This is a genomic window from Thiomicrorhabdus marina, assembly GCF_017571465.1.
GTDB classification, from domain to species: domain Bacteria; phylum Pseudomonadota; class Gammaproteobacteria; order Thiomicrospirales; family Thiomicrospiraceae; genus Thiomicrorhabdus; species Thiomicrorhabdus marina.
This window is the reverse complement of the sequence record NZ_JAGETV010000013.1, coordinates 1-57,671: the sequence shown is the minus strand read 5'-3', so window position 1 is coordinate 57,671 and position 57,671 is coordinate 1. Positions and strand designations below refer to the sequence as shown.

Genomic DNA, 57,671 nt, shown 5'->3' with positions numbered 1-57,671 from the left:
TCCAGATGACACTAATCCTGAACGCTATGACACGGACTTCATCTACAACGCCAACAACTTGCTCAGCAATATTGACGATTACTTTAATGGCGTAGATGATGGAAGCAGTGCGATTGAAGTGGTGGTTAATGACAATGGTACTGAAACCACAACCAGTCAATTCTTCTACAGAGGAGCAGACGAAGTTCCAACGAATGGGCTTGTTCCAACTTATGTCAATTCAGTCGTAATCGATAATGCTACGGGCCTGATTACACAAAAAATTTATAACAATGACCCTGGCAGCACTACTGACCCAACAGCTACTGCAACCCAGACCCCGAGCGGCGCCACTTATTCTGAACTTAACTATGAGTACGATTCAAACAACCGCCTAGTTAAACTGCAAAGCGTGCAAAAAGATGGCACGTATATATCAACCTCTTACTGGGACTACTCGAATCCAGATTATGTCGTTAGAACCATTTACAATGTGAACGGCCCTGATCCTGCTGCATCAGGCTCAGGCTTATTCCCAAATGAAACCCAACATCTTATTGAAAGCGCACAAATGCAGGCTTTATACGGCGATGAGTACAAGTATGTTCAGATTTATAGAGAGCTAGATATAGATGCTGTGCCAGATGGCACGAAAGACCGCCACTATTTCTATACCTATAATGACGATGGTCAAATGTTGACCTCTCTTTACGATGGGGATTTGGCCGATACTCGAGTGAACCGATACACAGTGACTATCTACAACACCGATGGTCAAGCAACCTCATATAGTTTTTATGAACAAGCAAACGACCTTAACAATGATGGTTCAGTTGACACATTAAATTCACCAAGCTCTACAACGGATATTCTTTGGTTCAGCAATGAGCCAACTTGTGCAGATATTTATGATGACAATGGCTTAACACCGACAAACACGCCAACCAATTGCTCAATTAATATGCCTCCACAGGTATAAGCATTATTGGGATTCACTCAAAAGGCGCTCAATGAGCGCCTTTTTTATTTCAATCATTTTTAACTTTTAATCAAGCCTGATTCAATAACGCAAACAGTTCCGAACGGCTAATCTGCCCGAGTTTGCGATAGATATTACCTAGATGGTTCTCTACCGTCTTTCGAGAAACCCCCATCACTTCAGCAATTTGTTGATTAGAAAGCGCCTGTTTCAAGTAAAAACAGACCTGCAACTCTTTTAAGGTAAGACGGTCATGGCATTTTGCAAAACGGGTTGCTTGGAGACTAAAAACATCTAGGGTTCGAACACAGTTAATCGCCACATCACCCAATAGCATAAATTTGGATAAATCAGGTAGATTAAAAGGAACATTGGTTCCTGAAAACTGTTCAGAAACAGATTGCATTAACTGATTGAATTCTTGATCTGCTGCCAGTAAATTACCTTGCCTATCGCACAAGGCGCAATGTAGAGAACAGCCTTGTTGTTGTCGTTGAATTCTAGAAAGCACATTGAGCCGAAAAGCTTGCTGCAAATGCGGTATAAGCTGATTGAGTTTTTGCAAATCCGCATCCGAATTTTGCAGCGTTAACAAAAACTGATGAGTAACGCCCTCATCATCCGAAACCATTTCGCAAACTGCAAAGTTGCTTTGCGAATTTAATATCTGCTTCGGCAGTTCTACCCTCTCCAATTGATTGCTGAAAGAACAACCAGATAATGCATCAATTAACGATGAATTTGCGGAGTCACCAGAAAATACCTGTAATTCCTGTGAACTATCTGGCAATAGCGTCTCGCTTCGAATCACCCAGTAACATTCACCAAGCGGAACCAACTTACTCAGCGCCTGATAACAGTGACGCTTAAAATCACTCAAATGAGCACCTTGCGAGTAATGATAAATTTCTGCAACCGTTTCACCAAGTTGCTGACTGGCTGACTTTGTACTTAACTGTAAAAACGACATAATTTAAATTAGACTCTTAGGGAAACGCTGCCTAGAATTTATCTCTTCAAGCTCCTCACTGAAGTCAATGGGGACTTGTTCTGCGTTTCCTTAGTTATTTAAGCGCATTCTGCCGGATAAGATACGACATGGCTTCATGCCTAGAACTAACATGTAAAACTCGAAAAATTTCTTTCAAATGGTTATTAACGGTATTCGGCGAAAGATCCGCCTTTTTGGCAATTTCTTTATTGCTCAATCCCTCAAGCAAATAACGACAAATCTCTAATTTACGTTGCCCTAACGATTCCAAAACCGGGGCGGTTTGCAGTTCAATAAGAACTAAACCATCATTATTTTGGTAACTGAGCAGATAATCATCAGCTTGCTGAGTACCTTCATCTGATTCCAGGCTAATCAATAATTTGTTATCTTGTAGCAGTCCAAAGCGATTGATAAGCTGCATAAAACCTTCCTCAGCTTCAATCAAATTTCCGTAGCGATCACTTACCGCACGATAAGCACTCGGATCACTACGGTTAATATGAAAAGCGTTCAACAAATTAACGCGCATGGCCTCAATTAGGTTTGGAACAACAAATTCTTTTGTCGCTTTTTCCTCTTGCGTAAATGGTCGTTCAGGATTATTACGTGCGAACGTGACAACATTAACCGCTTGGTTTAAGGGATTGGCGGTAACCGTCATCAAAGAGTGATGTAAATCAAATTCTTCACAATACAATTTATACATATCCGAACCAAACCATTCATCCTCCGGAACCACATCTAGAATATCCAACGTCTTACCGAGATTGCCGAGCATCACCCCGAAAACTTGATGTACCTGATCAGAAACCGTCGATAGATGGTGATAGTGTTCCATAAATCCATCCGGCAATTGGTAAGTAAAACTGTCTTGTGTATAAAATGGAATTTCACGCTCACAACGAGTAATCCATGTTCCACTATCAATTGCGAAAGTCTCAGCCATTAATTCAAAGCAGCGCTGTTTGAATTCTGCAATCGGCGTTGCATAAGCTTCACGATACAGTTGTGTGACTAATTGATTGGCTTGTGTAGAAATCATCATTTAAATAAGACCTATTTTCATCCAGTGTTACTACATATAAATAATCGTTGTTACATTAGCACGATACAAAAATTTAAAAAAACGATCAGTAAAAATTACTTTACATGTTTCTAAGTTTGCCGCGCAGTAGACGCAATACTTTTCAAACGCCACCTAGAATTTTCTCTTCAGAAATATCCCTGAAGCCAATGCGGATTTATTCTGGGTTTCTCCCTAAAAATACGGGGAATACAGCATATCGACAAACAATGCTAATCACACAACAATTTACCTAACACGGCACACTTTTTACTAGCAAATTTAAAATTTCAAGATAAAATCCAATTTTTAGCCTTACCTTATGCATGCTTATTTCTCACGCCTGCACCACGGTTTTGTTGCGGAGCACTTGCCCATGACGGTCTTACCTGCTGAACTCTTCCCAGACGACGATCCTCTGCGTTTTGCCGAATATATTGATTTGTTAAAGTCGCTGATTCGCGAGCCTTGTGTGGTCGGTGCTGAACACGCTTTTTTCCGAGTTTTACAGCGCGAATTGGAAGAACGCGGTGCGAAAGTAACTTGGTATGAAGGCTTATTGGTCGCACAAGGCGATGCGCCTCAAAGCTGTATGTTTTCCAGCCATATCGACCGCCATGGTTTGATTTGCACCGGCCCGAACGAATTCCAGTTTGCTGCTTTTGTTGCCGGTCAAATGACCGACCTTTTAGGAAAATCCGTCAGTGAAGAGCTGATGCTAACGCTGGCAAACCGTTTCGACAATACGCCGGTTATCGCTTATGAACCTTGGTCGGGCGCTTATCGTGGGCGCGGAATTATCAATAACGCCTATATTTGCGAAAACCGCAATAATTTGATTTTTGAAGTAGAACGTCTTGAACATGTTGTTGCAGGCACGCCGGTCGGTTTTCTCGACCGCCTAAAAATCGAAAACGGCTTGCTTTCCGGTCAGTTGGATAATATTTTGACTGCGGCGGCATTAGTGCATCTATTCAGCTTAGGCTATCAAGGCACGGCATTCTTTACCGCCGAAGAAGAATCCGGCGGCAGTTGGCGTTATCTACTAGAGTGGTTCCGCCGTTTTGGCGGTTCCACCAATGAACTTTATGTGGTCGATACCAGCCCATACAAAACTCGTGAGGAAGCGGATAAACAACAGGTGGTGCTACGTAATCGCGACGAGTTTGCCGAATTCAATGTGCCAACAACGCAGAATTTAGCTCACGTTTGTGAACAGCTTGGCATCAGTTACGGTTTTAAAGATCACTACATTGAGAAAATGAACCGCGATAATCGAGGCACTGACAAGACTCCAATGAGCTTAGGCCGTACCGAACTTGGCCGCATTACCGATAAATCCAACGGCTTGGTGCACGGCACCACCTTGCAGATTCCGACCACCGGCTATCACACAATGAACGAAACCGCCTCGATTGACAGCACCAAAGCGTTTATCCGCTTGCTGATCAAATTAGGGAACGCGGAAATTTAATTAGACACGTTCGACAGCTATCAAGAAAAAGTACTTTTCAGACTTTATTTAAACCGCAACAGCAATCAATAGATGAGGGGCTCCGATTTATTTCGAATAGATTATCGTTCTACGCCTGGGGTACTACTTACCCCTTCCGATAACCCGATATCTCGAACTAAGCGAACATAATGTTTATTGTTCTTTGCCTGGAACATAACTATGCCATAATCTAAGCTTAACGAGGCAGGTCTAAACACTGGCAGTTAAGGTTTCGGTGATTTATTTTCTTTTCAAAACTGTGACGATGTCTTTATTAGGAAAGTTTTTGATATTCATTGTGTTTTTTGGATCAATAAGGGCTAAGTATCTTTCACCTTGAAGCTCAATCGTTAGTGTTCCAATGCCAGAACTTGAATAGTGATATTTAAATGGCAAACCAATAACAGATATTTTCATTTCAACCTTATTGGGGTTACCTTTTTTGGGTGCTGAAGCTTGTTTTACAAAGATTTCACCCTTTTGTTGCCCATTTATAGTGATGGCTGGCTGGTTTTGATTCCAACCAAACTCTTTATCGGCTTCTTTGGCACTAATTTTTTCTTTATCATAGGTTAAAAATTTTGAAAAATACCAATCCCCAACGATTTCATCAGGGTTAGCATGAACAAGGCTAGTGACCAAAGTCATAGCCGTTAGTAACAATACTGGTAAACTTAATTTCATTTTTTCTCCTCAAAAAAACAGGCAACATCTCTTTTTACGTATGCCTTGATATACATCAGTGCACTTACCCTTCGGCAGGTTTAAAAGTTATCATCAACAGAGACTCTCCCTGGTCGCCTGCTTGTGTTCAGCGATCTCCTTCTTGGGTGGTCGGCGTACCATTTCCCCCGCCACCGTCTGCTGACTCATTTTCAACCCCTGCCTGACTTGACACACCAGCTTCGTTACAGGTTTCATTTTGGTTATTTTTTCCTCTGACATCATTAATGTGGTCAATTGGTGAAAAATCTTGAATACAGTTTTCATCAATAGATAACTCAAGCTCAACGGATAATTTAGATAAAGGACTCACATCACTGATTTGATTAACACTTAAACTCAACCTAGCTAGGTTAGTTAGATTAGCTAGGCCACTGAGATCAGTAATCTGATTATTGCTTAGATGCAGGTATTTAAGCGTAGTCATTTGATACAGACTATTGATGTCGTTAATTTGATTATTAAACAATGTCAAACCTGTAAGATTCGTCAGATTAACTAAACTACTGATATCTTTAATTTGATTAAATGAAAAATCTAAAAATTGCAGTTTAGTTAAAGATGCTACAGCACTGATATCATTAACTTGATTTCCCCATAGACTCAAAGATTGCAGAGAAGTTAAGTTGTTTAGACTACTGATATTACTAACCTCATTAAAATCTAAATCTAATCGTTCCAACTCTGTTAAGTTGGACAAGTTGCTAATATCACTGACCTGGTTATTGTACAAAGATAAAACCCTAAGCATGGAAAGGTTCGTTAAAGCACTGAGGTCAGCAATTTGGTTACCACTTAACTCTAAAGTTCTTAATGAGTATAGGTTTGCTAAAGCATTGATATTACTAATTTGGTTATTTTCTAAATATAGACGATCCAGATTAGTAAGATTTGATAAAACTCCAATATCACTAATTTGATTATCACTTAGCTCTAGAGTTTCTAGTGCTGCCAGGCTTGTTAAAGCAGTAACCTCATTAATTTCATTATCATACAAAGATAGATATTTGAGCTTTGTTAAGTTGCGCAGGCTACTTAAGTCACTAATATGATTGTTATGAAGACCTAAAGCGTCTAGAAAACTCATGTTAGCCAACGCACTGATATCATCAATTTGGTTACCCTGTAACATTAAAGTTTCAAGATTGGTTAGGTCAGACAAGCTATTTATATTACTAATTTGGTTATTACGTAAATCTAACCCAACCAATGAGCTTAAGTTCTGTAAAGCACTTAGGTCACTAATTTGATTATTATCTAAATATAGACTTTTTAAAGCGGACATATCTTCTATTCCGCTAAGCTCTTGAATATTTGCATCTCTACAAACCAAGCTTGTTACAGATAAATATTGTTTTCGTGTTGGCGTCGCTTCAGGATCCAGTCCAAGCTTTCTATTTATACAGGCTTTTAAAGCAGAGTCTGAGATAATTAAAGGCTCTTTGGTAATCTCATTAGTATATTCGTAAACAGGTTGGTTGTACTGTATTCCTTCTTGAGAAGCAGGGAGGATTTGATAGGTATAATCCGTTGCACTATCGCTGGTTTCATCTACAAAGGAAAAACTAAGTTCTTCAGTTGCATTAAAAGCCTGAATAAACTCACCATCACGATAAATTAGGTATTCTGTTGCGCCAGCTACTGCATCCCATTGCACCGTCACTTTATTTTCCGGCGTGGCGGAGAATTGCAAGTTTACATCCCCAGATGGCGGGTTGTAAGCAATGGTAAAGTCTTGAGTTTGACGGAATAGCTGTCCTAAGTCACTCCAATAAACGAGTCTAACTGTATAGCTTTCACCTACGACAAGTTTGGTTTTGTCCGCAACCTTGACTAATTGAGAAACAATATCACCGTTTTTAAGCGGCAAGGCTATTTCATAATTAAACGCATCGACGGCAAACACCTCTTTGGCTTTGCCAATAGCTTGCCATTCATAGCCAGCTACGTTGTTATCGCCAAAAAATTGTTTTCCTGATGTTGTCCTAGCTTCAAGGGTGAAGTCTTTACCTAAAATACCATTTTTAGCGGTACTGCTAAGGCTAGGTAAAGTCACCACAGGGAATTTATTATTACCACCAAATTCGTAGCGCTCTTCTCGGTTGCATATGCCAAGTTCTAATGGAAAACATATGCCTGCTGTTTTTTCTTCTCCACTTTTTTCATAAATCAAACCAAAGTCTGCTCTAAAACGGCCTCTTAACTTTGCACCGAGTTCAAAATTTTTAAAGCTGTAACTTTTATCAAGGGATCCTTCTTGGATTTGATCTTGATCATCTATTATCGCCTGCGATTCAATATTGGCTGCGAGCGATGCTGCAGTATAAACCCCTGGTTCAACAGAGCCCGTGACACTTGCATTTCTGTACAGCATAAACTCGACTTCTGGATATAACCATAAGGTGGCCTCTGCCTCTGCTTCACCCTCAATAGAGGCCGTTGCAGTGATGGCATTTTTTTTGGTTACTCTGCATTTGTAGAGTTTAATTTTGTCTGTTACCGATTCGGTACAGTTTTCACCATCCAATGTAAAGTCTGCTGCGTTTAAACCTGCGCCAATTGCAAACAGCTCTTCTCGATCAAAATTAAACTCTAATTCTGCATTTGCATTTAATTTACCGGAAAACTCCGCCTCGGCAAACATACTAATTCGTTGCGAAAGCACTACCGGAACGCCCACAGGAGTAGGATAAACTTGAAAAAAACGTTTTGATAGCAAGCGTTTTCTAGGTGATTTAAATTGTGTTACCACAGCTTGGTTAGCACCCACCGTTGCCTTTACATTGAATGAAAAGGGTTTTTCAGACGGAGTGTAAAGTAAAAGCTGCCCCGTTTTTTCTTCTTTGTTTAGCTCGCTTATTAGCTCTGGCCTAAAATTAACACTTCCAGCCAATTTAATGTACGCTTTACAAGCGCTATTACCTTTACATTCCATCTGCTCTTTTGATAGCCCAATGTCAGGTAAGCCCGATTTTAAATTATTAAAATCAGAATTATACTTAGCTATGAGGCCTTTAACTTGTTCAAGGTCTTGCTCGGTGACTTCATCAATGTTCTTAGCAGCCAAAAAAGTGAGTATATTTTGATTTTTCGCTAACTCGGCTTGTTCATTGGTATCAACAACCGCCTTTAGGTCATTGGTTAAGAGTTCATCCAAGCCACTAATAACATCACCGAAAGAAGCTGCCGTTGAATCAGCGTCTCTTTTTAGTTTTTCTAAGTCTAGAGACTTTAGCTCTGTTATTAAGGTTGAAGCATCAGTAATAATGTCTAAACCTGAAATTTTAGGTTTATCTTGCTGATCCAAATAGAACAACGTATCAAATTCAAACGTTTTAGGTTTAAAATCCTCGGCATCACCACTCGCTAAAATGTATAAGTCTAGGCTCGTTTTAACTTCTTCTGTTTTGCTGTCGTCTGTATAGACTTGGAAGGTAATCGTTAATTCATATGGGTCATTTGAAATATATTGAGATTCTATGGGTAGATGGATTAAATCAAAACTCCCAGAGTTATGCCCTTCTATATCCTTTTCACCTCTAAGTCTCAGTGATTGAACATCACCCGCTACGCTTGAACCTTTTTGTTTAATCTCAATGTTCGCAACTGCCACACTCCAAGGGAAAGGGGATTCAACGCTAATCGATAAGTATTCTTCCTTTGAGGCATTGAATGCAATGACTGAAGGGTGCGTTAATCGAAACAATTCTTTACCAAAACCCAATTTTAGGTCTTTTTTTACCTCTACAGCGTCTGTGCTGCTACCAAACTTAACGGGTGAAATGTCATATTGAATTGCTTGCACTGGAAGTGAAAGTAAAGAAAGGCATAAGGCAAATAATGATGCCAAAGTTAATAATGTTTTTTTATTCATTTTTACCCCCCCTTAGTACAGCTCAAGGCTGGTTGACGAATTGATGGATATAGACTCAAAAACATCGCCAACATCCGCTGGTTTTACAGTAGCTTGATTAGTAGTTGCATCGACATCCTCAATAATGAGCGCCGTGCCGGTGGATTCATCAACAATAACATCGCCCCGTTGTAAACCATCATTCGGGTCTATTGCCAGCTGGTTGTCTTGAATGTTGTCAACTTTTGTTTTTATATCGGCCGTGTTTTTTGCTGTAACACCTGCTGCCAATTTTGCCTCTACTAAAGAAACCGTCACGGCTTCTTCATTGGAAACCGCCTTTTCTGTGCCATTACTGGCAACCACTTTAAAGTAGTAAGTTAATCCGGGTTCTAACCCCTTTAACGTATCATTTTGTATTGTTAAATCATCTTTAACCAGATTTGTTGATCCAGGGTCAAAAGCTTCATTTTTACTGGCATAAGCCGAATATCGTATGCCGTCTTGCAGCGATTGCTGGCTTGCCGAAGCCTGCCAAGATAAGACTACCTCTCCTTTTGAGACAGATGCCACAGAACTTATAACGGGCGCCGAAAGGGTATCGGATAAGGTTTTATTATCCGCAACAGGCGCGTTGCCATCTGAGCTTGTTCCTCCTCCACAAGCAGTTATAAGAACAGTGAGAGTTGATATTGCAAAAAGTTTGCTGATGTTTTTGAACATATTTGTGTTCCCATAAGCGCCGCCGTATTGAATTAGGCAGACTCAATCTTGAAAATTAAAACTTTCAGAAGATTAGCAAACAAAGTGTCCAAAAAGTTGGACACAGAGCATGAGAATTCAAACTTTTTAAGGATTAGGATTAGGATTAGGGACAGAAAGAAATTATTAGATCGCCACGCTCGACTCGCGATGACAAGCAGGCCAGTCATTGCGGACCCAGTGAAGCAATCCATCGCAACTTATGGTTTGATTGCTACGATTTGCTTGCTATGCATAGTTTATGCAGAATCTGGTTGGACGGCGAGGCCTTATCAAAAATAGCGAATTTAGAGAATGAGCACGATGATTAGGAGTGATAAGCAGAGGCAAGGCTTATAAGCCCTTGCTCCGCAGTTCTTTTTATTAGCTTTTTGATTTTTTAATTCTTTTAGGGAGTTCGCTTTCCGTAATTAAATTTCCGAGTGAATCTCTTTCCGGTGCTCCAATTAAATCCAGATCATTCGAAAGACCTAAAGCATGTAAGGCCATGCCATACAGGCCGAATCCAACAGCGGGATCACCAGATTCAATATTTTTCAGAGTTGTAATACTGATTCGACACCTTTCTGCGAACTCTTTTTGAGACTGCTTGCGTCGTCTTCTGGCCATAGAAATGTTTTTACCAATACTTTTTAGTTTTTTACGAACAACAGGGCTTAAAAATTCAAGTGCTTTGCTTTTCATTATTTAGGCTCCAAGCCGAAATCATCTAAAGAGAAAACGAGCATGTTTTTTGTAACTTCATCATACTCAGAAGTCGAAATTCCGTTTAATTTTGAGTATTTCTCCATCTTTTCAGATATTAGCTTAGCGGTATTCTCGATCCACTGAGTTGCCGCAATTTCATCCAAGTAGAAGAACCCGCAAATACCGATAGCATTTTCGATATTTGCATCGTATGAATCACCGTCACTGGATAATGAATGGAAGTTTTTGTCATAGGCAGGGTTAACATCAAAAACAGGTGAAAGTCGCCACTTTCCATCTGCTAACAAAAAGCCATGGTTTCTTAAATGATCATCAAAGTTACTAGTAAGCATTGAAAAAACCATTCTCTTCCAAAGCTCTTTCGCATCATTAACATCGCCATACTGAGTAATGAAATCGGCAATTTCCAAGTAAGAACCATCGTCGGTTCCATCTGAATACCCTAATGCTGTCATAGCGGACATATAGGGTATTCTGTCCCCATTATTATTACGATCGAACCGGTCAAGAATAAGAGTGGCATGCCGAGAGAGCTCTTTGTTATTAATTATTCTATGTGGAACCGTTGTAATACCTTCACAATCCTCGCAAAGCTTAAGCATGACGCTTTCCCACGCCTCGATATTAATAACATCGTCCTTCTTTGGGAATTTCGCTATTTTTAATTTACCGGCATCCATTATTCCGGCTTTTGGTCTGGCGCCTCCCAATGAAGAACCTGGACCGTAAAGTTCCTGAATATCTGTATCAAACTCTTCTGCCTTACGAGCAAGATTTTGCAGCTCTCTAATATTTTTCAAGGTTGGAATACTTGGATCCTTGGATAGTGGCTCTCCATTTGAATCCCAAATTCTTATCCCGCCAAGTCGCATTGAGTCACTTGTCAAAATGGTTGCCTCAATATTTGAGGGGGCACGGCCAATTTTCTTTTTAAGAAGATTGCGCCCCCATCGGTCAGGAGAAACATCTTCAATGAATCCAAAGTTATTTTTGTCAGCAGGCGGGTATTGACGTCCTCGGGCCTTTGAAAGCAGGGGGTCGATATTGATAAAATCTGGAGACGACAGAAAATCTTCACTGTATTCAAATGAAATCATTTCCTTGCGGCCTGGTATTGAGTATAGAGTTCCTATATCAATGTCTACACCGTTCAGCTGTAAGGTCGTCTTAAATTCATCTTCCATAATATTAGACAGTATATTAGTTTTTATAATATTTAACAGCTAGTATATTAACCTTTTAATTTCGTGTCAATGGATTGAGAATAAAGGTTATATTTTAGCAATCCGAATATTCCGTTTTTCTTTTTATTACACCAATCACATCAAAAGGTCAGCCACTAGGCTGTCGTCCAGAAGTTGCTTTTAAAGGTAAGTGTAATCTAATTCGTAGAAAGCAGTTGTTGCCAGTGATTTTCAAAACGAGGAACAAGGCCAAGTTTTAACCCGAGCGGTTTAAAAGCTTGGTTTAGCACAGCGCTATTGGCTTGGATTTTTCCATTTTCAATATCGGATAGCGTTCGGCGACTAATACCGGCTAGCTGACTGTATTGTTGTTGAGTAAGCCCTAAGATTTCTTTGCGCAAATAACGCAGTAATTCACCTTCGGTTTTCTCTCCGGCCCAAACTTGTTTTAAGCCTTCGATCATGAGTTGTTCTTTGCTGTTTTGATTTTTCATAATAGTTGCCACCGCTGTAGTCGGGCATCAATGGTATTCATTCCCAATACAGGAATTTCCAAAAAATCTTCATCCACCCCGTATTCAACTAATCGCTGTTTCAAGCCTAACAATTGGCTTGCGAGCTGACGCATTTCTTGCCAGAGCCTTTCGGTATCGGTTAATTCATTTAATTGATCGACAATCCCTTGCCAGTCAAATTCACCACCGGCTTCGTACGGCCTTCCCCATTTGATAGTACGGACAATTTGCTCTAAGTCAGCGCGCATTGGCGCAAAGTCATAAATCGGCGATAGTTCGATATGCCCATGTTTTTTTATCAACGCGCTGTTTCGGCCATGGTTATCGGAATTAGCAAATATCACATTCAAAAAATCCCGCTTAACCCACTCTCGAACAAAAGCCTCTGAATCAAATGTTTGTGCATTGCGTAACTTATCACACACACCGTCAATCACGTCAAAATGATTCAAAACGCTTCCGGCCGGTTTTTCTAAAATCGAGAAGACTGATTCCAGCGCAAAATGTTCGACCTTGCCGGATTGATAACACACATCAAACCTTGGTAACCATAACGACATGGCCTCACCTTCAATTTCGAGTCGAGTTTTGCTTATATCAATCGCATTCATCTGTAAACGATGCAGTTCTTGCAGATAAGCATACTCGGCCTGCAAGATTTGACGATCCCGTAAAGCGCCTCTGCCTCGTGGAAACTTGACCAGATAGTGTTGATCTAAGTTGTCTAAATCATCTTGATAGGTATCAATCCAGATTTGCTGATCATCGCTTTGACGTACTAATAATTTTGGCGCTTCGCCGCCGGCGCCGGTCGCACCGCCACTAACCGCACCCATCTCTTGTGCGTATTCAAGAAAATCGATATTCAGCGAAATCACCTCTTGGATTGAAAAACGCTTTTGCTGCAAGCTATCTTCGAATTTTTCCGGAACCGCCTCTTTAATGCGCAAATTGCCGACCGGAGCGATTACCGCTTCCTGCAATAACTGCAAATCTTGTTGCCAGACGGATAACTCAGCGATCCCCAGTTTTTGTAGCCAGTAACGACGGCTGGAACCGGAAGGCAAAATATCATCAATGAATCCAAACCAACCCTGCCTACGATAAGTTTGAAAAATTTCCACCGGATAGTTGACTGAACAAGCGGTTTCTAAGTTTTCAAAAAGATAGGCAACCTTATAGCCGTCCAGATACTCTAATGAGACCTGCCTAGTTTCCAAATCAACCGCTAAGCTCGCTGCATCCTGCCAGACTTGATGATGAAAAATTTGTAGCGTAAATATCATAGCCATTACAAATGAGAAAAATTATGCTCAAATTTACCATAACAAACCAAAAAAGAGCAAAATAATTCTCATTAAAGCAGTTAAACGATAAAAATGCGCAAATTATTGCACATATTTAAAAAATCAAAAGCAAACAGCCTTAGATCGCCGCGCTCCGCTCGCGATAACAAGCAGCCAGTCATTGCGAACGTAGTGAAGCAATCCATCTAAATTCAAATAACAAAGACATTGCCAAATCTCCAGTCTTTGCCAGCAATGCCGCTTTATACCCCCTCAAAAATCTATAAACAAAAAACCCCAAATTTTTAGCTTGGGGTTTAGGGTTGAAAAACGAAACTGAATTAAGGGAGATACATAAAAGTTATTGAACTACAAACTAGCATGTAAGGTTTCACTAAAAATCGCAAAACGGCACTTATAATTATTTACCAGTACAAACATTCCTCTAGGCCTCTCAGGTCTCTTTAAGGGATTTGCGATAAATGTCACGAAGCTCTGCGTTTAAAGAGTCACCAAAAGACTCTGAGTGAATCGTTAAGGGTTTTCCAATCAATTTTAATTGATAGGCTTCCCAAGCCTGCAAAAAATCATCCTCTCCTAATTCGCGCCAAAATCCATGCTCATCCCTATACCCAGGCTTAGTTTCTTTTACAAAATTTGAAAAGGAAGGAAGAACAACTTTTCTCATTGCACTTAATTTATCACGCCCCAAGCTATGGAAAAGCCCAAAATACCAAATCACTGCTCCAACGGCACCCGTAATCACGATTCCCCAACTCTTGTATTCCAAAGCAAAACCTAAAGTAATAAAAAAAATCACCGGTAATCCAAGCAGCGGCAGTGCGCCAATGATCGTTAACGCAGGATTGATAGAGAGAATCTTGTTTTTTAAAAAAGGGTTTGTATCACCACAGTGTGTACATGTCTGTGCTGATACCGACAAAGCTGCTCCACATGTATTACATCTACTTTTTAAACTCATTATTTTTTCCTGTTTCAAAAATTAGTTAATAACATTACATTTAGAAACCCAAATTCCATTTTTTTTATTTGTTAACTCACCTCGGCATTCAAAAAAGTACGTCTTACCTTTTATAAAGTTTGTATTCTTCACCTTTTCCGTTAGTCTCATATCTAAGCTTACTTTTTTATCGGACTGAGATTTTACATAAATAGTTAGTCCCATTACCGGTAACCAACCCTCGACTACACCAGGAAAGCGTATAGGCCTTCTCGCAGCAGAAGCAGCAGGATAAACACCATTTTTATTAGTCCATGCAATCATTGAATCCACGCTTTGAAATTCCAAAAACGGATTCTTCTGTAAACGCAGTTCTGCAACCGCAGCACCAAATTTTTCTGCATCACTTCTATTGTCACCACACCCCATCAACGAAACAGTAAGGAAAATAGCAAGGCCTTTTATCATGATTTCAGAAGAAATCAAACGTAAATTCAAAAACTTATTTAAGTTATCCAATTGGAAAGCCTGTCGAAAATATTTTTGTGTCATTAAACTCCTTCCTTTTTTCATTTCTTTAAAAACGCAGATTCAAGTAATAACTGCAACTCCTAAATTGCGCCGGACTTTGTAAACAGTTGCCATTTTTAATTAGGCCTACTCTCTACAAACTCTCGACAGACATTAATTGAAACGATACGCTCTTTGTCCCGCATCACTGATTAAGCGTAACAAACAAGGTGTCCAAAAAGTTGGACACCGAGCACAAGAACTTAAACTTTTTTAAAGATTTGGGGACAGAAAGAAATTATTAGATCGCCACGCTCCGCTCTCGATGATAAGCAGCCAGTCATTGCGAACGTAGTGAAGCAATCCATTAAAGCCCCGAGAAAGAAACTATTTTAGATCGGCACACTTCGCTCTTGGTTCTGGGTGACATAATTTTTGTAGTAAAAAGTGTTAGAAGTGATGCGTCCAACCTAAGCGAATGGTACGCGGATCGCCAAAACGAACGTAGTCATTTAGGGAGCTGTAGCTAACATAGTTAATGTCGGTGAGATTTTGTACTGTGAAGTTAAAGCGGTTTTGTTTATCGGCTTGGTATTGAATGGCCGCATCGTAACGAGTGTAAGCATCAACATAGAAGCTATTGGCTAAATCACCGGCGCGCTTGCCTTGATAGACGGCACCACCCTGTAACAGCCATTGCGAATTGGCTTGATAGCTTAACCAAAGTGAACCATTGCGTTTTGGAACACTAAAGAAATCATTGCCTTCATTTCCGTTATTGTCTTCGGCAACATAGCCTTTTATCAGCCCGATATTCAGCGTTGACTTGAGTTGCGGCGTGATTTGCCACTGACTTGCCAACTCAATACCTCTGGCTTTATAAGTTCCCGCCAAAACCGAATAGGCAGGATCATTCGGGTCATCCGTCAAGAGGTTGGTTTGCGTAATATCGAAAGCGCTTAATTGCAGGTGCAAATTGGAAGACGGCTGATACAGCCAACCTAATTCATACTGCACACCTTCTTTAGGATCAAAGGATTCGCCATTCCGGTCGGTATCCACATTCGGTAAAAACGAATCGCTGTAACTGGCATAAAGTTTATGGTTTACCGCAAATTCCCAAATCATGCCGGCACTGTAGCTGATATCGGAATTTTGGTTGTCGATGCTTTGATTATCATTAATCGTCTGGCGGGTTTCAAAATTCGACTTACGTAAACCAAACGATAAACTCAACTCGTCTGCCAATTCCATTTGATTAAACAGAAAAACGCCGCGTTCTGCGGTTTTGGTATAAATATCTCTTGGCGCCAGTTGATCTTTGCTCGGCAACTCAACATCAAAATCCGGGTTATAGATATCAAGGGTAAAGGTATAAGCGGCCAAGTCACTATCGAACTTATCGTCTAACCAAACTTTTGATAAACCGAATTGCCAAGTGCCTTGCCAATCGCCTAACTGATAATTGCGCAAATAGGCGATTTTTCCGGATGCTTGCAAATAGTCATCGGTACTGTCTTGATAGTAGCCGAACAGTGGCTGATCATCCCGCCATAAAAAATAGAAACCGACTTTACGCTCTTCGCGATCGCCGACATAAACATAGGTCTGAGCTTCAATCCATGAGTGTTCGTCTATCGCCTGCTCCCAACCTAAAGAGAGGCGCTGATACCATTGATCATTCGAGGTCGCCGGATGCACATAGGACACATCGTAAACCGGCGCTCCGTTAGCATAGACATTATCAAAATCCCATGGGTAAGTTTGATGCGAAATCTCATAAGTTGCCGAGAGTTTTCCGCCCGAATTATATTGCCAATCCAAAACATTCATAAAAGTGAACTGGCGATCACGAACATTTTCTTTCCAAGTATCCGCATCGGTTCCAGCCAGAATCGTGCGATAGCTCAAGCTATCAGCCAAAGCACCTGTTGAATCAATCACCGAACGCTTGTAGTTATCATTTCCAAAGACGACTTTGAAGGTATTTTCCTGTTTGGCCTGCGGTTTTTTGGAGACAAAATTAACGGTTCCACCCGGTGCTCCTGAACCATACAACACACTGGCGTGACCTTTTACGAATTCGACCGAATCAAGGGTTGCCGGATCACGAACAAAACGATTTTGGTTGCCTAAAACGCCATCGAGCATTAAACGACCGCCCAGAGAAAAACCGCGAATAATAAAATCTTCCGAACCGCCTGCGCCAACTCGTGCGGCCTGAATATTTGGCAAATAAATCGCTAATTCTTCTAATTTAGTCGCCTGACGCTGATCAAGTTCTTCGGTACTCAATGTCTGTTTAGTTTGCGCCGTTTCATTAAGATAAACCTCATCTGCACTGTAAACGTCAACCGACGGTAACTCCGAAGCCAAAACATTCAAACTCTGCACTACGCTAAGGGTGATCAAAGACAACCTGATTCCGCTGTTCATATTTCGAATTCTATAAACTGACAACTTTCACTAAACAGTACAGCGGAAACTTGCTGCCTAAAACCAATTGCCCTTGTACATTTTCGGCTTTCCATTCAGAACGCACACTCCCCGGAATCACTGGTGCCGTTAGAGTAACAGTCAACTCGACTTTCTCGCCTGGCAAGGTATATGGGATAGGAATTTTTCTATATTGCGGTTTGAGGCCAACGCACAACCCTCGTATTTCACACGGTTCATCTTGGCAAACTAAATACAGATCTTCCCAAGGCACGCTGCCGGTGTTGATAACCAGCCACGTTTTATCAAAGGTCTGATTAACACTTACCGAAGAATAATCAGGATAGGTGACATCTTCAATAAATCCGGCATTTAAACCTTTTATAAGATTGGATGAAGAGCGGCTGTCACAATCAAGTATATAGCCATTAAAGTAGGGTCTTAATAACTCTAAAGGATGGACACGTAGTGCGGAAGCCAAGTTAACCAAGGTAGAAACCTTAACCTCAGAAATATCACCATTTAATAGGTTGTATAGACTTTGACGAGAGATTTTGGCTTGTTCCGCAAGCGCTTTCTTAGAAAGTCCTGTTTGGACAACCAAATCTTTTAACAAATGAGCAAGATCAAACTTAGACAATATCAACAACCCTTTGAATAATTCAAAATATTATATATCGCTAAGTAATTATTTTTAATACATAACTAAGCCGCACTTAAACAGTGATTACCAACTATTTCAAAGTATTTATAGAGACTTTTCATAAACACCATTTATAACGGTTAATATTCGGACACATTGACTTTAAAACCTAAAACTAAACCCCAAGTTTCCGCCAACTCCATTATTCACTGCATATTCGCCTTGGCGTTGGTTGTTTTGATCGTATAACGTCAGTGTGTTGGAAATATTGGTCTGCAAGCCTAGATGCAACTCAAGATCGCTGTTCCATTGATAGTGCGTACGCCAACTGGCACGCCAATTTTGCGATTGTAAATATCCGGCTGGTTCAACCACACTTTGCTCGGCGAGCTTAACCATCGCTTGATGATAGAAAAAGCCTACTTCGGTGCGTAGTTTTGGGGACAAAAAATAACCGACAATGGATTTGGGAAAACCGAGATGACCGTAATAGCCGTGACGATTTTTAAACGGATAGTTATAGGTGTATTCAATTATTGGGAGGTATAAGGTCTCCACTGGATGGTAATTAACGTAGGCACCAATTTGCCATGATTTCAGCGATTGCCAATATTGACTGTAAATCAGATATGCCTGCAAACTGAGCGCATCATCCATCTGCTCTTCATAAGCCCATTCCGCGGCTAGATGCCCAAGCCACATTCGCTTTTCATCTAAACGATACGGAATATGTCCTTTTAAAGTCAAACGTTGCAAATCGCTCATCGGCACTTGCTTTCCATCACCAAACGGCAATTGCGAAAGCCCATTCCAATCCACGGCAAACTGTTCGTATGCAGCACTGACAATGAAGTTACCAATCTCATATTTGGCGTGTTTCACATCATAGCCGCCGCCCTGTTCAATCTTGGCATTGTGGAAATTATCAATGTCGACATTTAGCTTGACTGCCAATAACTCTTCAACCGATTTATCGGCTTCAGTGGGCAACGTATCACTAGCGAACAGCTTGGGGGACAACACAACGAAGGTAAAAATCAGAAAATAACGCAACATAAGCAGAAAGAGAGATAGGCTTATATTGAGTGTAAGAAATGAAGATGACAACTAAGCGGCAATTGTTTTACAAGCGCAAGACAATTGCCGTAAGAGATTATTGCTGAGTTAACACTTCCGATTTAGCGGCGTTTGCTTGACTCTCGGTTAATTTATCGAAGAAGTAATGCGCTTGGGCAATCACCGCCAAGACAGGAACAATCAATCCCATAACCGGGAATAAACTTAACGAGAAAATACCTGCCTGCGCTGAGGTCGGTGTCCACTTGCTCAAAGCATTATGTTTCTCATAAACGTCTTTCGGCAGAATCACCATACCCACATCCAGTACCACCGAATAGCGGAAGAACATAAAGCCAAGCAGCCAGAACCAGACGATATTAACCACCGGAATAAACAGCATCGGAATAGTCACCAAGAACAGCAATAACATGCCAAGTGCATATTTAAAGACTTTCCAAATCATCTCGGTCATCGAACCATGACCTTGGTACTCCAATCCCGGATAATTCAAATCACGCACCGCTTTGACCAAGGCATCGGTCATAAAACCGGTAATAATCATCGCGAAAATCAATATCAGATAACTACCGAGAAGGAAACCTAAGATACCTGCCACCACGGTCACCGCGATACCGATAATCCACAGCAAAATACCACCGATTAGCGGAATTGAACCAATCGTCTCTTCCGCGCTTTCCATTGATTGTTGCATCTCCAGAACCATTGGATTCTGAGTGATAAAATCACTGAAGATAAAAAAGCCGAAAATGCCATAGCCAAGCAGGGACACTAAAATAATCGCTGCGACAAATGGAATAGCCATTAACATTAAAATTTTCGCTGAGCGTAAATCACCCAGCGTTCTTAACCATAAATCGAGCATATTTTTCGTCAAATTCCTTAAACTTAAAGGTCACTGCGAACAAAGTGAAGCAATCCATTTTGAATCGAAACGATCCAATTCAGAGATCGCCATGCTGCGCTCGCGATGACAAATTATTGCAACCTTAAAACTCGGGAGCTATTTAATCCAGATGGATTTGATATTGGTGAATTCTCGAATCCCTTGCACCGATAACTCGCGGCCATAGCCGGAATTTTTCACTCCGCCAAAAGGCATGCGCGGATCTGAGAAGGTGATGCTATTCACAAAAGTCGCCCCCGATTCCATACCACGCGCCATGGTCTCTGCAGTAGCAATATCAGAAGTCCAAATCGAGCCACCTAAACCAAAGTCGACGCCATTGGCGATACCCAAAGCGTGTGCCGGTTCGGTCGATTTGATGATAATCGCCACCGGTCCGAAAAATTCTTCATTCCATGCCGGCATAGAACTATTTACATCGGCCAGAATAGTCGGCGCATAGTAACAACCTTCGCGATCCAGTTGATAGCCGCCACACACTAGCGTCGCGCCCATTTCCACCGAACGCATTACTTGATCGTGCAGCTCGTCAAGAAGGTCCTGACGCGCCATTGGCGCTAAAGTGGTTCCCGCATCCATCGGATCGCCGGCGACAAAATGCCCTTCAACCGCTTGTTTGAACATTTCAGTGAACTTATCCGCCTGCATCTGATCGACAATAAAACGTTTCGAAGCAATGCAGCTCTGTCCCATATTTATAAAGCGACCCTTAACGGCGTTCTCAACGGCAGTTTTCATACTGGCATCATCCAGCACAATAAATGCATCCGAACCGCCCAACTCCAATACCGTCTTTTTCAATTCCGAACCGGCGATGGCCGCGACCTTACGGCCGGCAGATTCCGAACCGGTCAAAGTCACTGCCTTAACGGCCTTATGACGAATTACCTGCTCGACCTTATCCGAACCGATCATCAAAGTTGAGAAGACAAAATCCGGGAAACCGGCTTTACGGAATACTTCTTCAATCGCCAAGGCGCACTGTGGAACATTGGAAGCATGTTTCAACAGCCCGATATTACCGGCAATCAACGCTGGCGCAGCAAAGCGGAATACCTGCCAAAACGGGAAGTTCCAAGGCATAACGGCCAGCACAACACCTAATGGCAAATAAGCAACATAGCTTTTCGAGGCATCGGTTTCCACCGGCTCGTCGGCTAGAAATTCCGGCCCTTTATCGGCATAGAATTCACAAACCCAAGCGGATTTCTCTACCTCTGCTTTCGCTTCGGCGTACGTTTTCCCCATTTCCAAGGTGATTAGCTCCGCCAACATATCGGCATCGTCACGCAGTACATCGGCAACGCGGCGCATTAAAGCAACACGGTCTTCAATCGGCGTCAGCTTACCCCAGTCACCGAACATATAACCGGCTTGCGTAACCACATAATCTAGGGTTTCGTCATCCCAAGTTTCAAACTCACCAAGCAGTTCGTTGGTGGCTGGATTAATGGATTGCATCATAATATTCTCCTCTAAACTTGCCAATTTATCGGTCGAACAATAGACGTTCACCTGGTGTAAATTCCGCAAATTCACCTTTGTAGTATTTCAGCTCACCAGACACGAAAGTCCCGATAACCGTATTGGTGAATTCATGCCCTTCCCACGGCGACCATCCACACTTATAAAGTACATCTTCTTTTTTATCGACATGCGGTTTATTTAAATCAACCAATACCAAATCCGCCCAGTAACCTTCACGGATATAACCGCGGCCATCAATTTCAAATAGGTCGGCAACGTTATGCGCCATCTTCTCGACCACTTGCTCAAGGGTAAATACGCCTTGCTCAACCAAATCCAACAACACATTTAGTGACTTTTGCACTTGCGGCAAACCGGCAGGTGCAGAGAAATACGGATTGTGCTTTTCTTCTTCCAAGTGCGGTGCATGGTCGGTCGCGACCACATCAATACGACCGTCAATCAATGCTTGGCGAACTGCATCACGGTCTGCTTGGGTTTTAATCGCAGGGTTACATTTAATGTAATGCCCTTTTTCTGCGTAATCTTTATCCGAGAACCAAAGGTGGTGGGTACAAGCTTCGGCAGTGATTTGCTTGCCTTTAACCGGGCCCGGCTCGAACAGTTCAAGTTCATCGGCAGTGGTGATGTGCAGAATATGCAGACGCGCGCCGGTCTCTTTTGCCAATTTGACCGCCATTGACGATGATTTATAACAGGCTTCATGAAAACGGATTTTCGGATGCTCTTCAGCCGGAATATCTTCGCCGAATTTTTCTAGCCATTGCGCTTCACGCTCTTTAATCATCGGCGTGTCTTCACAGTGTGTCGCAATAATGGTCGGGCTGTGAGTGAAAATACCGCGTAATGCTTCTTCTTGGTCAACCAACATATTTCCGGTTGAAGAACCCATAAACACTTTCACGCCACAAACGTTCTTTGGATTGACCTTTTTGATCTCTTCCACATTGTCATTAGTGCCACCAAAGTAGAAAGAGTAGTTAGCCCATGACTTTTCCGCACCAATCGCATATTTTTGTTCCAACAGATCAATCGTGACGGTTGGCGGTTTAACATTTGGCATTTCCATAAACGAGGTGGTTCCACCCGCCACCGCCGCTTTCGATTCAGTACCAATATCTGCTTTGGCAGTCAAACCTGGCTCACGAAAATGCACTTGGTCGTCGATAAACCCGGGTAGCAGATGCAGACCATGCGCATCAATCACTTCCACACCTTCCGGTGCGCTCATCTCAGCATCGATCTTGGCGATACGACCATCCTCAACCAAAACATTGGTTAGAGATTGCGAACCTTCGTTGACCATAGTCGCTTGCGAAATAAAGTAGCTTTTACGATTGACTGACATATTCGTCCTTTTCTTACTAATTGCGATTGCAGATATTCAAAATAAATATCGAAACAGTTTAAACCATTCACTCTGCATTACTAAAAAATTGTGATGATTTGATGCGAGGATTTACAAAGTTTTATCTTTAGGAAGCACAGAATTAATTGCAAGCCGCTTGGAAGAATGATCGAAAACATGATTATAAAGAGTAATTTGATGAATAAAGTAGCAGAGAACCTCCATTTTTCATTAAACTGTGAGATGGTTTTTATATTAAAAATAACTTAAGCAATTGCACATGGTTCAACAGCAAAAAGAACATTCAATCTGGCACGGCAAAGTCAAAAAATGGACCTGGCTACTCGCTCTGTTCTGGAGCGCCGCTTTTGTGCTATTTCATATCCATTTGCAATCGGTCGACTTCCAACGCGATTTTCAGCAAAAAATCGGGCAAGTTCAAAACAGTCTATATATTGAAGAACAAAAAACCCTCTCTCTATTGCAGTCCATTAGCCAGCAGTACTCCGGTCATCTTGTCAATGAACGCAACGAAATGAAAATTTTTTCGCAAGGTTTGCGAAAAAACCAAGATTATGTACACGCCGTCGGACTGGCAAAATTGGTTGCCGCTAAGGATCAACAAAGTTTTATCGAACTGCGCCAGCAACTCGGTTACCAAAATTATCAGATCCTCGATAACGATTTATTCACAACGCAAATCAAACGGAAGAATCCGCTACATTTTCTAGCGGTCACCCAAATCCAGCCGAAAACGCCCCTGAATTCCTCTTTTATCGGTCAAGACCTTTTTGTCTTGCCGAAAATGCAACAAAAATTGCAGCAGAATATTCAACAAAACCAGCCTTTCACAATATGGTTTGAAGCAAAGCATGACCAGCATCCATACGTTATGGTTCTTAATCCGGTATATACCAATGAGCCGAGTTCTCTTTCGCTGCAACAAAAACAGCAACAAGCCATCGGTGTTATGTTTTTAATGGTAGATGCACAAAAAGCGCTGTTAACGCCGATAATTAACCGGCTTGGCAACAGTCAGCTACAGGTTAATTTCCACCTCAGCGATACACAGCAGGACTTTTCATGGCGTTGGAATAACTCGCAAGCAAGCACAGAAACACCTTATTTCTGGGAAATTTTTAGCGCTACGATTCTGCCATCACAAGATTGCTCAACCTGCACCATAACCATCCAACAACATCTGCCGTGGTCACAAATCGATTGGCAAAAGGCATCACTATTCGGGCTACTCGGCCTGTTAAGCTTTCTACTGCTGAGCATGGTCATACTGAATATTCTCAGTAAAACCCAAACCCTGACCGAAATGCATAACCGTCTTCAGGAAATTTTAACCTTCTCACAAGAAGCGGTCGTCATCACCGATAAAAACGGCATTATTCAAGTATGGAACCCCGCGGCAGAAACCCTATTCGGCTATAAATTTTCCGAAGTGGTTAATAAATCGCTGGTGCAATTAGTGTTCGATCATCAAAATTTGAACACCGTTTTCGACATGTCAGGCAAGCTTCTTGATCTTTTTGTCGCCTCCAAAGACAAGAGTTTCGTGCCACCAAAAGCATCTAAAATAGAGATGCAACTAAAGACCAAAGACCAACGTCTTATTCTTGCCGAAATCTCCTATTCAGTTCTGACCGTCAATAATGAACCGGAAATCAGCTTATTTATTAAAGACATCACCAGTCAACGTGAAAACGAGCGTGAAATACGCCAATACGCTTACTATGATTCGCTCACGCAACTGGAAAACCGAATTTTCTTCAAAAGCCAAGTACAGCAACAGATTGAAGCCTACCCTGGTCAACCGTTTGCATTAATGTTTATGGACTTAGACGGCTTTAAGCATGTCAATGACTCGCTCGGCCATGACATCGGTGATGAACTTCTCAAGGTGGTCGCTAATCGCCTGAATCACAATATCCGCGGTGTTGGTCGCCAGTCGCATATTGCTCGTTTCGGAGGAGATGAGTTTGTCTTGATGATTCGTAATAGCTCCGAAGAAAACATCGGCTCTGTCGCTTTGCGCATTCTAGATAATATCGAACGCACCATTCAAATTGAAAGTCACGAGTTAAAAGTCAGTGCCAGTATCGGCATCTGTTTCTATCCGGAGGACGCGAGCGATGTCGATACACTATTGAGGCTCGCAGACACCGCTATGTACGAGGCTAAAGCGACGGGCAAAAACACTTTCTCTGTCTACAAGGAAGAGATGGGGAAACATTTGTCGGCACGATTGCAAATGGAAAAACATCTACGCAATGCCATTAATCAGGATGAACTGTATTTAGTTTATCAACCCAAAATCAACCTTTTTAGCGGGCAAGTAATTGGCGTTGAAGCCCTACTTCGATGGCGTAATCCTAAACTTGGACTGGTTCCGCCAAATGTATTTATTCGCATTGCAGAAGAAAGCCGGATGATTATTCCGATTAGCGAATGGGTCATCGAAAACACCATCCGACAGCTCCAAGCTTGGCAAGGCACCGAATACCAAAATCTGAGCATTGCAGTCAATATCAGTTCCAACCAGTTCAGTCACGAAGATTTCATTCACGATCTTGCTCGCCAGCTGGATGGCGCCAATTTGCCGCGTCGCTTACTGGAAGTGGAGTTAACCGAAAGTACGGTCATGACCAATGCTGATGAAAACATCAAGCGCCTACAATTACTGCGTCATAAAGGCTTCGATCTAGCGGTCGACGATTTCGGTACCGGTTATTCTTCTTTAAGCTATTTAAAACGTTTCCCTTTAACGATTTTGAAAATCGATAAGAGCTTTATTGATGGCGTACCAAATGACGACGAAGACATGTCGATTAGTCAGGCAATTGTGCAACTGGCGCACAGTCTGGATATTAAGGTAGTTGCAGAAGGCATAGAAACTCATGCACAACTGGAGTTCTTGCAAGAATTGGGTTGCGAATTCGGTCAGGGTTACTTTATTAGCCGTCCGCTAGAAATAGCAGATCTAAATAAATGGTTACAGCAGCACGGTAAAAACTTTTATCAAAGTGAAACTTATTTAGACTATCTAGCCGATAACGATAATAAGGATTAACTCAAAATGCGCTGGAACCCTCTTTATTGGTTAATGTATCTAATTATTCGTTTTTATCAACTATTTATCAGCCCGCTTCTCGGGCCACGATGTCGTTTCTATCCAAGCTGTTCAAGCTACACTATCGAAGCCCTACAGACTCACGGCATCCTGAAAGGGTCTTGGCTGGCAATCAAACGTATCAGTCGTTGCCATCCGGGAAATCCCGGCGGGGTTGATCCGGTGCCGCCCTGCGGTTGCCAGAAACAAGAGCATGCCGAACACAATGAAAGCAAAGACAGACCGAATAAAGATTAAAAGATAAAGATTGCTTCACTGCGTTCGCAATGACCGTCAAATTCGCTAAATAAAAAGCATCGCACGCCCACTAGGGCAAAGTTTTTTTGCACAGCATCATAAATATTTAATCTTTTTATTTTGCAAAAAAACGATAATACTTCACCGTCTTGCTAATAGAATCCGCGCAAGACAATCCATGTAATGAACTGGGAAGGAAAAATGAGCACACCTGAGTCAAACAACGCTGTTACCAATACCGAATACCCGCGCTATATCAACCGCGAACAAAGCTTATTGGAATTTAACCGACGAGTTCTGGCGCAGGCAAAAAACCCGGATATTCCGCTGCTGGAGCGTTTGAAATATCTATGTATTTCCAGCAGTAATATGGATGAATTTTTTGAGGTTCGTCTTGCCAGTTTATATGAAGTGGTGAATCAACCGGGTGCACTGACTCGCCCGGACGACATGGCACCGCAAGATGCGATCGAAATGCTATCCAAGACCGCTCACGAAATTGTAGCGATGCAATACAGCACACTGAATCACATTCTGATTCCAGAACTGCAAAAAGAAAACATTCGCTTTCTACGTCGCACACACTGGAACGACACACAAAAAGCATGGATTAAAAATTATTTTATCGAAGCCCTGCATCCAGTATTAAGCGCGGTCGGCTTAGACCCTTCACATCCATTCCCTCGCGTTTTGAATAAGAGTTTAAACTTCATTGTCTCCCTAGAAGGAGAGGATGCTTTCGGTCGTTCTAACGGTTTGGCGATTGTGCCGGTGCCGCGTTCTCTGCCGCGTATTATCAAATTGCCGCCGGAAGCGACCGACGGCGAAAACGACTTTGTCTTCCTATCGTCAATTCTACACGCACATGTGTCTTTGATGTTCCCAGGCATGACTGTAACGGGTTGTTACCAGTTCCGCGTCACTCGTAACACTAACTTGTTTATCGACGAAGAAGAAGTCGACGATATCATGAGTGCTCTGCGTGGCGAATTATCGAGCCGCGATTACGGCGGTTCAATTCGCTTGGAAGTTGCCGACAATTGTCCGCCGCATATGGTCGATTATCTATTGGATCGTTTTAATTTGACCGAACAGGCTCTGTACCAAGTACATGGTCCGGTCAACCTGCATCGTCTAAGCACCGTGCCAGATATGGCTAAACGTCCAGACTTACAATTCGAACCTTTCTCGGCGCGAACCTTAAGCAAGAAGTCGCCGAAAAAAGCATTCAAACTGTTCACTCGTCAGAAGAAGAACGACTCGCTGTTCTCTTTAGTCAACAAGAAAGATCTGCTGCTACACCACCCTTACGAATCTTTCACGCCGGTTATCGACTTCCTTAAAGAAGCCGCAACCAATCCGGATGTGTTAGCGATTCGCATGACACTGTACCGTACCGGTGAAGACTCGGAAATCATCAAAGCACTGATGAAAGCGGCACAAAATGGTAAAGAAGTTACCGCAGTGGTCGAACTACGCGCTCGTTTTGACGAAGACAATAACATTATTCAAGCGACACGCCTGCAAGATGCCGGGGTGCACGTGGTGTATGGTGTGGTCGGTTATAAAACGCACGCCAAAATGATTCTGGTCGTGTGCCGCGAAAATGATCGAATTAAATATTACACCCATATGGGAACCGGTAACTACCACCACATCACGACCCGTTTCTATTCGGATTTCGGCCTACTGACCGCTAACCAAGCAATTGGCCGCGATGCCTCGAAAGTGTTCCAACAATTGACCAGTCTCGGTGAAACCAAAGACTTGGAAGTGCTATTGCAGTCACCGTTTACTTTGCAGTCCGGCATGTTGGAACGCATTGCTCGCGAAGCGAACAATGCCAAAGCAGGAAAACCGGCGCGCATTATTGCCAAAATGAACGGTCTGGAAGAGAAAGAAATTATCGACGCTCTTTATGAAGCGTCACAAGCCGGCGTAAAAATCGATTTGATCGTACGCGGTATCTGTAGCCTACGTCCGGGCGTAGCCGGCTTGTCGGAGAACATTACCGTCACCTCAATCATTGGTCGTTTCTTAGAGCATCACCGCGTCTATTATTTTGAAAACAGCGACGGAAAACCGGAACTGTTCTGCTCCAGTGCCGATTGGATGCGCCGCAATCTGCTGGCGCGTGTTGAAACCTGTTTCCCGATTCTTGATCAAGAGGTTTTCCAGCAAGTGTACACCGAAGGTTTGGCAGCCTATCTGCAAGACAATACCGGGGCATGGAAACTACAAAGTGACGGAAGCTACCAACTGGCAACGCCGGTCGGGCGTCCGGCGTATAGTGCGCAAGCTTATTTAATCGACAAATACAGCCAATAAAAGCAACTCCTAAGGCAAACCGATAGAGACACAATCCTCTGTCGGCGACCATTTTCTTCGCAAGATTGGTGTTTTTCCTGATTCACAACAAGGTTAAACGCCTATCTTTGACTACCCAGCCTTGCCATGACCGAGTAAACTAGCGCTAAAAAACGCGACAAAACCGCACAGCTCTTGCAGTCTTGTTGCGGTCGCTTAATCGATTTATGGCTAGAGAGAACCATCTATGAGTCTAACCACTACCGCTCAAATTCCCACGCAACTTAATGTTATTAACCGCCAACAACTCGGCATTGTTGATAATGATGCAGAAGAGACTTATGCCGCGATAGATCTTGGTTCGAATAGTTTTCATATGATTATCGCCCGTCAAGCGCATGGTCAGATGCAAGTGGTCGATAAACATAAAGAGATGGTTCGCTTACGCTCCGGTTTGGATAAAAAGGGTTATCTGACCGAAGAAGCCTTTGAAAGTGGCATCGCCTGTTTAGAGCGCTTCGGGCAACGCCTTAAAGGCGTACCACTACAGAATATTCGCGCGGTCGGCACCAACACCTTACGCAATGCCAAAAACAGCCGCGAGTTTTTAGCCAAAGCCCGTCAAGCACTTGGCAGCAGTATTCAAATTATTTCCGGTCAAGAAGAAGCACGTCTAATTTATCTCGGCGTTGCACTTGGCCTGCCGAAAAGTGACGAACAACGTTTAGTGATGGATATCGGCGGCGGCAGCACCGAATACATTATCGGCCAGCGCAACCAACACCATCATCTGACCAGTACCGAAATGGGCTGCGTCAGCGTCAACCAAAAGTTCTTCGGCAACGACGAAACCAGTGCCATTAATTTCGCTAAAGCGATTGATGCCTGTCGTAATATTCTACGTCCGCACCGCCAACAATTAATCACTCGTTCTTGGGATACGGCAATCGGCGCGTCTGGCACCATTAAATCGATTGGTCAGATTTTGGAACAAAATAAATGGTCGGAAAACGGCATTACCTTAGAAGGAATGTTGAAATTTAAAGACGCTTTAATCGATGCGCAACAGATTGAACAGGCCAAGATTGCTGGCTTAAAAGAAGAACGTCGCCCGGTGATCTGTGGCGGTCTATCCGTGTTGATTGCAACTTTTATGGAACTAAATATCGACGTCATGCAAGTTTCTGCTAACGCCTTACGAGAGGGTCTGGTCTTCGACACCCTCGGTCGTCTGCATTCCGACGATGCTCGTAATGTCAGCGTACACGCAATGCAGAAGTGGATGCAGGTTGATGAAAAACAGGCCGACGCAGTTAGTACCACAGCGATTCATCTGCTCAAGCAAGCGCATAATGTTTGGGGACTGCACTCGGAAACCCTCGACTATCAAAACTTATTACGCTGGGCTTCAGAATTACATGAGTGCGGCATCGCCATCAACTACCGACGCTACCGTAATCACAGTGCCTACTTGGTGGAAAATTCCGATATGGCCGGCTTTGATCAGCAGGAAAAACAAATTCTTGGCGCAATGCTGCTGAACCATCGCGGGAAATTCTCCAATAAGGTATTGGACGGTTTAGACAGCGACTTACGCGAAGCCGTTTTGTACTTAACGGTTTTATTGCGTTTAGCGGTGCGAATGCACCGTGGTCGCGACTTGGAGAAACTGGAACCGGAGTTACAAATTATCAGTAACGAAGACAGCACCGGGTTAACTCTGGTATTTGCCGATAAATGGTTAGAAGAGCACCCGCTCAGCCAATTAGATTTGGAATCGGAAGCGAAACGCTTAGCGCCAATCGGCTTTGAATTGAACTTTAAATAACAACGGCTCTAGTAAACATCAAACTGAATGCGGCGCTCTTTGCGCAGGCTTTGCCAAATTTGTGTCGCCTCTTGTTCGCTTCCCCCTTCTTCGGCGAGCCACAGCTGCCATAAACGCTCCACCGCCGGTGCTAAGGTTTTCTGGCTACCGCACACATACAAAACGGCACCATCCTGCCATTTCTGCCAGAGCAAAGCTTTCTGCTCACGCATCGCATCTTGCACATAACGTTTCTCGGCTTGGTCTCGCGAGAATTCCATAAATAACTGCAAATCACCTTTCGCTTGTGCGGCCTGTAATTGCTCACAACACAAACAGGCATTGGCTTTTTCGGTTTCGCCAAAAAACAGAATATTTTCGCCGGCTTGCTGACGTTGACGCGCTTCGATAAAACCAAGAAACGGTGCCAGACCTGTTCCGGCGCCGACCATAATAATCGGCGTTTGCGGATTTTCTGGCAGTTTGAATAGCGGATTGGTTTTTAGCTCACCTTCAACCACTGCATCAATCGGCAACTGCGCCAAATAATTGGAAGCAACACCCGATTTATCGCGACCGGCATAATGATAATTAAGCGCTTTAAACAGAATTTTGACCTGCTGACTCTCGGCAGATGCAATCGAATAATAACGCGGTGCCAACGGTGACAGCCAACTTAAGAATTCCGCACCCAGTTCGGCCATTTGCGGAAAGGCATTCAGCAAATCGACAATATCACGTCCATAGGCATAATCCATCATCGCTTGTCGGCCGTCCCACTCGCCAATCTGTAGCTGACGCTGCATCTTATTAAGAATAGCGGGATTGAGCTGCGTGATTTCCAGATACTGGCTTAACGCTTGTTCGGCGCTAACTTCGCCGATGCGGCGCAATTGAACCGTTTCATCGCCCTGCAAACCGAGTTGATTTAAAATCTCGGCCACCAATACCTCGGGATTAATGGCGTGCATTAATAGCCAATCACCGGCTTGGTAATCCAGTTGACCGCCATTGGCGGCAACATAAGTCTGTAAATAAACCTGTTTAATTTGCGAATTTTCAGTCAGCAGTTCTGATTGAATGAGTCGTAATTGCATTGATAATGCCCTAATTGAGAATCATTAGTAAATGATACCACTGCCAATGCAAGTTATAGCATGGAGAGAAACTGGAATAGCTTGATTGCGCATTCCAGTGCAAGAGAAACACAGAACAAGTCCAATGGCTTAGCGCCAAATCAATAAGAACTGATTCCGAGTTTCCTTAAGGAAAGCTTTTGTTGTTGGAGAATCAAACGACGCTAAGTTTTTGCAATAACATGACTGCAAACGGCGACGCCGCCAAAATGGTAATCGCCGAAGCCAAACCGGCTACCACACCAATTGCCACTGATTGCCAAGCCTTGTTATTTTGAATATGCATATCGGAAACCTGACGCTCCATCACGCTAAAGACATCAATTTGTTTTTTCAACAAACCGTTCAAGGTATGTATCTGCTTGAACAACAACTGTTGCTCTTTTTCAATGTATTGACGCGAGCGTTCGCTTTTGCTCTGCACTTCGGCTAACTGCTGTGCCAGTTGCCCAACCGATGCATCCATCTGCGTTACTAGATTTTTAATCGCTGCCTGATCGTCTTTTAGCCACTCAAAATCTGGCTGCACCATATCTTCGTGCATATCCGCATAGTAATTAGCAGTGGCGCCCATCTTTTTCTGTTCACGCTGGCGCCGCATCGCCTGTTCCATCAAAACACTTTTTGAGCCTAGTGGTTCTACCTGACTTAAATCAATTGCCATCTTTACTTCCCTCGATGATTAATGCGCGTAACCTTGACTGCTATAATGCCTGCCAAAGTTATGACAGGCCGTCAATTTATGTTGGTGTTAAAACATAAACTGTGCCAGAACTAGGAATCAACCATGAAATATATCGGAGCTCATGTTTCCGCCGCCGGCGGTGTTGAGAATGCCCCACTACGCGCCCATGAAATCGGCGCCACCGCATTTGCCTTATTTACCAAAAATCAGCGTCAATGGGTTGCCAAACCACTGACCCCAAAAAGCATTGACCTATTTAAAGAGCGTTGCGAGCGTTACGGTTACGGGCCGGGGCAAATCCTTCCTCATGACAGCTATCTGATTAACCTTGGTCATCCCGACATTGATAAGCGCCAAAAATCTTTGGATGCCTTTATAGATGAACTCCAGCGTTGCGAACAACTTGGGATTGACCGCTTGAACTTTCATCCCGGCAGTCACTTGCGCGAAATTTCGCCGGAACAGTGTCTAGACTATATCGCTGAATCGATTAACTTCGCATTAGAGCAGACCAAAGACGTGATTGCCGTACTGGAAAATACTGCCGGACAAGGCTCCAACCTTGGCTACCAACATGAACAGTTGGCGCACATCATCGACAAGGTTGAAGACAAAAGTCGTATTGGTGTTTGTCTAGATACTTGCCATGCCTATGCAGGTGGCTATGACTTAAAAAATGATTACCAAGGTTTTATGCAGGATTTTATCGACGTGGTCGGCATTGAATACCTAAAAGGCATGCATTTGAACGATTCCAAAGCGACCTTAGGGCAACGCGTTGACCGCCACCACTCGCTTGGCGAAGGGGAAATCGGTTGGGATTGCTTTAAGCAAATTATGCAAGACGAACGCATCGATAATATTCCGATGACGTTAGAAACCATCCAACCGGAAATCTGGCCACAAGAAATTGCTGAACTCAAACGTTTAGCCGGTTACATTGACTGAAAAGCGACACAAATTATTCTAAAATAGCCATTAAGTTTTTCAGCTTGCGTCAAGCTTTTTGCTTGGAGTAATATAAATCATTAAAGTCAAAAGGAACTCGTTCCCTCAAATGGATAAAAATCAGTTTATTGAATTCGTTATGCAGACCGGTGTGTTAAAGCTTGGCGATTTCACTCTCAAATCTGGGCGTCAAAGCCCGTACTTTTTTAATGCCGGCCTATTCAATACCGGCGCTCAATTAAGCACTCTTGCCAACGGTTATGCCGCAGCGATCGCAGAATCGGATCTGGATTTTGACGTCCTATTCGGACCGGCCTATAAAGGTATTCCTCTGGCCGCAACGACAGCGGTTTCCCTTGCCAATAACCATGCCACCGATAAGCCTTATGCATTTAATCGCAAAGAAGCTAAAGATCATGGAGAAGGCGGTAATATCGTCGGGCATGCACTAGAAGGTAAAGTGCTGATTATCGATGATGTCATCACTGCCGGTACCGCAATCCGTGAAGCCATCGACATCATTAAAGCAAATGGCGCAGAACCAGCGGGTGTAGTCATTGCTTTGGATCGTATGGAAAAAGGCAAGACCGAACTATCAGCGATTCAAGAAGTAGAACGAGACTATGGAATCCCTGTAGTAAGTATCATCTCACTTGAAGATATTATCGCGTATTTAGAAACCACAGCAGACAGTGACAGTAAAGCTTACCTAACTGCCATGCAACAATATCGTAAAGAGTACGGTATTTAATTTGTTTGCCGCCCGCACAGGATTTGCGGGCAGTGCAATCAAATGCTTTTTGCAGGAGAAAATTATGGCAAATAAGCTGCGTGAATTATTATTGGTGCGGCACGCCAAATCTGACTGGCGCGAGCCAGAACAGCAAGATATTGATCGACCACTTTCGGAAAAAGGCAAAAAAAACGCCAAAAAAGTTGGGCGCTGGTTACGTGAATGTAATCTGATGCCCGATCTGATTTTGGTCTCTCCGGCAAAACGCGCCCAGCAAACCTTCAAGCGCATCTGTAATGAATGCCCTTGCCTCTCGGAAACAGTTGACGCTCTATATATGGCTGAATTAGACGATCTAAAACAGGTACTGGCATCAACTGAAGCCCATGACCGTATCATGATTATCGGCCACAATCCGGGATTGGAAAAACTGTACGGTTTCCTACATAACGATCCCTTGGTAGATGATATTCATCTTTTCCCAACGGCATCGATTGCACATTTTATCCTTCCGGAAGATTGGCAAAACCTCGAAGCCGGTGACGGTAAATTACAACAATTTATTCGCCCGAAAGACATTAAGCACATGCATCATGCTGCTTAATTTCACGGTAAGCACGTCTATCTTTTGCTCTTGAAGGTAATTGCTGATTACTTTCAAGAATCAATTGATTGACTAAACTCAAATAACTAATTCATTTATAAATAATTCTGTGCTATTTCCGTTAAATCATCTGCAAGCTCAATTATTGAATATGTTATGATTTGCCAGAATTTTGATATTTTTTTCCATCTAAGGAATCAGAGGAATCTCTATGAAAACTAAGTTACTGCCTCTTGTAGCAATTATCTCTGCAGCAGCTGCGATGCCAGCAGCAGCAAACAACGCTTATGTTACCGACAGCTACGGAAATATCGTTCGCGATAGTTCTGATCGTTGTGTTCGTACTATCCACTGGACTGCAGACAAACAAGACGCAAGCTGTAAAGCGGCCGACGAAAAAGCGGCTCCGGCAGCTACTGAAACTGCAGCAACCGAAGCTGCGGCTCCAGCGGCAGAAGCTAAACCAGCATATAAAGTACCTGCAAACATTGAAGGTAACGGCACTAATGCATACTGGGTTGGTTCAAACGGTTACGTTGTAAAAGACGGATCTGGTCGTTGTGTTCGTACTATCAACTGGACTCCAGAGAAGCAAATTGACGCTTGTGAAGGTGTTGTTAAAAAGCCTGAGCCAAAACCAGAGCCAGCTCCGGTTGTCGCTAAGCCAAAACCAGAAATCAAACCATTCCCAGCGCCTGTTGCTAAGCCAGTAATTGCTCCGGCTCCAATCAATGCGCCAATGCACTTCACTGGTTTCTTCGACACTAACAAAACTAACCTAAGTGATAAAGCGAAGACTCAGCTTAACGATTACGCTGATTACATGAAAGCCGTTGACGACGTTACGCTAAAAATCACTGGCCACACTGACCGCACTGGTTCAGATGCTTATAACCAAAAGCTATCTGAAAAACGCGCTATGGCCGTTAAGACTTATCTTGAAGAAAGCGGTGTTGCAGGTGACCGTATGACAGCTATCGGTAAAGGTGAAACTTCTCCAATCGCTGACAACAACACCAAAGCAGGTCGCGCTGAAAACCGTCGTGTAGAGATTGAGATTGTTAAGTAATTAACAAAATCTTTGGTTGAAGTTACCGTAGGTAACTTCAAAACCATACAAGATTGAAATCGTTAAATAATGATTTTAATTTAAGTTGAAGTTGCCGAAGGTAACTTCAACCCGCGATATAAAAAAACCGCTTCGGCGGTTTTTTTATATCTTCTATTTTGCGATTTTTGAGCACTTCAAATCAGCGAATTAAATCAAGCTTAATGCTCTAAAAATTAAGCTAATACCGACCAAAACGGTCACAACTTCAAAACTGCGTTTTACCAGTTTATTGCCCTTTACTATCGCAAAGTGCGCGCCAAGATAACCACCAATCAGCGAACCTAAAATTAACGCCGGTAACCAGCTCCATTCAATTTCGCCAAGAATTCCCAAGGTCACTGCACCTGAGCCATTCCAGAAAATCCCCACCAACACCAGAGTATAGGCGACCGCAGATTTATAATCCAAACCGAACCAACGAACTAGCCACAGAGTCACAAACAGCCCGGTTCCAGAAGTAAGGGAACCATTTAAAGCACCAATTGAGAACAACACGACTCCACCAATAAGATAGCCACGTATATCACGATTTACAGCTGCGGTACTCTGCCCTAATTCGGGTTTAAACCATGAATACAGACCCAAGCCTAAGGTTAGAAGACCTAGCAAACCTTGCGACACTCGGTCATCAATTTGCAAAATAATCGATGCTCCCAGCACAACACCCGGCAAACCCATGGCGAGGATAAAGGCAGCAAACTTCCAATCCAAGCTGGAAGATTTCATATGTCGCGCTGTAGCGCCTAAACCGAGAAAGACACTGGCCACTTTATGAGTCGCCAAAGCCACACCGAACGGCAAGCCCAAAAAGAGCAAAGCGGGGAGCTGCAATAAGCCGGCCCCTCCGCCCGCCAAAGCGGAAAACAGATTGGCAACCAAGGACACCACAAATAATAAAAATTGCTCAAATAAATCCATACAAAATTATCTTTTAGACCCAATAAACAAACGTTTCGGTCATACCAAACAAAAAGCCTCTAAACAATTAATGCTTAGAGGCTTTTATTAACTTAATCTTTGCGATTAAACAATCAATCAGATAGCTCGTTACTTTTCCGCTTCTTGGTGTACATGCACATCCATTTGCGGATAAGGAATAGAAATTCCTGCTTCATCGAAAGCCGTTTTCACGCGTTCATTCATATCCCATTTTAACTTCCAATAATCACCAGATTTAACCCAAGGACGAACAATAAAATCAACACTGCTCGCACCTAGCTCACCCAAGGCAATCACCGGCTCAGGTTCAGGAAGAACACGCTCATCTTCAGCAATCAATTTCTGCAAAATCTCTTTCGCCAATTTGATGTCATCGTCATAGCTGATGCCAAACACCATATCAACACGTCGAGTTTCACGCGCAGAGTAATTGGTAATCGAATCGCTGTAAATCGAACCATTCGGGATAATCATCTCTTTGTTATCACCAGTACGCATAATGGTATTGAAAATGGTGATTTTCTCGGCAACCCCCATAACACCGGCAACTTCAACAAAATCACCTGCTTTGAATGGCTTCAACACCAATAACATTACACCGGAAGCGAAGTTCTGCAATGAATCTTTTAACGCTAGGCCGATGGCTAAACCGGCAGCACCGACAAGAGCGACTAGAGAAGTGGTATCGACACCCAATTGATTTAGAGTGACAATAACCAGAACGAGGAATAATAGTGCTTTGGCAATCGACTGCACAAAATCAATCAACATCTGATCAATATTTGATGTCTTGGCAATCGCCTTACCGATTAGTGACAAAACGCCATTAATCACCCAACGCCCGATAATAAAAATCAGCAGAGCCGTGGCAATATTAATTCCCCAAGGCACTGCGTAATCGTTAATCAACATGGTTAAATCAAAGTCCATCATTCCCTCCGTCACAGCCGATAGATTTTCATCTAAGAATAGCTAAAAACTCTCTTGATACAAGCCCTTAAACTGTAATTATTTCACTAATTAAGCGTAAACTTATTCTGCGGTAATCAAGGTGCCGACACCTTCGTCAGTAAAGACTTCCAGCATCACCGCGTGCTCAACCCGACCGTCAACGATATGTGCCGCATTCACGCCATTTTGCACTGCATCCAAGGCACACTGAATTTTTGGCAACATACCGCCGTAGATGGTACCGTCGGCAATCAGCTCGTCTACCGTTTCCGTATTTAGGCCGGTCAGAAGATTACCCTCTTTATCCAAAAGCCCCGGAATATTGGTCAATAGCATTAATTTTTCTGCGCCCAGCGCTTCGGCAACTTTACCGGCAACCAAGTCTGCATTGATGTTATAAGAATGTCCGTCCGCACCGACCCCAACCGGCGCGATTACCGGAATAAAATCATCCTGAATTAACATATCAATCACCTTAGTATTGATTTTATCGACTTCACCGACATGACCAATATCAATGATTTCAGATGATGATGCACTCGGATCATTCGGCTTTAGATGCAGTTTTTTCGCAGTAATTAAATTACCGTCTTTTCCAGTCAACCCAACGGAATTACCGCCATGCTGATGAATCAGATTAACAATCTCTTTGTTTACCAAGCCACCGAGCACCATCTCAACGATGTCCATAGTCTCGGTATCGGTAACACGCATGCCTTGAATAAATTCTGATTCTTTACCGATTTGATTTAGCAGATTGCCAATCTGCGGACCACCGCCGTGCACGACAACCGGGTTCATGCCCACCAGCTTCATCAAAACAATATCTCGAGCAAAACCGGCTTTCAATTTTTCATCCGTCATTGCATTGCCGCCGTATTTAACGACGATAGTCTTACCGGAAAAACGTTGAATATAGGGTAGTGCCTCAGCCAAAACCGAAGCGATGTTGTGCGCCTGCTCTTTATTTAAGTTCATTGTCTGTTGTACTCGCATTCTCTTAATCTCTAAAGTTATTGAACTGCAACGGCATTTCGATGTCTTCGCTACCACGCAGCAACTGCATTACCGCCTGAAGATCATCACGTTTCTTACCGGTCACACGCACACTCTCGCCTTGAATTTGTGCTTGTACTTTCAACTTACTGTCTTTAATCAGCTTAACGACTTTCTTCGCTAGAGGTGTATCCAGACCTTCGCGCATAACAATATCCTGTTTGGCTGATTTCAACTGAATGGTCGGATCTTTTTCTTCAATACACTTCACATCAATGCCACGGCGGTTCGCTTTCTGAATCAGAATATCCAACATTTGCTTAAGCTGAAAGTCCGATTCCGTACTCATGCTTACGGTTGTACCGTTCAGCGAAAATTCGGAAGCCGTTCCTTTAAAATCATAACGCGTGGTCACTTCTTTATTCGCTTGATCCACTGCATTTTGTAATTCGTGTTTATCCAATTCAGAAACAATATCAAAAGACGGCATTTCAACTCCCAGTTCAATTAAAATCACAAACCACAAATTCTATCATGAAGCACAATTCAATGAGCCTACCCATTTCAAAAACCGCTGCACAAATTGCCCCGTTTCGGGTCATGAAAATTCTAGGTCAAGCCAAACAACTTGAAGCCGAAGGCGCAGACATCATTCATATGGAAATCGGCGAACCAGACTTTCCTTCCTTGCCATGCGTTCACCAAGCGGCAATTAAAGCCGCCGAACAAGGCTGCACTCACTATACGCCGACTTTGGGCTTACCGGCACTACGCCAAAAACTAAGCGCGTTTTATGCGGATTTCTATCAAGCCGAAGTGAATGCCGAACAGATTGTCATCACCCCCGGCTCTTCGTCGGCACTGCAGTTGGTTTTGACCGCCATCCTCAATCCTAACGATAAGGTTTTAATGGCCGATCCAACCTATCCATGTAATCGCCAATTTGTCGAACTATTGCAAGCGCAAGTAATTAGCGTGCCGGTCGATGCCGACAGCCAATATCAACTAACCGTAGAGCGACTGGAAAAACACTGGAACAGCGATGTTAAAGCAGTGATGGTCGCTAGTCCGGCAAACCCGACCGGAACCCTAATCGAGCAGGATGAATTACTAAAAATGGCACACTTCCTTGCCGAGCGCGACGGTTATCTGATTGTCGACGAAATTTACCAAGGCTTAGTGTATGAGCGTCCGGCAGAGTCGGTTCTCGCACATAATCACTTGCCGGAGAATGTCATTGTGATAAACAGCTTTTCCAAGTTTTTCGGCATGACAGGCTGGCGTTTGGGTTGGGCTGTCGCACCTAAGCAACTGATTGATGTACTCGACCGCCTTGGTCAAAACCTGTATCTTTCCGCACCGACACCGTCGCAATACGGGGCTTTGGCGGCATTAGAAAAAGACGCTTTAATAGAGTTGGAACAACGTCGACAAATTTTCCAACAACGTCGCGACCGTCTATACCAAGCGATGCAAGCGGCCGGCTTCACCTTGACAACACTACCGCAAGGCGCTTTCTATCTGTATTGGGATGTCTCGGAATACACACACGATTCCGAACAGTTCTGCGCTCAACTTCTGGAACAAACCGGCGTGGCAATTACTCCCGGCACCGACTTCGGTAAAGTTGCCGGTAACACTCATGTCCGGCTGGCCTATACCAATGACCGAATCGAAGAGGCTGTTGAACGAATTCGACAATTTATTAATAACTTGGGTGACACAAGTATTTAAGACTTCCGTCAAACTTTAAGGATTGCGCCGATTTAAATTTTTAGGCTATACTCGAAACCATTACGGAATCAACGGTTAAATCAAGTAACCGACTTCAGGCTAAAAGAATGCGTCAATCCACAACCTCAATGCTGCTTCTGATGGTGCTTGCCATCAGCATTATGCTTAGGCCAATTTTGGCAGAGGCAGCTTTGTGGACGCCATCATCTCAGCACGAACAACACATGGCGATGCAAGCCGAAGCACCGCAAATGATGGGCGAACACTGCCCATCGATGATGGCACAAAATGCCAACCATCAATCTCTATCTGCACATCACCACCATTTAGCCGCCAGTTATGATTTAACTCCCTGCGATGATTGCGGCGAGCAGTGCGACTGCGTCAAACACTTACATCTACAGACCCTGAATTTACCAACCCTTGCGCCACTTGTTTTATACAACAACGCGCAATATCCCGTTAATGCCTATCAACCGGTATTGATTTCAGCACCAAGCCAAAACCTAGAACGCCCTCCAAGAGCTTTTAACGCTTAAATTTTTACTAACCGCTAATGCCACGGCTCAATGCCGAGTTTAGCGACGTTATCTCTATGCGTTAAAAGGAATTTATTATGTCTAAGCGACATCTTGCGCCATGGGTTTGGGCGCTAACCGTTTTCAATTTTCAAGCCGCAAACGGTGCTGATGGGCACACCAATCACGATACCGAAATACAGCAGATGGCTCCGGCCGACAATGCCGGTACACTCTACAAATATGTCTGCCCGATGCATCCGCAGATTATTCGAGAGCATGAAGGCGCTTGTCCGATTTGCGGAATGGATTTAGTTCGCCAAGCTTTCGAACAGCAAAGCAATCAATTGCAGATTGCCAGCAGTCAAAGCATGCCGAGTGACTTACGCCAAGGTTTTGCCATTCGTACCACACGCGTGCAAGAAACCACCATTTGGAAATACATTCCAACCTTTGGCAAGGTGGTCGCTGACGAATCCAAAGTGATCCACATCCACCCCCGTGCGGAAGGCTGGATTAGCAATCTCAGCGTACGCAATAACGGCGAAGCGGTTAAACGCGGCCAACTGCTATATAAAATCTATTCACCAGAAATCGTCGCCGCCCAACAAGATTACCTGCTAGCCTATAAAAAGTCGAAGATGCGCAACGGCAATCAAGCAATTCTTGATGCGCTTGAATCACGTTTAAAGTTTCTCGGCATTAGCGGCGGCACCATCAAGTCTTTGCAAAAACGCGGCCGTGTATTTGATGAAATTCCGGTCTATGCCGCACAAGACGGCATAGTCGCTAATCTGATAGTACAAAACGGCATGTATGTGCAACCGCAAACCGAACTAATGAGTCTTCAGGATTTAAGTTCGATCTGGATTGAGGCGCAAGTTTTACCGTTACAACAAGCATGGCTGACAGAAAACCTCACTGCCAATATCACCTCTAGTGCACTTCCCGATCAGCGCTGGGAAGGCGAAATCAGCTATATCTATCCGGTGGCCGATAGCAAAACTCAAGCGACTACGGTGCGTATTCCACTGCTTAATCAAAACGGCAACCTAAAACCGAATATGCTGGTGGACGTGGAAATCTTCGGCGGGCCGAAACATGGCGTGCTCGCAATTCCTCTGGAAGCGGTAATCGATGACGGTCAGCAAAAACGCGTGGTAAAACGTCTCGGCAATGGCAAATTCGAGGTCGTTGAAGTGATTACCGGCACGCAATCACGCGGTGTGGTCGAAGTGGTTTCCGGCCTTGCTGTCGATCAGGAAATCGTTACCTCTGGGCAATTCTTAATTGACTCGGAAAGCCAAATTCAAGCTAACTTACGTCGTTTGATTAGCGGCGAATAGGAGGCGATGATGTTAAATTCAATTATCGAGTATTCGCTGCGCAACCGCATCTTGGTATTACTGGTCAGCATCGCCATTGCCGTCTGGGGCTGGCAGTCGCTACATAAAACCCCGCTGGACGCCATTCCCGACCTATCCGATGTACAAGTGATTATCAAAACCAACTACACCGGACAGACTCCGCAAGTAGTGGAAGATCAAGTCACCTACCCGATTTCCAGCTTGATGATGTCGGTACCGCAAGCTAAAGCGGTACGCGGGTATTCCTTCTTCGGCGATTCCTATGTGTATGTCCTATTTGAGGACGGCACCGATCCGTATTGGGCGCGTTCGCGGGTGCTGGAATATCTATCACAGGTGAAAAGTACCTTACCGGCTGGCGTACAACCGAATCTCGGGCCGGATGCTTCCGGTGTCGGCTGGATTTATCAATATGCACTGGTCGACCGCAGTAATCAGCAAGATTTGGCGCAATTACGTTCGATTCAGGATTGGTTTTTAAAATACGAGCTGCAATCGATTTCCGGCGTTTCCGAGGTCGCCTCTATCGGCGGTATGTTGCGTCAGTATCAAGTGGAAATCGAGCCGAATAAATTGCGTGCTTATGGCATTACTTTGACGCAAATTCAGCAAGCAATTAAAAATAGTTCAGCTGAAGTCGGCGCTTCAGTTATCGAACAAGGAGAAGCCGAATATATGGTCGCTTTTAAAGGTTACGCGACGGGCTTAGAAGACCTGCAACAGATGACCATCGGCCTTAATTCCAGCACCGGCATTCCGATTTTACTCGGCGATCTCGCCAAGATTAAATTCGGAGCTGAAGCACGTCGCGGCATTGCTGAACTGGATGGTGAAGGCGAAGTGGTCGGCGGCATTGTCGTAATGCGCTCTGGAGAAAATGCTTTGGACGTCATTAATAACGTCAAAGCGAAACTGAGCGAATTGCAGAGGGGCTTACCGCAAGGTGTAGAGCTCATTGAAACCTATGACCGCTCGGCACTGATTGAACGCTCTATCGACAATCTCAGCGATAAACTAATTGAAGAGATGATTGTGGTCGCGCTGGTATCGATTCTGTTTCTGTTTCACTTGCGCTCGGCCTTGGTGGCGATTATCTCTCTACCGCTCGGCATTCTCGGAGCCTTTATCATTATGGAATGGCTCGGCATTACCGCAAATATTATGAGTTTAGCAGGAATAGCCATCGCCATCGGTACCATGGTTGATGCCGCCATCGTGATGATTGAAAACACCCACAAACACATGGAATTTTTTGAGAAACAGCAACAACGCTTGCCGAGCGTCACTGAACACTGGGCTTTGGTATTGAAAGCCTCCAAAGAAGTAGGCGGCGCACTGTTCTTATCCTTGCTGATTATCGCCATGAGCTTTGTGCCGGTGTTCGCTTTACAAGAACAGGCCGGCCGCTTATTCAGCCCTTTGGCAATGACCAAAACCCTGTCCATGGCGGTTGCCGCCGGTTTAGCGATTACTCTTGTGCCGGTGCTACTCGGTTATTTCGTACGCGGCAAATTGCCGAAAGAATCCAGTAATCCGCTGAACCGTTTTTTGGTTGCGATTTATAACCCAGTCATGACCTTTTTATTGAACTGGCCTAAAGGCGTGATTCTCTTAGCGACGCTATCACTGGCTACCATCATCTATCCTTGGCAACAACTCGGCTCCGAGTTTATGCCGGAACTAGAAGAAGGCGATTTACTGTATATGCCGACCACTCTGCCGGGGCTGTCGATTGGTAATGCGCAAGCACTATTACAACAGACCGACCGTTTAATTAAACAGTTTCCGGAAGTGAAAAGTGTGTTCGGTAAAATCGGTCGTGCTGATACCGCCACCGACCCGGCGCCCTTAACGATGATTGAAACCACCATTCAACTCAAAGACAAATCCGAATGGCGCGACGGTATGACCTTGGAAAAATTGATTGAAGAACTCAATCAAACCGTTAAATTACCCGGAGTGACCAATGCTTGGGTGCAACCGATTAAGACCCGTATCGATATGCTATCGACTGGGATTAAAACCCCGATTGGGGTCAAAATTTCCGGCGATAGCCTCAACGAAATCGAAAACATCGGTAAACAACTCGAAGCGACGCTGAGTAAAGTCGATGGCACCCTCTCGGCTTATTCCGATCGTGCCGAAGGCGGCCGTTATATTGAAATCCTGCCGCGCCGCAAACAACTGGCGTTATATGGTTTACAAGCCGCGGAACTGGCCGATATTCTTGCCACCGCAGTTGGCGGTAAGAAATTGCAAACCACCTTGGAAGGCCGTGAACGTTACAGCATGAATTTGCGTTACCCGCAAAGCTGGCGTGATTCCGTGCAAGCCTTGCAGACCTTACCAATTGTTACTGCCAGCGGGCAACAACTGCAACTCGGTATGGTTGCCGATGTGGTGGTGAAACTCGGCCCGCCGATGATTAAATCGGAAAATGCCCGTCTTAACGGCTGGACCTTTGTTGACCTGCAACCTGGCACCGACTTGGTCGGCTATATCGAACGCGCCAAACAAGCCGTTGCCGACAATCTTGATCTACCGACCGGCTACAGCCTGACGTGGAGCGGCCAATATGAATACCTACTCAAGGCACAACAAAGCCTACAACAGATTGTGCCGCTTGCTCTGCTGATTATCTTTGTCCTGCTGTATGCGATTTTCAAAGACGCCATTGAAGCACTGATGATTATGCTGGTAGTGCCATTCGCTCTACTCGGCTCGGTGTGGTTTATCTGGTGGCTGGACTTCGATTATTCGGTTGCCGTGGCAGTCGGGATGATTGCGCTCGCCGGCGTCGCCGCCGAGTTTGGCGTAGTCATGCTGCTGTATTTAAAACAAGCGATCAACCAAGCGATTGACGAAAACCGTCTCAATAATGCCGTTGAACTACGCGCCGCGATTCTGCAAGGCGCAGTGCAACGCGTGCGCCCGAAAGCGATGACTGTCAGCGTAATTGTCATTGGCCTGCTACCGATTATGTTCGGCGAAGGCACCGGCTCGGATGTTATGCAACGTATTGCCGCACCCATGATTGGCGGCATGATTTCCGCACCTTTGGTATCGATGATTCTATTACCGATACTGACTTATCTGTTAATGCTCAATCGTCTAAAACGCGGCAAGCTACAAACCGAAAACCGGACTGATAATCAAGGAGCTCACGCATGAAACTGACATCCATAATTTTGGCAACGTTCTGCTTAATGCCGTTGCCGACAAAAGCCGACTCGGCGCTTAAAGAGCTACTAATCATCGCCGAGCACAATCATCCACAAATCGATTATCTACGCGCGGCGGAAAATCTATCCTTGGCGAAAATTCAGGAACTGCAAGCGCAGCTGCAACCGCAGGTTAGACTGCAAAGTGAGCTCAGCTATACCATCGCCGAACATAAAAACTATCCGCGTTTTGCCAATACACTGGCGCTGAATTATCCGCTGTCAGACCCGATGCTCAGCGCCGGTGAAGAGGTTGCCATCAGCGATATGCAGAGTCAGTCTCTGCTGTTGGAAGCCGGCTTGCAGCAAATTCGTCTAGCGGCCGCTCAATCCTACTATCAATATTGGCAGGAACAGGCGCAACTCGACTATCTGCAACGCGAACGAGATTTTCTTATCGACTTGCTGTTTCAGGTAGAAGAACGCATGCAACTCGGCATCGAAGCCTTGGAGGACATGGCACAAGTGGAAAGTCGCCTACAGCAAAACCGGAGAACACGCCTGCAATCGCAAAGCAAGCTTGATACCCTGCGGACAGCTTTGCGTGAACAGCTTGGAATCATCGACCGACCGGAGATTGCATTGCCTTCATTCAATACTAAAGCGATTGCCGACGAGAAGCCGATTGTGCCGGAAGATTTGCTAGAGGCTTATGTTAATCCTCTCGAACAGAAGGCTTTCAGCACTCGAGAAGAGAGCATTTGGCAGTTGTTGGTGATGCATAACCCCAAAGTCGAAGCGATTCAACAACAAGTCAAAACTGCACGTAAGAAGATCGCTCAGCAAAAGCATTTCGCCGCACCGCGCATCGAAGCGTTTAGCGCGCTGGTGTACAACGATTCCAACCGTAACTTCTACGACGATATGACTGGCATCAAAGCTGGAATTCGTCTCAACGCACCGCTTTATCTAGCGGGTCAAGACAAAGCGTTAAGTGCCCAAGCCCGTGCCCAAATGCACCAGTTGCAAGCGCTACAACGCGATCAGGAAAATCAGCTCATTGCACTGGCAGAAAACAGTTGGCAACAAATCCGTAATCTCTATCAACAACGTGCTGTACAACTCAAGGCATTGAACACCGCGCAATGTTATCTTGAAACCATTGAACACGCCTTGGTCAGCGGCGATAGCGATACATTAGAATTACTCGAGGCGCAACGCAAGGTGTACCAAGTGCAAAGCAGCTTACCGCAAATCGAAGCACAAATTAGCCAACTGAAAAGCAAACTGTTTTGGGCTTTGGGAATGCCACTGTCATAAAACAGAACGCCATAAAAAAGGCGCTTAACTGCGCCTTTCTTATTTTAGGCTGTTGTCAAACCAAGCTTTTCGCGTTGACGCTTTTTATACCATTCGTGATTCAGCAACAGCAAAATCGGGAATGGAATCAGTAGCCATAGATATTCCAGTGGTACCGTTGCGGTATTAAAGACAGTCTGTACCGGTGGCGCATATAAAATCAACAAGACGATAATCACCTCGGTGCCGACACCGAACCAAATCATCTTATTCACGCCCTGCATATTCCATAGCGAATCTTCCCAAGAACGTAAGGTGAAGACATTCGCCATCTGACAGGTAATCGCTCCCAATAGCGTCATGGTCATCGCTTGACGATGATACTCGTCGGAGATATCCAGATTACCGTATTCCCAACCGGTCAAGAACAGGAAACCAAGGAAAGCGAACATCGCTGCCGCCCCTTCAAATACACCGTTCATAAAATAGCCGCGTTTAAACACTTCCTTATCAAGAATCCGCTCGTTCTTACCGACCGGCGGGCGTTGCATAATGTGTTTTTCCGGTTTTTCAGAACCTAATCCTAAGCCCGGCAACTGGTCAGTCCCCAAGTCAATCAACAAGATTTGAATCACCGATAACGGCATCGGTATTTTCAGGAAGAAAGACAACACATAAGGCACGATTTCCGGCACATTAGAACTAAGAATATAAGTGGTGATTTTCTTGATATTGAAATACACCGTACGCCCTTCTTCGACTGCCGCAACAATCGAGCGGAAGTTATCATCCAGCAAAATCATATCGCCGGACTCTTTGGCAACATCGGTACCCGAGCCCATAGCGATACCGATATCCGCTTGTTTCAGAGCCGGCGAATCGTTAACTCCGTCGCCGGTCATTGCCACCACTTCGCCATTATCTTGCAACAACTGCGCGATACGTAACTTCTGCGCCGACGCCATTCGCGCAAACAACAGATGTTCTTCTTTGAGCTTACTACGTAGTAAATCATCGCTCATATGGTCTAGGTCAGGGCCGGTCAAGACTTCATCGACTTTCAAGCCAATCTGCTTGCCGATTGCTTGCGCAGTAATCGGATTATCTCCGGTAATCATCATCACTCGAATTTGTGCTGAATAACATTGTGCAACTGCTTCTTTAACGCCATTTCGCGGTGGGTCCATTAAGCCCATCAGACCAAGGAATACCAAGTCGTTTTCGCCATCACCTTTTTTCATTGCGATTGCTAAGACACGATAAGCTTGTTGTGCCATTTTCTGATTTTGCTGCTCAATCTGCGCGATTTTATCGGCATCCATAGACTTGGCTTCACCATCGCTTTGCCAGGTCGTACACAGCGGTAACACCGCTTCAAGCGCCCCTTTAACCGCCAAAACAGGCTGGTATTCCCCCTTCGGCTTGACCAAAGTCGACATCATTTTACGCTCTGAAGAGAAAGCGTACTCTTGCTGCTTTTCCCAACCGTCTAACGAAGCTTCTGCTTTCTCGGCAGCTACTACCAGAGCGATTTCTGTCGGATCGCCAAAAGCGTTTTTCGCCTGATAATCAACCTGCGCATGGGTATTAATTGCCGCCAATTGCAGCATTTCCTGTAGCGGTTCAAAGGAACTTTTTTTCGATTCATGCGGCGAACGTCCCGGCTCTCCGGTAAATTGCCATTCGCCTTTTTCGTAATAACCGTTACCGTCCACCGAGCAGGCGCAACCATTTGCCATCCAAACTGATTTAACCGTCATCTCGTTCTGGGTTAAGGTACCGGTTTTATCGGTACAGATTACTGTCGCTGAACCCAGTGTTTCTACCGAATTGAGGTTTTTAATCAAAGCTTGGCGACGCGCCATGCGTTGCGAAGCAAGCGACAACGAAAGAGTAATCGTGGGCAGTAAACCTTCCGGCACATTGGCAACAATCAGCGACAAGGCAAAAATGGCCGAAATCAATAAACCTCGGTCAGAGAACCAACCCAATAAAAAGAACACAACACCCGCTGCTAACGCCAAAATCGTCAGGATTTTGGTCATGTGCTTGATCTCTTTTTCAATCGGCGTTTCGGTTTTTCCGACCTCGGCGGTCATTCGCGCAATCTTACCGAACTCGGTCGCTTCACCAGTTGCCACCACTACCGCCAAGCCATTACCATTGGTAATCGAGGCACCGGCAAAAACCATATTCTTGGCATCCAATTCACGCTTTGCGTCTCCGGCATTCAGGCTTCGCAGAGAAGGTGTCGATTCGCCATTCAGTACCGATAGATTCAAATATAAATCATTCGATTCAAACAAAATCGCATCGGCAGCGACCTTATCGCCCTCATTGAGAATCAAGACATCGCCGGGCACAATCTGCGTGGCATCAATGGTAACGGTTTCACCATTGCGCAAAACCGTCGCTTCGGAGCGCACCAACTTAAGCAATGCTTCCATCGCCTTGTCGGCTTTAAACTTCTGCCAAAAGGTAAAGGTGGCATTGACGAACACCGCCGCAAACACTGCATAGGCCAGAATATCATTGCCTTCGTCCGGCTGAAAATAGTGCGCTACCAAGGCCAGTAAACCTGCAACTTCCAAAAGAATCGGGAAGAAGCTGATGTACTCCTTGAGGTATTCGATACGGTAATCTTTTTTCTCTGTCTTAGCGATCTGGTTCGGACCAAAATCACGCAAGCGACGCTCAATTTCGCCATTATGCAGGCCATCTTTGCTACTTTTAACCTGTGCAAAAACTTTTTCTATCGGCTTTTGAAATATCATCGATGCGTCCTCTTAACCTTTCCACGGGTGGAAAATAATCGAATTGACACCGCTGTGATCACCAATATGGTTCAGTTCTTTTTGCGGATAAACACCTGCGCGAATCACTAACAAATCGATATTATTTTCAACCTCATAGCGCATTAACGCTTCCGCATCCATCGGCTGCAAAGCGTTGACCACTTCAATGTTATCGGCAGAAATATCACTTAAGGTTGCCAACTGCATAAAGGGCGCGGCCAGATATTTAAGGCCGGATTTAGTCGTCGCCTTGGCAAAGGCTTTTTCTGAAGAAAGATAGATACGGCCAACGCCATCGTTCGCCTTAAGCAATCCAAGCCAGAGCACAAATACATGCGGATTAATCAGTTCTTTGGAAACCAGCATTAGGCGATTGAAACTGCGAACGTGAGTAACATTTTTGACCTTGACGACGGCAATATCCGTTTCAATTCCAGATTTGACGATCTGCTCACTGAAAGAACGCAGGCTAGATTTTTGCCGCGTCGCGCAAAACAGGGTATCGACTGCATAGAGCTGGCAGAAATGTTGTAGCTGCGGCACCACTTCGCCTTGCAGAGTGACGACCTCAAAAGAGACATTATTAGCTTCGGCATACTCTTGCAGCGCCGCGACTGATTGCTGTACACGCTCCTCAGATTCTTTACCGTTATCAACAAATAACGCAGTAAAAGGCAGTTGCACCGCTCGTGCATAAGACAGAGCGTAATAACTGGCCGATTCGGAAAGTAAAGAACCATTAATCATGGAAACAACACGCATAGCTCATCCTCAGTCTAAAGACATATTGTTTAAAAGTATCAGCTAATATTTTTTTTAAAAGTGCTTACTAAGGAAATTTGCTTAACAAACCGATTAAAATTATTGGAAATCAATTACTTCCTGCAACTCGAAATTTTGTGCACGACAACAGCGCAAGATAATTTTTCAACAGCCCCAATTTGGTAATCAATTGCACTAAGATATGGCTCTTTTCAAGGAACCAAAAGAGAGAAAAATGTCTTCAAAAGTTTACTGCATCGCCGAATTTCTTCCAAAAGCCGGCCAAGAACAAGCCTTATTTGAAGTTCTACGCGCACTGGAACCGCAAACGTTACGTGAAGACGGCTGCATCCAATACCGAGTAACCCGACAAATCGCCAGTAGCTTTGCCGAAGGCACGGGGTTTCCGATTGTCTTTAATGAAATCTGGCAGGATATGAATGCCTTTGAAGAGCACTGCCAGAAAGACTATATCGTCAATTTCTTTGAACAGCAGTGCTTAGCTGAGAATGGCTTAGCGGAAAAATGGAACGTTCGCGTATTTAGCGACCAATAGCACCAATTGTTTCAGCGCTATCAAAAAAGCATTAACCGCTTAAAGAAGCGCAGAATAAGTTAATGCCTTAGTTAAATTTTTCATCTTCACGACTTAAACGCGCGTAGTGATATTTTTTATCGCGCTCTATCTTTGCTTGGCGTTCGTATTTTACCTGCTCACGATCAAAACCACCTCGTGCGTCAGAGGTTTCTGCCATAGCGCCTTGGCTGAATAGAACGGCGGAGCCTAAAATAAGTGCTAGTTTCTTCATGGATTAAACCCTCTACTTAAGTGAGATTTCATCCTACCAAGCCAGTAGCATTCGAGAAAAGAGGCGAGTTTTTATGAATGATGGACTGAAGCCTTACAAAAGTCTGCTCAGCGAATTTAAAAGCAAACAGCACAGCCAAAGAAACCAGCTGTGCCGTTTTTATATCCTACACAATAGCAATCATAGGATAGGCCTAGCACAAAACATTACGCTTTTTCGCTGTTGGCAAAAACCTTTGCATCCATTTCACTAAAGACCAGTTCCTTCAATGAGTGCAGTTCAACATCAGGGTGATCTTCTGCCACTTTCGTCACTACATCAAAGAAAACCGCATTATCTTCCCGGCCATCAGCAAAGACTTTAGTGTAGTGGACATCTGGATTTTTATAACCTCTCTCCTGCCTAAAGTGGTTCAAGAGATTTTTAGAAATATAGCTCGCATAAATGTCATCAATTCCCATCCCTAAACAAGCAAAAATTTCTGAAATCACCTCTAAATACTCGTCCATATGGCCTTGTTTTAGAGTACTTAACATCAGTTTTTTATAAAGCTCTTTAATCCCTTTAATCTGTACTTCCGTTTTTGCGGGATGTTTTCTTAAGGCATTGGCAAGTGAGTGCGTGACATTATCAATATATTCTTCTCTGACTGGTGAATCAGTCGTTAAATCATTCATGGCCTTAGAAATCAAAAAGTGCAACGTATCGATGGTTTCGACTTTCAGATTCGCTATATCCGCGTCCATTGACTTCCACCACTTCCAAGGCGTGCTATCGATAGCTTCCGCGCACTCAATAACAATCGCTGTCTCCCAATCATTTCCATTACTTACCCAGTTAGCAATGGTTGCTTCATTCAAATCATCCTGTAATTGAACCAGGTGTTTTGATCTTGCTAAATAATCCAATGGTGATGTCCTTTTTCTTATTTTGAATATTTTAATGATGCAATAATATCACCAATTATCCTAGGTTACGGGACTTAACGAAGCGCAAAATAAGTCCTCATTGATTTCAAAATCTCGTTTAAGGAAACACAGAGTAAGTCCCCATTGACTTCATGCAAAGTAAAATTTTGGGTAAGCAAGGCGTCTGTTTACAGTCATATCTAGAACTGGCAAAAACAGACAACGCCCTTTACAAAGCCCCTGTCTCGACTTCCCCCTTCGGGCGTCGGCTTCTGTGTTTCCTTAACCTAATGAATTGTTCTGTGCTGCTCCGATTACCTTACCAATAGTTTGGTACAACGCCTCTGGAAGAACCGGCTTGGTAATAAAGTCGTTTATTCCAATAGCCATACTACGATCAATTTCTTCTTGGAACGCGTGGGCAGACAAAGCAATAATAGGGAGGGAGTTATATCGTGATTCCTCACGTAACCGAATAGTTGCATCATGCCCTCCCATTACAGGCATCTGCAAGTCCATCAAAACAACATCAAAATAATTATCTGGGTGAGAATGAATAACATCCAAAGCATGCTGCCCGTTATCGGCAACTTCAACCAACATGCCTTGGGAATGCAACAACTCCATGGCAACTTGTTGATTAATCGGGTTATCTTCAACTAACAAAACGCTTTTACCTTGAAGGTCAAAATTTGTCAGTGCCGAGTTTTGTTTGATTTCTTCCCCAGAATTTAAGAGCCATTCATGGAGCAGCTGACTCGGTGTCGTCAAGCAATGAATTTGCCCTGCCAGATCAAATTCAGTAATCAAGTTGACGATGTCTTCGATACCACAATTTAATAAGTAAGTTTTACTCATAATCTGCCGTTGTGTTTCTCGCATAAAAGTCAGTACATCTCTGGCATTTTCAAAACTTTCAGGAGACTCTAGGCCTTTAGATAATTCAATGAATATTCCATCAAATAACTCCAGACTATCAAAATCTAGCGTAAAAACGTCTGCTAGATCAAGCCTTGTAACCCTCACCCCTTTGCGTTTCAAATAAGATGCGACTACGGATGATTGCACGAGCAATTCACCAAACATTAGTACATGCTTATTTGCGGTATCAACATCCGGCTTCTCAACGTTTGAATTCTGCACCGGAAAACCTATGTCAAAACTAAAAGTGCTTCCTTTTCCTAGTTCACTTTTTAGAATGATCTCGCCGCCCATCAACTGTATGATCTGTTGTGAAATAGCCAATCCTAAACCAGTGCCTCCATATTTCCTCGTGGTCGATTCATCGGCTTGAGTGAATTGCTGGAAGAGTCGAGTTTGCGCCTCGGGAGAAATTCCTATTCCGGTATCTCTAACGGCAAAACTAAATTCTGCACGTCCATTCTTTTTGCTGCCTTGTACAGCAAGTTTGACTGAACCATATTCGGTAAATTTGGCTGCATTAGATAATAAATTGGTGATGACTTGCTGTAGTCGCAAAGCATCTCCCACAATCCACTGCCCACCTCTCTCAAAATCAGGCGCATCAAAATCCAAGATAAATGCAAGCTTACTCTTTTGATTAGATTCGGCGATTAACTCCATCTGATTCAATAATAAGGTTTCCAGATCAAATGCGACTTCTTCAAGCTCTAAATTGCCTGAATCAATTTTTGAAAAATCGAGAATATCATTAATGATCCCCATTAAGGATTCGCCCGCTCGCTGACTCTTTTGCACATAATCGCTCTGGGTTTTAGTCAAATCCGTTAACTTCAGGAGGTGAAGCATTCCTAATACAGCATTCATTGGCGTGCGTATTTCGTGACTCATATTCGCTAAAAAACGGCTTTTTGCTTTTGCAGCGGCTTCAGCATTATCTTTGGCACGAATCGCTTCCTCAGTTTGGCAGTTCAGTGCGTCAATGAGCGTCTGCTGTCGTTTATTATAAATTTCGTGTGAAATCATCACCGAGAAGGTCGTTTTAAAGCGTTCTAAATAACTCTGTGTTACTTCTATATCACCCACGACCAAATCTACACCGAAGAAACCAACCAATACCTCAGAGTGGTGAATAGGAACAATGATTTTCTCACTCCCAGGAACATCTTCCGGAAAAACCTCATCAAACAAAACGCTAATCTCTGGGAATTCAGACAACATTAATAGCGGCGATTTTTTAAATAACTCTATATAAAATTTTTCGTGGCCTTTTACATAAGAAGAACTCTCTGATTCATTATTTTTATCATGATGAGGAGGAACTTTAGCCAATATCTTAAAGTGAGGGTTATCTTGATCTAAAACCTCAACAACAAAACAACAATTTGCTCCGATTAGGTTCTGCATCTGCTGTAAGAAACCTTCCCAAATTACTTGAATATCAACCACTTGAGCCAATGTCGTTTCGGTGGCATCTTTTAAAATTTCCACCAAATCTTTTTGTTTGTTTTCCAATACTTTTGCATTATGTTTCTCCGTAAGATCGGATAACAATAAAAGAGACAACCTTTCATTTCCCTCGCCTATTTCTACCGCTGACAACTCAATGGGAAAAGCGTTTCCGTTATGTTTGATTCCGGTAATTTCTTTAGAAAAAACGGGTTCTTTATTTACCGTTTTTAGGAAATCAGCCAGTAGAGGCGATAACTTTCTAAGCGGCTGTTCTTGAATCTCCTTCAAGGAATAACCAAACATCTGCAATGCCTGATTATTAATCATATTAATATTTTGTTTTAAATCGATCTGCAGAATTCCCACAGGGGCATGCGCCAACAAGACTTCATTTTGGCGAAGAGGCAAAATGGCGTGCTTTCTAATTGAAAAAATCGATGCCAACATTAACAGCAGCATGAATAGCGATAATGCAATCACTCCAAATGAATAGCGAATTCCTTCATTGTATAGATCATCTGATTTCTGAACCAACTGCCTAAAAAGCTGGTCTCTTAAATTCTGGGGATACACTTGAAGTTGATTAAGCTCGGAAGGCAACACCACTTTATCTACTGCATAAGAGGCTTTCTTGTAGGGAGTCTGGCGTTGCTTTAAAGGCAAAGCAATTTGTCTAAGCTGCTGCAAATCTTGGGCAACTCTTAGCATCCCATCTGTTAATTCAGGATATTCAGCGGTGAGATTCGCACTCGGCTGAATAAGAATTGAGGTTTTTGACAATACAAACAGGTAGTTCTTAATTATTTCCCAATCGGGATCAGAAGGGTTATGGCTATAAAGGGAAAGAGAGGCCGCTAATTTTTGCAAGTTAGTTTGCCAATCATTTAATCGAATAATGAATAAATATAATTCATTAACAAATGGATCAAAATTCGCCTGAGACGAAGCTGACTGAAGCTCGTTTACCAATTGAATACTGGCTTCATCAATCGCCAGAGAAAACAAATCATAATTTGAACGACAGTCAGATGAAGTATTTTCAAGGCAAGAAAGAAAATCCTCTCTCGAAAATTGAACTTCTTCTAAAACATCTTGATGAATCGGCTTCCACTCGAATTCGACATCAAGTACTTTTAAATTTCTGTGTAATTTCTCTGCGTTACTCTTCTCGCTAATTTGGTTTATCTTATCTCGATTGCCAGAACTTAATCCTTGAATAGCCAATTGTTCAGACAACAATGCATCGTAAACATTCAAACCCGCTTGGAATTTATGCAAATACAACTGCCAATTTTTTTGAGCTTGAATCTGACTATAATTCTGATAGTTAATCCAACCAAAAACCCAGATCAACAAGACCAGAATGAGAAGCGATAGGCTATTAATAATATGTGTTTTATACATTGGTTCTAACCCCCAGACTCGCAGTCAACGTTTGGCCAACTCATTTAATGTGTCACCGTAACTTGTTGAAGATTCGAATCATTCATCATAACAAGCGGCAAGTAACCTATAGCCCCAGGGGTTTCATATAAGCGTTTCAACATTTTGTCGGTTCCATCCACTTCTTCCGGCATTGATCCCGTTCCACTGAAAATTAAACGGCTCCATGCATGCCTTAATTGGGTAGTCGACATATTTAGATTCTCTTTAACAAAGACTCTGTGAAACTCATTGCTTCCTGATAAAACAAATACCGAGATCGGCTGTCCATTACGCCATACTTTCTGACGCATTTTAAAAATACGACTCAACTCAGATACACTTAGTGTTACCGGAGCTTTAAGATTCGCAACCACAACAACCTTTTCAGGGTCCAGCGGGGCAGCTTGCACAAGAAAGGGTGTTCCCAATAGCACATACACAAAAATAGACGCACGAACTAGGCTCAACTTGATGTTTCTCTGGTTTTTCATATATCACCACCTAACAGCTAAGCGACTACTTAAAATAGATACGTTAACGTTGTCCCCCAGAACCCCCAATTCTCTTTTGCAGAAGTTCTTGACATCCCGTTAAAATATGGCAGTAAACCAATCCCATTATTGTCAGAATATTGGGAAGAAAGTGACCAGTCTTCTGTCATGTTCCAGCGGAAAGCCAGCGAATTGGAGGTTTGTTTAGAATCCTTAGAATTACCTTCACCAACTCGGTAGTTCTCATGAGTGACATACCATGTCCATTTAGGAGAGAGTTCCCAACCAAGCTGAACATAATAGCCATGAATATCTAAAGATTCATTGACTGGGCTCGTTTGAGTAAATGAAGGATTAAGCGTTGTTGTGGTACGAGAGTCCCCTTTAAATGCCAGTTCTCCTCTCTCATATTCACTCCGAAAAATGAACTCCGCCCATTTATATTCAACCGAGAGTAGATATAAATCTGCCACGACATCAACATTGAGATTGCTCAAGGCGGTGTATGGTATTGGGCCAAAGTTAGGATCGTTATAAACCCCTTGAGATGAAATCGCTCCTTTCACTGAGGTTGACGCTCTTAACCCACTGGCTCCAACCTGTAAACCGGAAACGTTTGCCGGGCGGAAAAACAATCTGGCTCCCTGCTTTCTTATATGGTCAAAGTTCAGATCATCCATTTCTTCCGTGACAAGCCCATCGATAACGCTACTCTCACGTTTTCCTGCATAAGCATCGAATTCTATTTCACCAGATTTAGTAAACCACTCCCCATAAAGGTTCACACCATCAGTAGAAATCATAAAGTCTCTTAAGCCTTCGAGATAAACCGAGTTAGGAACCGTAAATCCTGGCCGTGAAGTTGGAATATCTCTCACTCGGTTAAACAAGCCATATGGCGTTTTAACCCGCCCGATACGAATCCCTTTATTGGAATCGGCCTGCGGATAATTATATTCAGCCAATAAAAAATCAACCTTAGGTTTCCCATCCTCATATTGGCCAAGCTTCTGAGAAAGCACTTGCCCATTCATTCGAAAATTATCAGTAGCGAGCCAATTCACATTTAAAGAAAGCTCTCGCATATCAAACGACCCATCAAGAGACTTTTCGGTCAAATAAGGGTTCTCCCACGATTTGATAAAAGATTGGGAAACAAACCCCTTGTAAATAATATTATCTGTACTGTTTTTTTCATCAGCCAATGAAGTGAGAGGAATTCCTAACAGGCATGAAAAGAGAAGTGCCGGAAAAGATTGACTTAATAAAACAGGCTTTTTCATAGCACCCCCTTACACTTCACATTCACTGTGTGCCAAACAACAATGTGTGGTTATCGAATATTCATAACCCAATTCAGCAATTCATTTTTCCAGCCGACTAGAAACCTAAGGAAGCGCAGAACAAGTCCAAATGACTTCAGGCAAAGAAAAATTTAGGCTAAGCAAGGCGTCTGTTTGCAGTTATGTCTAGACCTGACAAAAAGAGACAACACCGCTTAGCCAAATTTTGCAAAGCCCCTACG

General features: G+C 43.6%; 46 protein-coding genes (1 of these 46 running past the window's edge). 16 read left to right on the top strand and 30 right to left on the bottom strand.

The annotated features are described in order from the left end of the window. Nucleotides 1-958: the 3' portion of a hypothetical protein gene (locus J3998_RS08310; protein WP_208149964.1), read on the top strand. The gene continues 392 nt to the left of window position 1, outside the view; 958 of the gene's 1,350 nt are visible here — the last part of the coding sequence; its start codon lies beyond the left edge, outside the window; the stop codon is at nt 956-958. Nucleotides 959-1,028: 70 nt separating this feature from the next. Here J3998_RS08310 and J3998_RS08305 read toward each other — a convergent pair whose 3' ends face one another. Then, nucleotides 1,029-1,928 (bottom strand): helix-turn-helix transcriptional regulator, encoded by a 900-nt coding sequence (locus J3998_RS08305; protein WP_208149963.1) that lies wholly within the window; start codon nt 1,926-1,928, stop codon nt 1,029-1,031. A 94-nt stretch (nt 1,929-2,022) separates the two neighbouring features. Then, nucleotides 2,023-2,997, bottom strand: a complete 975-nt coding sequence (locus tag J3998_RS08300; RefSeq protein ID WP_208149961.1) for a helix-turn-helix transcriptional regulator — start codon at nt 2,995-2,997, stop codon at nt 2,023-2,025. A 394-nt stretch (nt 2,998-3,391) separates the two neighbouring features. Here J3998_RS08300 and J3998_RS08295 point away from each other — a divergent pair, with 394 nt between their 5' ends. Continuing rightward, a complete protein-coding gene (locus J3998_RS08295; RefSeq protein ID WP_208149959.1) occupies nt 3,392-4,489 on the top strand; it encodes a peptidase M42 in 1,098 nt (365 codons plus the stop codon). A gap of 261 nt (nt 4,490-4,750) precedes the next feature. Here J3998_RS08295 and J3998_RS08290 read toward each other — a convergent pair whose 3' ends face one another. The 15 genes from J3998_RS08290 to J3998_RS08220 all read right to left on the bottom strand — a co-directional run bounded on the left by J3998_RS08290 (nt 4,751) and on the right by J3998_RS08220 (nt 22,911). Next, a complete protein-coding gene (locus J3998_RS08290) occupies nt 4,751-5,194 on the bottom strand; it encodes a hypothetical protein (protein WP_208149957.1) in 444 nt (147 codons plus the stop codon). Between the two features lie 127 nt (nt 5,195-5,321). After that, nucleotides 5,322-9,107, bottom strand: coding sequence for a leucine-rich repeat domain-containing protein (locus J3998_RS08285; RefSeq protein ID WP_208149955.1), 3,786 nt, complete (start codon nt 9,105-9,107; stop codon nt 5,322-5,324). Nucleotides 9,108-9,119: 12 nt separating this feature from the next. Beyond that, nucleotides 9,120-9,809 carry a fibronectin type III domain-containing protein gene (locus J3998_RS08280; RefSeq protein WP_208149953.1) on the bottom strand — a complete coding sequence of 230 codons (690 nt, stop codon included), beginning with the start codon at nt 9,807-9,809 and terminating at the stop codon, nt 9,120-9,122. A 402-nt stretch (nt 9,810-10,211) separates the two neighbouring features. Then, nucleotides 10,212-10,532: a helix-turn-helix domain-containing protein gene (locus tag J3998_RS08275; protein ID WP_208149951.1), complete on the bottom strand. Its 321-nt coding sequence runs from the start codon at nt 10,530-10,532 to the stop codon at nt 10,212-10,214. Next, nucleotides 10,532-11,740 carry a type II toxin-antitoxin system HipA family toxin gene (locus J3998_RS08270; RefSeq protein WP_208149949.1) on the bottom strand — a complete coding sequence of 403 codons (1,209 nt, stop codon included), beginning with the start codon at nt 11,738-11,740 and terminating at the stop codon, nt 10,532-10,534. The genes J3998_RS08275 and J3998_RS08270 overlap by 1 nt, the downstream gene beginning before the upstream one ends. 197 nt (nt 11,741-11,937) lie before the next feature. Beyond that, complete coding sequence (locus J3998_RS08265) at nt 11,938-12,234, bottom strand: helix-turn-helix domain-containing protein (protein ID WP_208149947.1); 297 nt, start codon at nt 12,232-12,234, stop codon at nt 11,938-11,940. Further along, nucleotides 12,231-13,541, bottom strand: a complete 1,311-nt coding sequence (locus J3998_RS08260; RefSeq protein ID WP_208149946.1) for a type II toxin-antitoxin system HipA family toxin — start codon at nt 13,539-13,541, stop codon at nt 12,231-12,233. The genes J3998_RS08265 and J3998_RS08260 overlap by 4 nt, the downstream gene beginning before the upstream one ends. 454 nt (nt 13,542-13,995) lie before the next feature. Then, nucleotides 13,996-14,523: a zinc ribbon domain-containing protein gene (locus J3998_RS08255; protein ID WP_208149934.1), complete on the bottom strand. Its 528-nt coding sequence runs from the start codon at nt 14,521-14,523 to the stop codon at nt 13,996-13,998. 21 nt (nt 14,524-14,544) lie between these two features. Next, nucleotides 14,545-15,054, bottom strand: coding sequence for a hypothetical protein (locus J3998_RS08250; RefSeq protein ID WP_208149933.1), 510 nt, complete (start codon nt 15,052-15,054; stop codon nt 14,545-14,547). Between the two features lie 408 nt (nt 15,055-15,462). After that, nucleotides 15,463-17,430, bottom strand: a complete 1,968-nt coding sequence (locus tag J3998_RS08245; RefSeq protein ID WP_208149931.1) for a TonB-dependent siderophore receptor — start codon at nt 17,428-17,430, stop codon at nt 15,463-15,465. A 28-nt stretch (nt 17,431-17,458) separates the two neighbouring features. Next, nucleotides 17,459-18,088 carry an NBR1-Ig-like domain-containing protein gene (locus J3998_RS08240; RefSeq protein WP_208149929.1) on the bottom strand — a complete coding sequence of 210 codons (630 nt, stop codon included), beginning with the start codon at nt 18,086-18,088 and terminating at the stop codon, nt 17,459-17,461. Between the two features lie 165 nt (nt 18,089-18,253). Then, nucleotides 18,254-19,081, bottom strand: coding sequence for a hypothetical protein (locus J3998_RS08235; RefSeq protein WP_208149927.1), 828 nt, complete (start codon nt 19,079-19,081; stop codon nt 18,254-18,256). Between the two features lie 163 nt (nt 19,082-19,244). After that, nucleotides 19,245-20,033, bottom strand: a complete 789-nt coding sequence (locus J3998_RS08230) for an EI24 domain-containing protein (RefSeq protein ID WP_208149925.1) — start codon at nt 20,031-20,033, stop codon at nt 19,245-19,247. Nucleotides 20,034-20,171: 138 nt separating this feature from the next. After that, nucleotides 20,172-21,539 carry an NAD-dependent succinate-semialdehyde dehydrogenase gene (locus tag J3998_RS08225; RefSeq protein ID WP_243750662.1) on the bottom strand — a complete coding sequence of 456 codons (1,368 nt, stop codon included), beginning with the start codon at nt 21,537-21,539 and terminating at the stop codon, nt 20,172-20,174. Nucleotides 21,540-21,564: 25 nt separating this feature from the next. Beyond that, nucleotides 21,565-22,911: a dihydroorotase gene (locus tag J3998_RS08220; RefSeq protein ID WP_208149915.1), complete on the bottom strand. Its 1,347-nt coding sequence runs from the start codon at nt 22,909-22,911 to the stop codon at nt 21,565-21,567. A 280-nt stretch (nt 22,912-23,191) separates the two neighbouring features. Between J3998_RS08220 and J3998_RS08215 the strand changes: the two genes are divergently transcribed. From J3998_RS08215 to ppx, 4 genes are all read left to right on the top strand, one after another. Further along, nucleotides 23,192-25,990: an EAL domain-containing protein gene (locus J3998_RS08215; RefSeq protein WP_208149913.1), complete on the top strand. Its 2,799-nt coding sequence runs from the start codon at nt 23,192-23,194 to the stop codon at nt 25,988-25,990. Nucleotides 25,991-25,996: 6 nt separating this feature from the next. After that, nucleotides 25,997-26,287: a membrane protein insertion efficiency factor YidD gene (gene yidD / locus J3998_RS08210; RefSeq protein WP_208149911.1), complete on the top strand. Its 291-nt coding sequence runs from the start codon at nt 25,997-25,999 to the stop codon at nt 26,285-26,287. A 201-nt stretch (nt 26,288-26,488) separates the two neighbouring features. Next, nucleotides 26,489-28,615: a polyphosphate kinase 1 gene (gene ppk1, locus J3998_RS08205; RefSeq protein WP_208149909.1), complete on the top strand. Its 2,127-nt coding sequence runs from the start codon at nt 26,489-26,491 to the stop codon at nt 28,613-28,615. Between the two features lie 226 nt (nt 28,616-28,841). Continuing rightward, nucleotides 28,842-30,422 carry an exopolyphosphatase gene (ppx, locus tag J3998_RS08200; RefSeq protein WP_208149899.1) on the top strand — a complete coding sequence of 527 codons (1,581 nt, stop codon included), beginning with the start codon at nt 28,842-28,844 and terminating at the stop codon, nt 30,420-30,422. An 8-nt stretch (nt 30,423-30,430) separates the two neighbouring features. Here the strand turns inward: ppx and J3998_RS08195 are convergent, their stop codons facing one another. Both J3998_RS08195 and J3998_RS08190 read right to left on the bottom strand, forming a co-directional pair. Further along, the gene (locus J3998_RS08195) at nt 30,431-31,498 is read right to left on the bottom strand and encodes a flavodoxin domain-containing protein (protein ID WP_208149897.1); all 1,068 of its coding nucleotides are present in this window, start codon (nt 31,496-31,498) and stop codon (nt 30,431-30,433) included. A gap of 193 nt (nt 31,499-31,691) precedes the next feature. Beyond that, complete coding sequence (locus tag J3998_RS08190) at nt 31,692-32,201, bottom strand: hypothetical protein (protein WP_208149896.1); 510 nt, start codon at nt 32,199-32,201, stop codon at nt 31,692-31,694. Between the two features lie 123 nt (nt 32,202-32,324). Between J3998_RS08190 and nfo the strand changes: the two genes are divergently transcribed. From nfo to J3998_RS08170, 4 genes are all read left to right on the top strand, one after another. Continuing rightward, nucleotides 32,325-33,170 carry a deoxyribonuclease IV gene (gene nfo, locus J3998_RS08185; RefSeq protein ID WP_208149894.1) on the top strand — a complete coding sequence of 282 codons (846 nt, stop codon included), beginning with the start codon at nt 32,325-32,327 and terminating at the stop codon, nt 33,168-33,170. A gap of 109 nt (nt 33,171-33,279) precedes the next feature. Continuing rightward, nucleotides 33,280-33,921, top strand: coding sequence for an orotate phosphoribosyltransferase (gene pyrE, locus J3998_RS08180; protein ID WP_208149892.1), 642 nt, complete (start codon nt 33,280-33,282; stop codon nt 33,919-33,921). Nucleotides 33,922-33,985: 64 nt separating this feature from the next. After that, on the top strand, nt 33,986-34,507 hold the full coding sequence (locus J3998_RS08175; RefSeq protein ID WP_208149890.1) for a SixA phosphatase family protein: 522 nt from the start codon (nt 33,986-33,988) through the stop codon (nt 34,505-34,507). A 211-nt stretch (nt 34,508-34,718) separates the two neighbouring features. Then, nucleotides 34,719-35,576: an OmpA family protein gene (locus tag J3998_RS08170; protein WP_208149888.1), complete on the top strand. Its 858-nt coding sequence runs from the start codon at nt 34,719-34,721 to the stop codon at nt 35,574-35,576. A gap of 189 nt (nt 35,577-35,765) precedes the next feature. Here the strand turns inward: J3998_RS08170 and J3998_RS08165 are convergent, their stop codons facing one another. The 4 genes from J3998_RS08165 to J3998_RS08150 form a co-directional block, all read right to left on the bottom strand. Next, nucleotides 35,766-36,536 (bottom strand): sulfite exporter TauE/SafE family protein, encoded by a 771-nt coding sequence (locus J3998_RS08165; protein ID WP_208149886.1) that lies wholly within the window; start codon nt 36,534-36,536, stop codon nt 35,766-35,768. A gap of 129 nt (nt 36,537-36,665) precedes the next feature. Beyond that, a complete protein-coding gene (locus tag J3998_RS08160) occupies nt 36,666-37,487 on the bottom strand; it encodes a mechanosensitive ion channel family protein (protein ID WP_208149883.1) in 822 nt (273 codons plus the stop codon). Between the two features lie 102 nt (nt 37,488-37,589). Next, nucleotides 37,590-38,504 (bottom strand): acetylglutamate kinase, encoded by a 915-nt coding sequence (gene argB / locus J3998_RS08155; RefSeq protein ID WP_208149870.1) that lies wholly within the window; start codon nt 38,502-38,504, stop codon nt 37,590-37,592. A gap of 4 nt (nt 38,505-38,508) precedes the next feature. Beyond that, complete coding sequence (locus J3998_RS08150) at nt 38,509-38,994, bottom strand: YajQ family cyclic di-GMP-binding protein (RefSeq protein ID WP_208149868.1); 486 nt, start codon at nt 38,992-38,994, stop codon at nt 38,509-38,511. 59 nt (nt 38,995-39,053) lie between these two features. Here J3998_RS08150 and J3998_RS08145 point away from each other — a divergent pair, with 59 nt between their 5' ends. The 5 genes from J3998_RS08145 (at nt 39,054) to J3998_RS08125 (ending at nt 46,604) form a co-directional block, all read left to right on the top strand. Then, entirely contained in the window at nt 39,054-40,238 is a 1,185-nt protein-coding gene (locus J3998_RS08145; protein WP_208149866.1) for an aminotransferase class I/II-fold pyridoxal phosphate-dependent enzyme, read from the top strand. Nucleotides 40,239-40,345: 107 nt separating this feature from the next. Continuing rightward, nucleotides 40,346-40,777 carry a hypothetical protein gene (locus J3998_RS08140; protein ID WP_208149855.1) on the top strand — a complete coding sequence of 144 codons (432 nt, stop codon included), beginning with the start codon at nt 40,346-40,348 and terminating at the stop codon, nt 40,775-40,777. Nucleotides 40,778-40,854: 77 nt separating this feature from the next. Beyond that, the gene (locus J3998_RS08135) at nt 40,855-42,102 is read left to right on the top strand and encodes an efflux RND transporter periplasmic adaptor subunit (protein ID WP_243750661.1); all 1,248 of its coding nucleotides are present in this window, start codon (nt 40,855-40,857) and stop codon (nt 42,100-42,102) included. A gap of 9 nt (nt 42,103-42,111) precedes the next feature. Further along, nucleotides 42,112-45,294, top strand: a complete 3,183-nt coding sequence (locus tag J3998_RS08130) for an efflux RND transporter permease subunit (protein ID WP_208149853.1) — start codon at nt 42,112-42,114, stop codon at nt 45,292-45,294. After that, nucleotides 45,291-46,604 carry a TolC family protein gene (locus J3998_RS08125; protein WP_208149851.1) on the top strand — a complete coding sequence of 438 codons (1,314 nt, stop codon included), beginning with the start codon at nt 45,291-45,293 and terminating at the stop codon, nt 46,602-46,604. The genes J3998_RS08130 and J3998_RS08125 overlap by 4 nt, the downstream gene beginning before the upstream one ends. 44 nt (nt 46,605-46,648) lie before the next feature. On the opposite strand, the gene J3998_RS08120 is transcribed toward J3998_RS08125, so the two are convergent. Further along, complete coding sequence (locus J3998_RS08120) at nt 46,649-49,357, bottom strand: cation-translocating P-type ATPase (RefSeq protein ID WP_208149845.1); 2,709 nt, start codon at nt 49,355-49,357, stop codon at nt 46,649-46,651. A gap of 12 nt (nt 49,358-49,369) precedes the next feature. Then, nucleotides 49,370-50,140 carry a universal stress protein gene (locus tag J3998_RS08115; RefSeq protein WP_208149844.1) on the bottom strand — a complete coding sequence of 257 codons (771 nt, stop codon included), beginning with the start codon at nt 50,138-50,140 and terminating at the stop codon, nt 49,370-49,372. 235 nt (nt 50,141-50,375) lie between these two features. Here J3998_RS08115 and J3998_RS08110 point away from each other — a divergent pair, with 235 nt between their 5' ends. Then, nucleotides 50,376-50,696, top strand: coding sequence for a putative quinol monooxygenase (locus J3998_RS08110; RefSeq protein WP_208149843.1), 321 nt, complete (start codon nt 50,376-50,378; stop codon nt 50,694-50,696). 67 nt (nt 50,697-50,763) lie between these two features. Here J3998_RS08110 and J3998_RS08105 read toward each other — a convergent pair whose 3' ends face one another. The 5 genes from J3998_RS08105 to J3998_RS08085 form a co-directional block, all read right to left on the bottom strand. Next, a complete protein-coding gene (locus tag J3998_RS08105) occupies nt 50,764-50,949 on the bottom strand; it encodes a hypothetical protein (protein ID WP_208149842.1) in 186 nt (61 codons plus the stop codon). A gap of 206 nt (nt 50,950-51,155) precedes the next feature. Next, nucleotides 51,156-51,857 carry a dUTP diphosphatase gene (locus J3998_RS08100; RefSeq protein WP_208149840.1) on the bottom strand — a complete coding sequence of 234 codons (702 nt, stop codon included), beginning with the start codon at nt 51,855-51,857 and terminating at the stop codon, nt 51,156-51,158. Between the two features lie 282 nt (nt 51,858-52,139). After that, entirely contained in the window at nt 52,140-55,634 is a 3,495-nt protein-coding gene (locus tag J3998_RS08095) for an ATP-binding protein (RefSeq protein WP_208149838.1), read from the bottom strand. 44 nt (nt 55,635-55,678) lie between these two features. Beyond that, nucleotides 55,679-56,146 carry a hypothetical protein gene (locus J3998_RS08090; protein ID WP_208149836.1) on the bottom strand — a complete coding sequence of 156 codons (468 nt, stop codon included), beginning with the start codon at nt 56,144-56,146 and terminating at the stop codon, nt 55,679-55,681. A 29-nt stretch (nt 56,147-56,175) separates the two neighbouring features. Beyond that, complete coding sequence (locus tag J3998_RS08085) at nt 56,176-57,429, bottom strand: hypothetical protein (RefSeq protein WP_208149834.1); 1,254 nt, start codon at nt 57,427-57,429, stop codon at nt 56,176-56,178. Between the last annotated feature and the right edge of the window lie 242 nt (nt 57,430-57,671).

Bases quoted from the DNA above. Each gene is read 5' to 3' on its own strand.
- J3998_RS08305 (WP_208149963.1), bottom strand. From the start codon at position 1,928: ATGTCGTTTTTACAGTTAAGTACAAAGTCAGCCAGTCAGCAACTTGGT.
- J3998_RS08300 (WP_208149961.1), bottom strand. From the start codon at position 2,997: ATGATGATTTCTACACAAGCCAATCAATTAGTCACACAACTGTATCGT.
- J3998_RS08295 (WP_208149959.1), top strand. From the start codon at position 3,392: ATGACGGTCTTACCTGCTGAACTCTTCCCAGACGACGATCCTCTGCGT.
- J3998_RS08290 (WP_208149957.1), bottom strand. From the start codon at position 5,194: ATGAAATTAAGTTTACCAGTATTGTTACTAACGGCTATGACTTTGGTC.
- J3998_RS08285 (WP_208149955.1), bottom strand. From the start codon at position 9,107: ATGAATAAAAAAACATTATTAACTTTGGCATCATTATTTGCCTTATGC.
- J3998_RS08280 (WP_208149953.1), bottom strand. From the start codon at position 9,809: ATGTTCAAAAACATCAGCAAACTTTTTGCAATATCAACTCTCACTGTT.
- J3998_RS08275 (WP_208149951.1), bottom strand. From the start codon at position 10,532: ATGAAAAGCAAAGCACTTGAATTTTTAAGCCCTGTTGTTCGTAAAAAA.
- J3998_RS08270 (WP_208149949.1), bottom strand. From the start codon at position 11,740: ATGGAAGATGAATTTAAGACGACCTTACAGCTGAACGGTGTAGACATT.
- J3998_RS08265 (WP_208149947.1), bottom strand. From the start codon at position 12,234: ATGAAAAATCAAAACAGCAAAGAACAACTCATGATCGAAGGCTTAAAA.
- J3998_RS08260 (WP_208149946.1), bottom strand. From the start codon at position 13,541: ATGATATTTACGCTACAAATTTTTCATCATCAAGTCTGGCAGGATGCA.
- J3998_RS08255 (WP_208149934.1), bottom strand. From the start codon at position 14,523: ATGAGTTTAAAAAGTAGATGTAATACATGTGGAGCAGCTTTGTCGGTA.
- J3998_RS08250 (WP_208149933.1), bottom strand. From the start codon at position 15,054: ATGACACAAAAATATTTTCGACAGGCTTTCCAATTGGATAACTTAAAT.
- J3998_RS08230 (WP_208149925.1), bottom strand. From the start codon at position 20,033: ATGCTCGATTTATGGTTAAGAACGCTGGGTGATTTACGCTCAGCGAAA.
- J3998_RS08225 (WP_243750662.1), bottom strand. From the start codon at position 21,539: ATGATGCAATCCATTAATCCAGCCACCAACGAACTGCTTGGTGAGTTT.
- J3998_RS08220 (WP_208149915.1), bottom strand. From the start codon at position 22,911: ATGTCAGTCAATCGTAAAAGCTACTTTATTTCGCAAGCGACTATGGTC.
- J3998_RS08215 (WP_208149913.1), top strand. From the start codon at position 23,192: ATGGTTCAACAGCAAAAAGAACATTCAATCTGGCACGGCAAAGTCAAA.
- yidD (WP_208149911.1), top strand. From the start codon at position 25,997: ATGCGCTGGAACCCTCTTTATTGGTTAATGTATCTAATTATTCGTTTT.
- ppk1 (WP_208149909.1), top strand. From the start codon at position 26,489: ATGAGCACACCTGAGTCAAACAACGCTGTTACCAATACCGAATACCCG.
- ppx (WP_208149899.1), top strand. From the start codon at position 28,842: ATGAGTCTAACCACTACCGCTCAAATTCCCACGCAACTTAATGTTATT.
- J3998_RS08195 (WP_208149897.1), bottom strand. From the start codon at position 31,498: ATGCAATTACGACTCATTCAATCAGAACTGCTGACTGAAAATTCGCAA.
- J3998_RS08190 (WP_208149896.1), bottom strand. From the start codon at position 32,201: ATGGCAATTGATTTAAGTCAGGTAGAACCACTAGGCTCAAAAAGTGTT.
- nfo (WP_208149894.1), top strand. From the start codon at position 32,325: ATGAAATATATCGGAGCTCATGTTTCCGCCGCCGGCGGTGTTGAGAAT.
- pyrE (WP_208149892.1), top strand. From the start codon at position 33,280: ATGGATAAAAATCAGTTTATTGAATTCGTTATGCAGACCGGTGTGTTA.
- J3998_RS08175 (WP_208149890.1), top strand. From the start codon at position 33,986: ATGGCAAATAAGCTGCGTGAATTATTATTGGTGCGGCACGCCAAATCT.
- J3998_RS08170 (WP_208149888.1), top strand. From the start codon at position 34,719: ATGAAAACTAAGTTACTGCCTCTTGTAGCAATTATCTCTGCAGCAGCT.
- J3998_RS08165 (WP_208149886.1), bottom strand. From the start codon at position 36,536: ATGGATTTATTTGAGCAATTTTTATTATTTGTGGTGTCCTTGGTTGCC.
- J3998_RS08160 (WP_208149883.1), bottom strand. From the start codon at position 37,487: ATGGACTTTGATTTAACCATGTTGATTAACGATTACGCAGTGCCTTGG.
- argB (WP_208149870.1), bottom strand. From the start codon at position 38,504: ATGCGAGTACAACAGACAATGAACTTAAATAAAGAGCAGGCGCACAAC.
- J3998_RS08150 (WP_208149868.1), bottom strand. From the start codon at position 38,994: ATGCCGTCTTTTGATATTGTTTCTGAATTGGATAAACACGAATTACAA.
- J3998_RS08145 (WP_208149866.1), top strand. From the start codon at position 39,054: ATGAGCCTACCCATTTCAAAAACCGCTGCACAAATTGCCCCGTTTCGG.
- J3998_RS08140 (WP_208149855.1), top strand. From the start codon at position 40,346: ATGCGTCAATCCACAACCTCAATGCTGCTTCTGATGGTGCTTGCCATC.
- J3998_RS08135 (WP_243750661.1), top strand. From the start codon at position 40,855: ATGTCTAAGCGACATCTTGCGCCATGGGTTTGGGCGCTAACCGTTTTC.
- J3998_RS08130 (WP_208149853.1), top strand. From the start codon at position 42,112: ATGTTAAATTCAATTATCGAGTATTCGCTGCGCAACCGCATCTTGGTA.
- J3998_RS08125 (WP_208149851.1), top strand. From the start codon at position 45,291: ATGAAACTGACATCCATAATTTTGGCAACGTTCTGCTTAATGCCGTTG.
- J3998_RS08120 (WP_208149845.1), bottom strand. From the start codon at position 49,357: ATGATATTTCAAAAGCCGATAGAAAAAGTTTTTGCACAGGTTAAAAGT.
- J3998_RS08115 (WP_208149844.1), bottom strand. From the start codon at position 50,140: ATGCGTGTTGTTTCCATGATTAATGGTTCTTTACTTTCCGAATCGGCC.
- J3998_RS08110 (WP_208149843.1), top strand. From the start codon at position 50,376: ATGTCTTCAAAAGTTTACTGCATCGCCGAATTTCTTCCAAAAGCCGGC.
- J3998_RS08105 (WP_208149842.1), bottom strand. From the start codon at position 50,949: ATGAAGAAACTAGCACTTATTTTAGGCTCCGCCGTTCTATTCAGCCAA.
- J3998_RS08095 (WP_208149838.1), bottom strand. From the start codon at position 55,634: ATGTATAAAACACATATTATTAATAGCCTATCGCTTCTCATTCTGGTC.
- J3998_RS08090 (WP_208149836.1), bottom strand. From the start codon at position 56,146: ATGAAAAACCAGAGAAACATCAAGTTGAGCCTAGTTCGTGCGTCTATT.
- J3998_RS08085 (WP_208149834.1), bottom strand. From the start codon at position 57,429: ATGAAAAAGCCTGTTTTATTAAGTCAATCTTTTCCGGCACTTCTCTTT.